General features: G+C 72.0%; 58 protein-coding genes and 1 riboswitch (2 of these 59 cut by a window edge). Of the genes, 38 read left to right on the forward strand and 20 right to left on the reverse strand.

Features of this window, described 5'->3' with window-relative positions:
• From ftsZ to ABTZ99_RS01740, 9 genes are all read left to right on the forward strand, one after another.
• Positions 1-633, forward strand: the 3' portion of a protein-coding gene (ftsZ, locus tag ABTZ99_RS01700) for a cell division protein FtsZ (RefSeq protein WP_499607344.1). The gene continues 708 nt to the left of window position 1, outside the view; only the last 633 of its 1,341 coding nucleotides appear in the window; the start codon falls outside the window, past its left edge; the stop codon is at positions 631-633.
• Between the two features lie 187 nt (positions 634-820).
• Positions 821-1,525: a peptidoglycan editing factor PgeF gene (gene pgeF / locus ABTZ99_RS01705; RefSeq protein ID WP_499607347.1), complete on the forward strand. Its 705-nt coding sequence runs from the start codon at positions 821-823 to the stop codon at positions 1,523-1,525.
• Entirely contained in the window at positions 1,522-2,220 is a 699-nt protein-coding gene (locus ABTZ99_RS01710; RefSeq protein WP_498781743.1) for a YggS family pyridoxal phosphate-dependent enzyme, read from the forward strand. Before pgeF ends, ABTZ99_RS01710 begins: the two co-directional genes overlap by 4 nt.
• A 70-nt stretch (positions 2,221-2,290) precedes the next feature.
• On the forward strand, positions 2,291-2,908 hold the full coding sequence (locus ABTZ99_RS01715; protein WP_498781741.1) for a cell division protein SepF: 618 nt from the start codon (positions 2,291-2,293) through the stop codon (positions 2,906-2,908).
• A 20-nt stretch (positions 2,909-2,928) separates the two neighbouring features.
• Positions 2,929-3,213: a YggT family protein gene (locus tag ABTZ99_RS01720; RefSeq protein ID WP_033437765.1), complete on the forward strand. Its 285-nt coding sequence runs from the start codon at positions 2,929-2,931 to the stop codon at positions 3,211-3,213.
• Positions 3,214-3,258: 45 nt separating this feature from the next.
• On the forward strand, positions 3,259-4,074 hold the full coding sequence (gene wag31 / locus ABTZ99_RS01725; protein WP_106613404.1) for a DivIVA-like cell division protein Wag31: 816 nt from the start codon (positions 3,259-3,261) through the stop codon (positions 4,072-4,074).
• A 28-nt stretch (positions 4,075-4,102) separates the two neighbouring features.
• On the forward strand, positions 4,103-4,627 hold the full coding sequence (locus tag ABTZ99_RS01730; RefSeq protein ID WP_498781739.1) for a hypothetical protein: 525 nt from the start codon (positions 4,103-4,105) through the stop codon (positions 4,625-4,627).
• Between the two features lie 318 nt (positions 4,628-4,945).
• Positions 4,946-8,053, forward strand: coding sequence for an isoleucine--tRNA ligase (gene ileS / locus ABTZ99_RS01735; RefSeq protein ID WP_498781737.1), 3,108 nt, complete (start codon positions 4,946-4,948; stop codon positions 8,051-8,053).
• Between the two features lie 365 nt (positions 8,054-8,418).
• On the forward strand, positions 8,419-9,642 hold the full coding sequence (locus tag ABTZ99_RS01740; RefSeq protein ID WP_499607353.1) for a chymotrypsin family serine protease: 1,224 nt from the start codon (positions 8,419-8,421) through the stop codon (positions 9,640-9,642).
• A gap of 75 nt (positions 9,643-9,717) precedes the next feature.
• Here ABTZ99_RS01740 and ABTZ99_RS01745 read toward each other — a convergent pair whose 3' ends face one another.
• Together ABTZ99_RS01745 and ABTZ99_RS01750 are read right to left on the reverse strand one after the other, a co-directional pair.
• Positions 9,718-10,284 carry an RNA polymerase sigma factor gene (locus ABTZ99_RS01745; protein WP_498781783.1) on the reverse strand — a complete coding sequence of 189 codons (567 nt, stop codon included), beginning with the start codon at positions 10,282-10,284 and terminating at the stop codon, positions 9,718-9,720.
• A gap of 98 nt (positions 10,285-10,382) precedes the next feature.
• Positions 10,383-10,943, reverse strand: a complete 561-nt coding sequence (locus ABTZ99_RS01750; protein WP_498781734.1) for an RNA polymerase sigma factor — start codon at positions 10,941-10,943, stop codon at positions 10,383-10,385.
• Positions 10,944-11,068: 125 nt separating this feature from the next.
• Between ABTZ99_RS01750 and ABTZ99_RS01755 the strand changes: the two genes are divergently transcribed.
• Both ABTZ99_RS01755 and ABTZ99_RS01760 read left to right on the forward strand, forming a co-directional pair.
• Entirely contained in the window at positions 11,069-11,617 is a 549-nt protein-coding gene (locus ABTZ99_RS01755; protein ID WP_498781732.1) for a TetR/AcrR family transcriptional regulator, read from the forward strand.
• On the forward strand, positions 11,610-11,891 hold the full coding sequence (locus tag ABTZ99_RS01760; RefSeq protein ID WP_498781731.1) for a DUF167 domain-containing protein: 282 nt from the start codon (positions 11,610-11,612) through the stop codon (positions 11,889-11,891). The genes ABTZ99_RS01755 and ABTZ99_RS01760 overlap by 8 nt, the downstream gene beginning before the upstream one ends.
• Here ABTZ99_RS01760 and ABTZ99_RS01765 read toward each other — a convergent pair.
• Positions 11,888-12,835 carry a M28 family metallopeptidase gene (locus tag ABTZ99_RS01765; RefSeq protein ID WP_499607358.1) on the reverse strand — a complete coding sequence of 316 codons (948 nt, stop codon included), beginning with the start codon at positions 12,833-12,835 and terminating at the stop codon, positions 11,888-11,890. The two genes, ABTZ99_RS01760 and ABTZ99_RS01765, sit on opposite strands and share 4 nt — an antisense overlap.
• A 197-nt stretch (positions 12,836-13,032) precedes the next feature.
• Between ABTZ99_RS01765 and ABTZ99_RS01770 the strand changes: the two genes are divergently transcribed.
• The 5 genes from ABTZ99_RS01770 (at position 13,033) to ABTZ99_RS01790 (ending at position 19,090) form a co-directional block, all read left to right on the forward strand.
• Positions 13,033-14,514 (forward strand): potassium/proton antiporter, encoded by a 1,482-nt coding sequence (locus ABTZ99_RS01770; protein ID WP_498781728.1) that lies wholly within the window; start codon positions 13,033-13,035, stop codon positions 14,512-14,514.
• Positions 14,515-14,654: 140 nt separating this feature from the next.
• Positions 14,655-14,769, forward strand: a riboswitch (SAM riboswitch).
• Between the two features lie 40 nt (positions 14,770-14,809).
• The gene (locus ABTZ99_RS01775; protein ID WP_498781727.1) at positions 14,810-16,132 is read left to right on the forward strand and encodes an aminotransferase class V-fold PLP-dependent enzyme; all 1,323 of its coding nucleotides are present in this window, start codon (positions 14,810-14,812) and stop codon (positions 16,130-16,132) included.
• 23 nt (positions 16,133-16,155) lie between these two features.
• Positions 16,156-16,740 (forward strand): signal peptidase II, encoded by a 585-nt coding sequence (lspA, locus tag ABTZ99_RS01780; protein ID WP_498781726.1) that lies wholly within the window; start codon positions 16,156-16,158, stop codon positions 16,738-16,740.
• A gap of 73 nt (positions 16,741-16,813) precedes the next feature.
• The gene (locus tag ABTZ99_RS01785) at positions 16,814-17,749 is read left to right on the forward strand and encodes an RluA family pseudouridine synthase (RefSeq protein ID WP_498781724.1); all 936 of its coding nucleotides are present in this window, start codon (positions 16,814-16,816) and stop codon (positions 17,747-17,749) included.
• Positions 17,750-17,857: 108 nt separating this feature from the next.
• Complete coding sequence (locus tag ABTZ99_RS01790) at positions 17,858-19,090, forward strand: multidrug effflux MFS transporter (RefSeq protein WP_499607364.1); 1,233 nt, start codon at positions 17,858-17,860, stop codon at positions 19,088-19,090.
• Positions 19,091-19,115: 25 nt separating this feature from the next.
• On the opposite strand, the gene ABTZ99_RS01795 is transcribed toward ABTZ99_RS01790, so the two are convergent.
• Positions 19,116-20,027, reverse strand: a complete 912-nt coding sequence (locus ABTZ99_RS01795; protein WP_499607367.1) for an AsnC family protein — start codon at positions 20,025-20,027, stop codon at positions 19,116-19,118.
• A 213-nt stretch (positions 20,028-20,240) separates the two neighbouring features.
• Between ABTZ99_RS01795 and dnaE the strand changes: the two genes are divergently transcribed.
• The 3 genes from dnaE (at position 20,241) to ABTZ99_RS01810 (ending at position 26,344) form a co-directional block, all read left to right on the forward strand.
• The gene (gene dnaE / locus ABTZ99_RS01800) at positions 20,241-23,771 is read left to right on the forward strand and encodes a DNA polymerase III subunit alpha (RefSeq protein WP_498781721.1); all 3,531 of its coding nucleotides are present in this window, start codon (positions 20,241-20,243) and stop codon (positions 23,769-23,771) included.
• 88 nt (positions 23,772-23,859) lie between these two features.
• The gene (locus tag ABTZ99_RS01805) at positions 23,860-25,089 is read left to right on the forward strand and encodes a cytochrome P450 family protein (protein WP_498781719.1); all 1,230 of its coding nucleotides are present in this window, start codon (positions 23,860-23,862) and stop codon (positions 25,087-25,089) included.
• The gene (locus ABTZ99_RS01810; RefSeq protein WP_499607371.1) at positions 25,076-26,344 is read left to right on the forward strand and encodes an adenosylmethionine--8-amino-7-oxononanoate transaminase; all 1,269 of its coding nucleotides are present in this window, start codon (positions 25,076-25,078) and stop codon (positions 26,342-26,344) included. The genes ABTZ99_RS01805 and ABTZ99_RS01810 overlap by 14 nt, the downstream gene beginning before the upstream one ends.
• Here ABTZ99_RS01810 and ABTZ99_RS01815 read toward each other — a convergent pair.
• Positions 26,324-26,956: a hypothetical protein gene (locus ABTZ99_RS01815; protein ID WP_499607374.1), complete on the reverse strand. Its 633-nt coding sequence runs from the start codon at positions 26,954-26,956 to the stop codon at positions 26,324-26,326. The genes ABTZ99_RS01810 and ABTZ99_RS01815 overlap by 21 nt on opposite strands.
• Position 26,957: 1 nt before the next feature.
• Complete coding sequence (locus ABTZ99_RS01820; RefSeq protein WP_498781715.1) at positions 26,958-27,197, reverse strand: glutaredoxin family protein; 240 nt, start codon at positions 27,195-27,197, stop codon at positions 26,958-26,960.
• Between the two features lie 60 nt (positions 27,198-27,257).
• Between ABTZ99_RS01820 and bioD the strand changes: the two genes are divergently transcribed.
• From bioD to ABTZ99_RS01840, 4 genes are all read left to right on the forward strand, one after another.
• Positions 27,258-27,974: a dethiobiotin synthase gene (bioD, locus tag ABTZ99_RS01825; RefSeq protein ID WP_498781714.1), complete on the forward strand. Its 717-nt coding sequence runs from the start codon at positions 27,258-27,260 to the stop codon at positions 27,972-27,974.
• 106 nt (positions 27,975-28,080) lie between these two features.
• The gene (bioB, locus tag ABTZ99_RS01830) at positions 28,081-29,097 is read left to right on the forward strand and encodes a biotin synthase BioB (RefSeq protein WP_499607378.1); all 1,017 of its coding nucleotides are present in this window, start codon (positions 28,081-28,083) and stop codon (positions 29,095-29,097) included.
• Between the two features lie 17 nt (positions 29,098-29,114).
• Positions 29,115-29,303 carry a biotin synthase auxiliary protein BsaP gene (gene bsaP / locus ABTZ99_RS01835; protein ID WP_499607381.1) on the forward strand — a complete coding sequence of 63 codons (189 nt, stop codon included), beginning with the start codon at positions 29,115-29,117 and terminating at the stop codon, positions 29,301-29,303.
• A 40-nt stretch (positions 29,304-29,343) separates the two neighbouring features.
• Positions 29,344-29,940, forward strand: coding sequence for a DUF2567 domain-containing protein (locus ABTZ99_RS01840; protein WP_498781708.1), 597 nt, complete (start codon positions 29,344-29,346; stop codon positions 29,938-29,940).
• Positions 29,941-29,952: 12 nt separating this feature from the next.
• Here the strand turns inward: ABTZ99_RS01840 and ABTZ99_RS01845 are convergent, their stop codons facing one another.
• The 5 genes from ABTZ99_RS01845 to ABTZ99_RS01865 form a co-directional block, all read right to left on the reverse strand.
• Positions 29,953-30,705: a putative hydro-lyase gene (locus ABTZ99_RS01845; protein WP_498781782.1), complete on the reverse strand. Its 753-nt coding sequence runs from the start codon at positions 30,703-30,705 to the stop codon at positions 29,953-29,955.
• Positions 30,706-30,707: 2 nt separating this feature from the next.
• On the reverse strand, positions 30,708-31,967 hold the full coding sequence (locus ABTZ99_RS01850) for an MFS transporter (RefSeq protein ID WP_498781706.1): 1,260 nt from the start codon (positions 31,965-31,967) through the stop codon (positions 30,708-30,710).
• Positions 31,968-32,171: 204 nt separating this feature from the next.
• Positions 32,172-32,897, reverse strand: a complete 726-nt coding sequence (gene aroD / locus ABTZ99_RS01855; RefSeq protein ID WP_499607635.1) for a type I 3-dehydroquinate dehydratase — start codon at positions 32,895-32,897, stop codon at positions 32,172-32,174.
• Between the two features lie 40 nt (positions 32,898-32,937).
• A complete protein-coding gene (locus tag ABTZ99_RS01860) occupies positions 32,938-33,618 on the reverse strand; it encodes an LON peptidase substrate-binding domain-containing protein (RefSeq protein WP_498781704.1) in 681 nt (226 codons plus the stop codon).
• Positions 33,615-34,304, reverse strand: coding sequence for an NUDIX hydrolase (locus ABTZ99_RS01865; protein WP_498781702.1), 690 nt, complete (start codon positions 34,302-34,304; stop codon positions 33,615-33,617). The genes ABTZ99_RS01860 and ABTZ99_RS01865 overlap by 4 nt, the downstream gene beginning before the upstream one ends.
• 64 nt (positions 34,305-34,368) lie before the next feature.
• Between ABTZ99_RS01865 and nadA the strand changes: the two genes are divergently transcribed.
• Genes nadA through nadC form a run of 3 tightly spaced genes read left to right on the forward strand, consistent with a single transcriptional unit; the run spans position 34,369 to position 37,867 of the window.
• Positions 34,369-35,388, forward strand: a complete 1,020-nt coding sequence (gene nadA, locus ABTZ99_RS01870) for a quinolinate synthase NadA (protein ID WP_498781700.1) — start codon at positions 34,369-34,371, stop codon at positions 35,386-35,388.
• On the forward strand, positions 35,385-37,007 hold the full coding sequence (locus ABTZ99_RS01875) for an L-aspartate oxidase (RefSeq protein WP_498781699.1): 1,623 nt from the start codon (positions 35,385-35,387) through the stop codon (positions 37,005-37,007). The genes nadA and ABTZ99_RS01875 overlap by 4 nt, the downstream gene beginning before the upstream one ends.
• The gene (nadC, locus tag ABTZ99_RS01880) at positions 37,004-37,867 is read left to right on the forward strand and encodes a carboxylating nicotinate-nucleotide diphosphorylase (RefSeq protein ID WP_498781698.1); all 864 of its coding nucleotides are present in this window, start codon (positions 37,004-37,006) and stop codon (positions 37,865-37,867) included. Before ABTZ99_RS01875 ends, nadC begins: the two co-directional genes overlap by 4 nt.
• Positions 37,868-37,925: 58 nt before the next feature.
• On the opposite strand, the gene ABTZ99_RS01885 is transcribed toward nadC, so the two are convergent.
• On the reverse strand, positions 37,926-38,861 hold the full coding sequence (locus tag ABTZ99_RS01885; protein WP_498781697.1) for a DUF2382 domain-containing protein: 936 nt from the start codon (positions 38,859-38,861) through the stop codon (positions 37,926-37,928).
• A gap of 113 nt (positions 38,862-38,974) precedes the next feature.
• A complete protein-coding gene (locus ABTZ99_RS01890) occupies positions 38,975-39,754 on the reverse strand; it encodes a carbon-nitrogen hydrolase family protein (protein WP_498781695.1) in 780 nt (259 codons plus the stop codon).
• 29 nt (positions 39,755-39,783) lie between these two features.
• Between ABTZ99_RS01890 and ABTZ99_RS01895 the strand changes: the two genes are divergently transcribed.
• A complete protein-coding gene (locus ABTZ99_RS01895) occupies positions 39,784-41,328 on the forward strand; it encodes an ABC transporter substrate-binding protein (RefSeq protein ID WP_498781693.1) in 1,545 nt (514 codons plus the stop codon).
• 63 nt (positions 41,329-41,391) lie between these two features.
• Positions 41,392-42,522 (forward strand): aminotransferase class V-fold PLP-dependent enzyme, encoded by a 1,131-nt coding sequence (locus tag ABTZ99_RS01900; RefSeq protein ID WP_498781691.1) that lies wholly within the window; start codon positions 41,392-41,394, stop codon positions 42,520-42,522.
• A gap of 24 nt (positions 42,523-42,546) precedes the next feature.
• Here ABTZ99_RS01900 and ABTZ99_RS01905 read toward each other — a convergent pair whose 3' ends face one another.
• The 3 genes from ABTZ99_RS01905 to ABTZ99_RS01915 all read right to left on the reverse strand — a co-directional run bounded on the left by ABTZ99_RS01905 (position 42,547) and on the right by ABTZ99_RS01915 (position 45,647).
• Positions 42,547-43,545, reverse strand: coding sequence for a hypothetical protein (locus ABTZ99_RS01905; RefSeq protein WP_499607388.1), 999 nt, complete (start codon positions 43,543-43,545; stop codon positions 42,547-42,549).
• Positions 43,542-44,156 carry an RNA polymerase sigma factor gene (locus tag ABTZ99_RS01910; protein WP_499607392.1) on the reverse strand — a complete coding sequence of 205 codons (615 nt, stop codon included), beginning with the start codon at positions 44,154-44,156 and terminating at the stop codon, positions 43,542-43,544. The genes ABTZ99_RS01905 and ABTZ99_RS01910 overlap by 4 nt, the downstream gene beginning before the upstream one ends.
• 177 nt (positions 44,157-44,333) lie before the next feature.
• Complete coding sequence (locus ABTZ99_RS01915) at positions 44,334-45,647, reverse strand: M14 family metallopeptidase (RefSeq protein WP_499607394.1); 1,314 nt, start codon at positions 45,645-45,647, stop codon at positions 44,334-44,336.
• A gap of 155 nt (positions 45,648-45,802) precedes the next feature.
• Here ABTZ99_RS01915 and hisD point away from each other — a divergent pair, with 155 nt between their 5' ends.
• The 5 genes from hisD (at position 45,803) to ABTZ99_RS01940 (ending at position 49,733) form a co-directional block, all read left to right on the forward strand.
• On the forward strand, positions 45,803-47,119 hold the full coding sequence (gene hisD / locus ABTZ99_RS01920) for a histidinol dehydrogenase (RefSeq protein WP_498784411.1): 1,317 nt from the start codon (positions 45,803-45,805) through the stop codon (positions 47,117-47,119).
• Positions 47,116-48,219, forward strand: coding sequence for a histidinol-phosphate transaminase (locus tag ABTZ99_RS01925; protein ID WP_498784409.1), 1,104 nt, complete (start codon positions 47,116-47,118; stop codon positions 48,217-48,219). Before hisD ends, ABTZ99_RS01925 begins: the two co-directional genes overlap by 4 nt.
• Complete coding sequence (gene hisB / locus ABTZ99_RS01930) at positions 48,216-48,815, forward strand: imidazoleglycerol-phosphate dehydratase HisB (RefSeq protein WP_230567160.1); 600 nt, start codon at positions 48,216-48,218, stop codon at positions 48,813-48,815. The genes ABTZ99_RS01925 and hisB overlap by 4 nt, the downstream gene beginning before the upstream one ends.
• Complete coding sequence (locus ABTZ99_RS01935) at positions 48,816-48,971, forward strand: CG2302 family histidine operon protein (protein ID WP_498784407.1); 156 nt, start codon at positions 48,816-48,818, stop codon at positions 48,969-48,971. It begins immediately after the preceding gene.
• A 171-nt stretch (positions 48,972-49,142) separates the two neighbouring features.
• Positions 49,143-49,733, forward strand: coding sequence for a TetR/AcrR family transcriptional regulator (locus tag ABTZ99_RS01940; protein WP_498784405.1), 591 nt, complete (start codon positions 49,143-49,145; stop codon positions 49,731-49,733).
• Here ABTZ99_RS01940 and ABTZ99_RS01945 read toward each other — a convergent pair.
• Both ABTZ99_RS01945 and soxR read right to left on the reverse strand, forming a co-directional pair.
• The gene (locus tag ABTZ99_RS01945; RefSeq protein ID WP_498784421.1) at positions 49,705-50,220 is read right to left on the reverse strand and encodes an RNA 2'-phosphotransferase; all 516 of its coding nucleotides are present in this window, start codon (positions 50,218-50,220) and stop codon (positions 49,705-49,707) included. The two genes, ABTZ99_RS01940 and ABTZ99_RS01945, sit on opposite strands and share 29 nt — an antisense overlap.
• Before the next feature lie 51 nt (positions 50,221-50,271).
• Positions 50,272-50,715 (reverse strand): redox-sensitive transcriptional activator SoxR, encoded by a 444-nt coding sequence (soxR, locus tag ABTZ99_RS01950; protein ID WP_498784419.1) that lies wholly within the window; start codon positions 50,713-50,715, stop codon positions 50,272-50,274.
• A 71-nt stretch (positions 50,716-50,786) separates the two neighbouring features.
• Between soxR and ABTZ99_RS01955 the strand changes: the two genes are divergently transcribed.
• Genes ABTZ99_RS01955 through priA form a run of 5 tightly spaced genes read left to right on the forward strand, consistent with a single transcriptional unit; the run spans position 50,787 to position 54,294 of the window.
• Positions 50,787-51,479, forward strand: coding sequence for a thiamine pyrophosphate-binding protein (locus tag ABTZ99_RS01955; protein WP_498784403.1), 693 nt, complete (start codon positions 50,787-50,789; stop codon positions 51,477-51,479).
• Between the two features lie 8 nt (positions 51,480-51,487).
• The gene (locus ABTZ99_RS01960) at positions 51,488-52,378 is read left to right on the forward strand and encodes a transketolase family protein (RefSeq protein WP_499607639.1); all 891 of its coding nucleotides are present in this window, start codon (positions 51,488-51,490) and stop codon (positions 52,376-52,378) included.
• A gap of 9 nt (positions 52,379-52,387) precedes the next feature.
• The gene (locus ABTZ99_RS01965) at positions 52,388-52,858 is read left to right on the forward strand and encodes a hypothetical protein (protein ID WP_499607401.1); all 471 of its coding nucleotides are present in this window, start codon (positions 52,388-52,390) and stop codon (positions 52,856-52,858) included.
• A 56-nt stretch (positions 52,859-52,914) separates the two neighbouring features.
• Positions 52,915-53,550, forward strand: coding sequence for an imidazole glycerol phosphate synthase subunit HisH (gene hisH / locus ABTZ99_RS01970; RefSeq protein ID WP_498784399.1), 636 nt, complete (start codon positions 52,915-52,917; stop codon positions 53,548-53,550).
• Between the two features lie 9 nt (positions 53,551-53,559).
• Positions 53,560-54,294 (forward strand): bifunctional 1-(5-phosphoribosyl)-5-((5-phosphoribosylamino)methylideneamino)imidazole-4-carboxamide isomerase/phosphoribosylanthranilate isomerase PriA, encoded by a 735-nt coding sequence (priA, locus tag ABTZ99_RS01975; RefSeq protein WP_498784398.1) that lies wholly within the window; start codon positions 53,560-53,562, stop codon positions 54,292-54,294.
• On the opposite strand, the gene ABTZ99_RS01980 is transcribed toward priA, so the two are convergent.
• Positions 54,257-54,982 (reverse strand): Clp protease N-terminal domain-containing protein, encoded by a 726-nt coding sequence (locus ABTZ99_RS01980; RefSeq protein ID WP_498784397.1) that lies wholly within the window; start codon positions 54,980-54,982, stop codon positions 54,257-54,259. The genes priA and ABTZ99_RS01980 overlap by 38 nt on opposite strands.
• A 49-nt stretch (positions 54,983-55,031) precedes the next feature.
• On the reverse strand, positions 55,032-55,233 hold the 3' portion of the coding sequence (locus ABTZ99_RS01985; RefSeq protein WP_498784396.1) for a PPOX class F420-dependent oxidoreductase. 164 nt of this gene lie beyond the right edge of the window; only the last 202 of its 366 coding nucleotides appear in the window; the start codon falls outside the window, past its right edge; its stop codon occupies positions 55,032-55,034.

Below are 55,233 nucleotides of genomic sequence, written 5' to 3' on the forward strand. Positions count from 1 at the left end.
GCCGCCCAGAAGGCGATCAACTCGCCGTTGCTGGAAGCCTCGATGGAGGGCGCGCACGGCGTGCTGCTCTCGATCGCCGGTGGCAGCGACCTCGGGCTGTTCGAGATCAACGAGTCGGCTTCGCTGGTGCAGGAAGCCGCGCACCCCGACGCGAACATCATCTTCGGCACGGTCATCGACGACTCGCTCGGTGACGAGGTCCGGGTGACGGTGATCGCGGCGGGTTTTGACAGTGGCGGGCCGACGCACAAGAAGCTGGAGCCGCAGGCTCTGTCCAGCCCGCCGCGTGGCACGCCCGTGGCCTCGGCCGCCGCGGGTCAGGTGAACCACAACCCGCAGCCGCAGCCGGTGCCGCAGGTCCAGCAACCGCCGCCCGTGCACCAGCACCAGCCGCAGCCGCAGCCCGTGCAGCAGGTGGAGCAGCCGGTGCCGCCGCGGCCGACCGTGCCGCAGCAGCCGCAGTCCGGCCAGGGCAACGGCCAGTCCCCGTACGCCGCGCCGCAGCCGACCATGCCGAGGTCGCTGTCGCCGGGCGTGCCGGGGAGCACCAGCGGGTCGTTGCCGAGCCGGGCCGTGCCGGTGACGGACGACCCCGACGACGAGGTCGACGTGCCGCCGTTCATGCGTCGCTGACCCCGCGAGTCGAACACCCAGGACCCCCGAGTTCAACGCTCAGGACGGCCGATCGGCCGTCGAGAGCGTCGGACCCGGGGGTTTTGCGCGTTCGACACGCCCGACCTGAACGGCGAATTCCGAGGTCCCGGAGGCTCGACTCGCGGGACCCGGGAGTTCGGCACGCGGGGTCTGGGAAGCTTGGGTGGTGCGCATCCGTCGTGTCCTGACCACCCGCGAAGGCGGCGTGTCGAAACCCCCCTACGACTCCTTCAACCTCGGCGACCACGTCGGTGACGACCCGGCGGCCGTCGAGGCCAACCGGCAGCGGCTCGCCGAGGGGATCGGGCTCGAACCGGACCGGCTGGTCTGGATGGAGCAGGTGCACGGCCGCACGGTCGGCGTCGTGGACGGGCCGGTGAGCGAGCCGCTGGAGGCCACCGACGCCGTCGTCACGACCCGGGAGCGGCTCGGCCTGGTCGTGCTGACCGCCGACTGCGTGCCGGTGCTGCTCGGCGACCCCGAGGCGGGCGTGATCGCCGCCGTCCACGCCGGACGCGTCGGCGCACGGGTCGGCGTCGTCCCGGCGACCCTGGACCGCATGGTCGAGCTGGGCGCGCGGGTGGACCGCGTCGAGGTCCTGCTCGGCCCGGCGGTCTGCGGCCAGTGCTACGAGGTGCCCGCCGCGATGCGCGACGACGTCGAGAAGCACCTGCCCGGCAGCGCGTCCAAGACCCGCGCCGGCAAGCCCGCCCTGGACCTGCGCGCGGGCCTCTGGCAGCAGCTCGCCGACGCGGGCGTGGGCCGGATCGGGGTCGACCCGCGCTGCACGGTCGAGGAGAAGTCCCTGTTCAGCCACCGCCGCGACCCGGGGACGGGACGGCTGGCGGGCGTCGTCTGGATGGAGCCGTGAACCGGCGCGAGGAGCTGGCCCTGTCACTCGCGGAGGTCAGGGAACGCATCGCCAAGGCGTGCGCGGCCGTCGGAAGATCACCCGATGAGGTCGACTTGCTGGCCGTCACGAAGACCTTCCCGGCGCAGGACGTGGCCATCCTGAGCGACCTCGGCCTCACCGCCTTCGCCGAGAACCGCGACCAGGAGGCGAGCCGCAAGACCGCCGAGTTCGCCGAACTGCGGCCGGACGCCGCGGCGAAGTGGCACATGGTCGGCTCGCTCCAGCGGAACAAGGCCAAGTCCGTCCTCCGCTGGGCCGACCGGATCGACACCGTCGACTCGGTCCGGCTCGCCGACGCCATCGCCAAGGCCGCGACCGAGCCGACCGAGGTGCTGGTCCAGGTCAGCATCGACGGTGACGAGACCCGCGGCGGTCACCCGATCGGTGACCTTCCGCGACTGGCCGATCACGTAGCACGTTCAGGTGAACTTATTTTTCGAGGTGTGATGACCGTCGCACCCCTCGGGATGTCTCCACAGCAGGCGTTTGCCGCTCTATACGAAGCGGTAACCCGCTTGCGGGTCGATCATCCCGATGCCACCGTGATCTCGGCGGGGATGAGCGGTGACCTGGAGGATGCGATAGCGCACGGTTCCACGTGCGTGCGTGTCGGAACAGCGTTGCTGGGCAGCCGGAGACTAGCCTCGCCGTAACTGTCTGGAACCTCTGGGACGGCCGCGACGTCCTTCGGGTAGGGATCTCGGCGGAGGAAGGGCTCGAGCCATGAGCGGGTTTCACAAGCTGAAGGCCTACTTCGGGATGGTTCCCGCCGAGTACGCCGACGACCCGGCCGCCTACGACGACGACCGGCGCTACGCGGACTACCGGTCCGACTACGCCGACCCGGAAGAGTACGAGACCTACCCGGAGCAGCGCACCGCCCGTCGCCGCTCGTTCAACGGCTACCGCGCCGAGCTGGACGACGGGGACGACTTCGAGCCGGAGCGCGGCGCCCGCCCGCGTCGGCCGTGGAGCCCGGACACGCACGGCGCACTGGCCGTGGAGCCGCAGCGCGAGCCCGTGGGCAGGCTGCGGCCCGCCCCGGAGCCCGCCGGCAACCCGCTCGCCCGCATCACCACGCTGCATCCGCGCAGCTACAACGAGGCGCGGACGATCGGGGAGCACTACCGCGACGGCACGCCGGTGATCATGAACCTCACCGACATGAACGACGCGGACGCCAAGCGGCTGGTCGACTTCGCGGCCGGTCTGGCGTTCGCGCTGCGCGGCTCGATCGACAAGGTCACCAACAAGGTGTTCCTTCTCTCACCCCCGAACATCGACGTCACAGCGGAGGACCGCAGGCGACTCGCGGAGGGCGGGTTCCTCAACCAGGGCTGAGTGGTGGCACAGTTGAGCATGTGGATGCCCTCTGGCTCGTGGTCTACTACGTGTTGTTCTCGTTCTGGCTGCTGCTCACGGCGCGTGTCGTCGTGGAGCTCGTCCGTAGTTTCGCCAGGGGATGGCGGCCTGCGGGCGGGGTCGCGGTGGCGCTTGAGACCGTCTACACCGTGACCGATCCTCCGGTCCGCTTGCTGCGTCGGATCATCCCGACGGTGCGGATCGGCGGCATCGGTCTGGACTTGTCCATTATTGTGCTGTTGCTGGTCGTTATCATTCTGATGCGAGTAGCCGATCCCAGGTGAGGGGACCAGGGATGTCCACAGCCCAGGAGTGCGTGAGGTGATCTGATGCCGTTGACCCCCGCGGACGTGCACAACGTCGCGTTCAGCAAGCCGCCGATTGGCAAGCGGGGCTACAACGAGGACGAGGTGGACGCGTTCCTCGACCTGGTTGAGGGCGAACTGGCCCGCCTGATCGAGGAGAACAACGACCTGCGCCAGCAGGTCGAGCAGCTCGACCAGCAGGTCGAGACCGCGCGTGCCGACCTCGAAGACGCCCGGGCGAAGGTTGCCGCGGGCGTCGGCCCGAGCCGCGTCGTGGACGAGCCCCGCAGGCTCGCTCCGGTGCCGCCCCCTTCGGCGCTGGAGCAGACATCGCCCGGCGGTGGTGGTGACCACCACGTCCAGGCCGCCAAGGTGCTCGGCCTGGCCCAGGAGATGGCCGACCGGCTCACCGGCGAGGCCAAGGCCGAGGCCGACGGGATGCTGTCGGAGGCCAGGACCAAGTCGGAGCAGTTGTTGTCCGAGGCGCGGTCCAAGGCCGACACGATGGTCAACGAGGCGCGCACGCGTGCCGAGACCATGCTGAACGACGCGCGGACCCGCGCCGAGACGTTGGAGCGGCAGGCCCGTGAGAAGGCCAGCGCGCTCGACCGCGACGCGCAGCGCAAGCACGCCGAGGTGATGGGCAACATCACCCAGGAGAAGAACACGCTCGAGAAGCAGATCGACAAGCTGCAGACCTTCGAGCGCGAGTACCGCACGAGGCTCAAGACGATGCTCGAGTCGTCGCTGCGCGACCTGCAGGACCGCGGCCCCGCCGCGCCGTCCGACGGCCGTCAGCAGGGTGGGTACTCGTTCGGGGCGCGCGCCGAAGCCGGCTGATCGGCGTTGCTGATCTAGTCTGCTCGACGTGCTCTACACAGTCCTGCTGTTGGTGCTGGCAGCCCTGGGGTTGCTCGTGCCCGCGCTCACCAGCGCCCAGACGCACTGGGCCTGGTTGTCCGTGGGTGCGAGCGGGGCCGCTGCCGTGGTCCTGGTGCTCGACTGGTGGCTTCGCCGCCGGTCGGGCCCCCAGGCTGCCGGCGCCGCAGTTGTTGATCACCAGGTTAGCGCCGGCGATCAACACGAGGTGCCGCGGGGCACCGAGGGCGAAACCCCGGAAAGTCCACCCGATCAGGCACATCTCGAACCTGGCGAGGAGGACACGGACGCGGCCGACGCCTTGATCGTGAGCGAGCTCACGGACGAGGTGCGGGTGCTGGACGAGCGTCCTCGCTACCACCTCGCCGACTGCTCCTGGCTCGCCTCACGGGCGTCGCTGGGCCTGCCGGTCGACGAGGCGCGCCAACTGGGCTTCACGCCGTGCGCGGTGTGCCGCCCGGACGCCGGCCTCGCCGCCCGCAAGCGGACCGCGGACCGGTCGGAAGCCGACTGAGTCCCGCTGCACGGGATCGCGTGCGCGGAGGACGCCCCTGCTCGGCAACGGGTCGGGAGGCCCTTCCGAGGGGAACGGCTCAAAGTGGTTTGCGCGGTTCGGCTACCCTGGGTGGCAGCACGGCGTTGATCCGGCCATCACCGGGGAGCCTCCGGAAGAACGGGCGCGAGCCCCAGTAGAACCGGACGGGAGCGGCCCGTCACAGCCGTCGAAGAGAGGCCAGTGCCTTCGCGCCCTGGCAAGCGGGGTGGTACCGCGGTGCGCCTGACCGGCGTGTCGTCCCCGTGAGCCGGTTGGACGCACGCGAGGAGCAGCACGATGGCCTACCCGAAGGCAGGCGAGGGTTCCGTTCCCTCCCAGCCGTCCTTCCCCGCCCTCGAGGAGGGTGTCCTCGACTTCTGGAAGTCCGACCGGACGTTCCAGGCCTCGATCGACGCCCGCCCGGCCGGGGAGAACGGGGCGAACGAGTTCGTCTTCTACGACGGCCCGCCGTTCGCCAACGGCCTGCCGCACTACGGCCACCTGCTCACCGGCTACGTCAAGGACGTCGTCCCGCGCTACCAGACCATGCGCGGCAAGCACGTCGAGCGCCGCTTCGGCTGGGACACCCACGGCCTGCCCGCCGAGGTGGAGGCGGAGAAGCAGCTCGGGTTCTCGTCCAAGAGCGAGATCGAGGCGTTCGGGATCGAGAAGTTCAACGAGGCCTGCCGCACCTCGGTGCTCCGCTACACCGGCCAGTGGCGCGACTACGTGACCCGGCAGGCCCGCTGGGTGGACTTCGACAACGACTACAAGACCCTCGACCTGGACTACATGGAAAGCGTCATGTGGGCCTTCAAGACCCTGTGGGACAAGGGCCTGGTCTACGAGGGCTTCCGGGTGCTCTGGTACTGCTGGCGCTGCGAGACGCCGCTGTCCAACACCGAGACCAAGATGGACGACACCTACCGGGACCGGCAGGACCCGGCGGTGACCGTCGGCCTGCGCCTGGAGACCGGCGAGCTGGCCCTGGTCTGGACGACCACGCCGTGGACGCTGCCGTCGAACCTGGCCGCCGCCGTGCACCCGGACGTCGACTACGTGACCGTCGAGGCGAACGGCGAGCGCTACCTGCTCGCCGAGGCCCGCGTGCCCGCGTACGCCCGCGAGCTGGGCGAGGAGCCGCCGGTCGTGGCCCGGTACAAGGGCGCCGACCTGGTGGGGCGCAAGTACGCGCCGCCGTTCGACTTCTTCGTCGGCCGGGAGAACGCGCACCAGGTGCTGGCCGCCGACTACGTCACCACCGAGGACGGCACGGGCATGGTGCACATCGCGCCCGCGTTCGGTGAGGAGGACAAGGCCGTCACCGACGCGGCGGGCATCGAGGTCGTCGTGCCGGTCGACGCGCACGGCCGGTTCACCGCCGAGGTGCCGCCGTACGAGGGGCTGCAGGTCTTCGAGGCCAACAAGCCGATCATCCGCGACCTGAAGGAAGCGGGCCTGCTGCTGCGGCACGAGACCTACGACCACCCGTACCCGCACTGCTGGCGGTGCGACAACGCGCTGATCCAGCGCGCCGTGTCGTCGTGGTTCGTCGCGGTCTCGCGGTTCAAGGACCGCATGGTCGAGCTGAACCAGCAGATCAACTGGGTGCCCGAGCACATCAAGGACGGCCAGTTCGGCAAGTGGCTGGAGAACGCCCGCGACTGGAACATCTCCCGCAACCGGTTCTGGGGCTCGCCGATCCCGGTGTGGGTGTCGGACGACCCGGCGTACCCGCGGGTGGACGTCTACGGCTCGCTGGACGAGCTGGAGCGCGACTTCGGCGTGCGCCCGACCGACCTGCACCGGCCCACGATCGACGACCTGACCCGGCCGAACCCGGACGACCCGTCCGGGAAGTCCGTGATGCGGCGGGTGCCGGAGGTGCTGGACTGCTGGTTCGAGTCCGGCTCGATGTCGTTCGCCCAGGTCCACTACCCGTTCGAGAACGCGCAGTGGTTCGAGGACCACTACCCGGGCGACTTCATCGTCGAGTACAACGGCCAGACGCGCGGCTGGTTCTACACCATGCACGTGCTGGCCACGGCGCTGTTCGACCGGCCCGCGTTCCGCAACTGCGTGGCGCACGGGATCGTGCTGGGCGACGACGGGCAGAAGATGTCCAAGTCGCGCCAGAACTACCCGGACGTCAACGAGGTGTTCCACCGCGACGGCTCGGACGCCATGCGCTGGTTCCTGATGGCGTCGCCGATCCTGCGCGGCGGCGACCTGGTGGTGACCGAGCGCGGCATCCGCGACGCGGTGCGGCAGGCCGTGCTGCCGCTGTGGAACTCCTGGTACTTCCTGGCCCTGTACGCCAACGCGGACGGGGTCGAGGGGCAGTGGCGGACGTCGTCGGAGCACGTGCTGGACCGGTACGTGCTGGCGAAGACGCACGACCTGGTGGCCGGGGTGACGGCGCAGCTGGACGTGTACGACATCTCGGGCGCGTGCGCCTCGATCCGGGAGTTCCTGGAGGTGCTGACCAACTGGTACGTGCGGCGTTCGCGCGACCGGTTCTGGTCCGGCGACCAGGACGCGATCGACACGCTGCACACCGTGCTGGAGGTCGTGTGCCGGGTGGCGGCGCCGCTGCTGCCGCTGACCGCGGAGTCGGTGTGGCGCGGGTTGACCGGCGGCCGGTCGGTGCACCTGGCCGACTACCCGTCGGCGGCGGACCTGCCCGCGGACGACGCCCTGGTGGCCGCGATGGACCAGGTGCGGCAGGTGGCGTCCACGGCGTTGTCGCTGCGGAAGTCGAACAAGCTGCGGGTGCGGTTGCCGTTGGCGAAGCTCGTGATCGCCTCGGGCGAGGTGGCGCAGCTGGAGGCGTTCACCGGGATCCTGCGGGACGAGGTGAACGTCAAGGAGGTCGAGCTCACCACGGACGTGGACGCGCACGGCCACTTCCAGCTGGCGGTCAACGCGCGTGCCGCCGGTCCCCGCCTCGGGCCGGACGTGCAGAAGGTCATCAAGGCCGTCAAGGCGGGTGACTGGCAGGAGGTGGACGGTCGCGTCGTGGCCGCCGGGATCGAGCTGTTCCCGGAGGAGTACGAGCAGCGGCTGGTCGCCACCGACCAGGGCGCGACGGCGGCGCTGCCGAACAGCGGCGGGCTGGTCGTGCTGGACACCGCGGTGACGGAGGACCTGGCGGCCGAGGGCGTGGCCCGCGACCTGGTGCGCGTGGTGCAGCAGGCGCGCAAGGACGCCGGGCTGGACGTGTCGGACCGGATCGCGCTGACGGTGCAGCTGCCGGCGGCGGTGGCGGACGCGGTGCGCCGGTTCGAGGCGTTCGTGAAGGAGGAGACGCTCGCCGAGTCGGTCGAGCACGGCGAGGTCGCCGAGGGCTCGGACGGCGTGGTCGGCGAGGGCCAGAAGGTCCGGGTCGCGGTCGTCCGCGCCTGACCCGTCCCGGGTCGAACGGGCCGGCTTTGCTCCATTTCCCGCCGGCGGGAATTCCCATCCCGCCGGCGGAAACGCTTTTCCGGGCCCTTCCCCGCTTTCCGGCCGATTCCTCGGTCATTCGGAGTCGGGTGGCTGCTCCTTCCCGGTGCGGGCGGTGCGCCTTTCGCACTACACTGGCGCCCGTGGTGGCCGCGGCACCGGGAAAGGGGGTTGTCGGTCCCCTCGCGCGTCCATGATCCTGCTGATCGGAAGATTCCTTCCGGACAGTACGGTCAGCGTGTGGGGGAACGGTGTTCACAACTGGTGGAACTTCGCGTGTCAGACGTGTCGCGGTAGTGGCCGCGGGGATTGTCGTCGCAGCGGCGGTGGCCGCGCTGCCGTCGGCGGCGGACACGTCGGAGTCCTTGCCGGACAAGGTCAGGTCGGCGTTGGGAGGTGTTCCCTCGGTGACACAGGACAAGAACGTCGCGCCACCCGGTGGCGGTGCGACGCCCGATTCGAAGACAACCCGCCAGCAGCCGCTGCTCAGGCTGGTGGAGCAGGTCGCGAACGCACCGGACCGCACGGGTTACGTGGACGCGAAGATCGACGTCGACCGGCTCGCGGTCACGTTCTTCTGGCACGGTGACGTGCCCACGGCGGTGCGGGAGCTGGTGGCCGCCGAGAAGGGCGCGGGCATCGCGGTCGAGTTCAAGGACGTGCCGTACACGCTGGAGGAACTGCACGCGGAGTCGCGGCGGATCCTCGAGACCTACGAGCCGGCCGTCACGGCGGCGCCCAACGACGACTACACGGGCCTCAAGGTGGGCGTCGACCCCGCGGTGGTCTCGGTCGCGTCGGCGCGCATCGAGAGCATGATGGCGATCGAGGTGTTCGAGAGGGGGAAGCGCGAGCGTGCCGTGCGCTATGCCGATTCAGCCCCTTTCTGGGGCGGCGCCCTCCTGATCGACCGGACGCAGACTAGTATCTGCTCGGCCGGGTGGGCCGTCGACCTGCCCGATGGCGGCACGGGCGCCGTTACCGCGGAACACTGCTTCAGCCCGGACGGATTCTGGATGGCGGGCGTCTCCGACCGGGTTTACGGGATTTCGGTCGACGACGATTACCAATCCGACTCCCGGCTGCTGGTGGGGCCCGGGTACAGCCCCGTCCTCTACACCGGGGCCTGGGATTCGTCGATGGGCACCGGAAAGCAGGTGCACGCGTGGAGCCAGGCGGTCGAAGGTGAATACGTGTGCCACGGCGGCGCGCTTTCCGGCGAGGTGTGCAATGACGTCCTCGTGTACGAGACCGGGGTCTGGTACGACTACCCCGAAGGTGTCGTGGGGCCCGGTTTCGAGACGCTCAAGCAGTCGCGCATCGGCTCGGCGGGCAACGGTGACAGCGGTGGCCCGACCTATCGGCCCCGGACCAGCGACGGGCTCGACAAGGCCGTCATCCTCGGCATGATCGAGAGCATCGACACGTTCTACGAGGACGACTGCCAGGGCCTGCCGGCCGGTGACGGGCGGACGTGCTCGCTGATGGTCTTCAGCGTCGACGTCAACGCCATCAACGAGGCCCTCGGGGTGGTGCCCAGCACCCAGTGACACCGCGCCGCGCGAGCGACGTGAGCGGGGTGGCAGGTCGAGGCCTGCCACCCCGCTCGGCGCGAGGATCGGGTGTCAGCGCACGTCGTCCCGTTCCAACCGGGCCTTCAGCTGGTTCAGGCAGCGGCCCCGGGTGGGGCCGATCGAGCCGCGCGGCATGGACAGGGCCTCGGCCACGGCCCGGTACTCGGCCCGGCCCGCCAGGACGGTCAGGCGCAGCAGCTCCTGGCAGCGCCGGGACATCGCGTTGAACGCGTGCCAGAGCCGCCGGTCGCGGTCGTCGCGCAGGGCTTCCGGCTCCGGCAGCCACCGGTCGTCGGGCATGTCGAGGGCTGAGTCGGTGGACAGGGCCGGGCGGCCGTTGAGGTCGCGCCAGGCGCGTTGCGCCTCCCGGCGGGTGGCGACGATCAGCCAGCCCGCGACGGCCTTCGGGTCGGCCAGCCGGTCCAGGTGCCGCAGCAGGCTCAGCCACACCGTCTGCACGACGTCCTCGGCGGTGGGCTGGTCCAGGCCGTTGCCCCTGGCCACGTGCCACACCAACGGCGTCAGCTCGGCGACCAGGGAGTCCAGCGCCGCCCGTGAACCGGACCGCGCGGCCTGCACCAGGGCGGCCTGCCGCTCGTACCGGGACGCCTGCGCCATGATCGCCGCCACGCCGAGGTCGTCCGTGCCGGGGTCCTCCGGGATGGCTTCGGCCAGTTCGGCGCGCAGGTGGTCGAGTCGGGGATCCAGCTCGTCGGTCATGACGTCTCCTTCCCGCGCTGGGAGCCGCGCACCCGTCGCTCCTCGTTGCCGACCCGCTCGCTGACCCGCGCCCGCGCCTGCGACACGTACCGCCGCACGGACGCGCGCCGACAGCCCAGCACGTCGGCGATCTCGTCGTCGTCGAAGTCCCAGAACCGCAGGACCAGCGCGGTGCGCAGGTGGTCCGGCAGGTTCGCGACCGCCGCCAGCGTGCTGACCAGCTCGTGCCACGCCTCGGCGTCCCGCTGCTTGGGCACCAGGATCCGGTACGTGCCGCGCTGCCGGGCGAGGACCTCGTCGGTGAGGTCGCCCGGCCGCTCCCGCCGACGGGCCTGGTCCACCAGCAGGTTGCGGATCGTCTTCACCAGCCAAGCACGTCGGGCGCCGGGAGCGATCACCGGCCAGTTCCGCCACGCGCCGACGAACGCCTCCTGGACCGCCGACTCGTGGTCCAGGTGGGGTGACATCACGGCCGCGAAGCGGAACAGCCGGGTGCGCTCCCGGTGGTAGAAGTCGCTGAAGGTGGCCGCGTGGTCGTCGGGATCCTCCGGCGTCACGAACCCTCCCCCCTCCGGTCCCGTACCGGGTAGACGGACGAGACCGGAGGTTGTGGAGGAAATCCGGTCGGGGGCCACCGCTGCGACGGCCGCGGCCGGGCTTCCATTCGATAGCGTATGGGGACATGGCACGGCGGACGCGCGACGACTGGACCGAGGTGGCCCTGCGGGCGCTGGTCGAGGGCGGGGTCGCGGCGGTCGCGGTGGAACCGCTCGCGGCGCGCATCGGGGCGACCAAGGGCAGCGCCTACTGGCACTTCCCCAACCGGGAAGCCCTGCTCAAGGCCACCCTGGAACGCTGGGAGCGCGAGCACACCGAGGCCGTGATCGAGCTCGTCGAGTCGGTGTCGGAGCCGTCGGAGAGGCTGCGGCTGCTGTTCGCCACCGTGCTGGAGGACGTCGAGCACAGCGCGGTCGAGCTGGCCATGCTCGCGGCCAAGGACGACCCGGCGGTGGCGCCGGTGCTCGGCCGCGTCACGGAGCGCCGCATCGGCTACTTGGAGGAGCTGTTCGTCGGTTTGGGCTTTGCCGCCGACGTCGCGCGCCGGCGGGCCGTGCTCGCCTACTCGGTCTACCTGGGGCAGGCCCAGCTGCTGGCGGCCGGCCCGCACCTGGTGCGGGCGCGGCGGGCGTTGGTGGAGGAGACGTTGACCCTGGTGCTGTGCCGTGGCTGACGCCTTCCGGTTCTCGATCAGGGTCAAGCCGGGCGCGAAGCGCGAGGCCGTCGGCGGCCGGTGGGGTGACGGCGCGCTGGTCGTCGCGGTCGCCGCGCCCGCCGTGGAGGGCAAGGCGAACGAGGCCGTCCGCAAGGCGCTGGCCAAGGCGTTCGGCGTGCGCAGGCAGGACGTCGAGGTGGTCGCGGGCGAGCGCGGCCGGGACAAGGTCGTGCGGGTCGACCCCGCCCCGGCCGGCGCCGCCGAGCTGCTGGCGCGGCTGCTGGACGGCTAGGCCGCCAGCGTCCACAGGGTGTGCGCGATGGCGTCGGTGTGGCGGTCGAGCGCGGTCGCGTTCACGTTCGACGAGGTGTCGCACGAGCGGTGGTAGCAGCGGTCGAACGCGACACCGGCCGAACCGCCCCACTTCTGCGCCTGGGCGGAGGTCTTGATGCCCTCGGCGCCGGTGAACGTGCCGCCGACCGGGATGCCCGCCCGCGCGAACGCGGCGTGGTCGGACCGCCCGCCCACGCTGGTCAGCTCGGTCGGCACGCCGATCGAGCCGAAGTAGCCCTGGAGCGTCTGCTGGAGCCGCAGGGAGCCCGACGGCTGGCCGGACGCGCTGTAGACGAAGTAGCCCGGGTTCGGCGAGCCGATCATGTCGAAGTTGAGGTAGGCGTCGATCCGGGAGCGGTCCGTTGTGGACAGCGAGTTCACGTAGTACGTCGAGCCGACCAGGCCCAGCTCCTCCGCGCCCCACCAGGCGAAGCGCAGGTGCTTGGTCGGCTGGAAGCCGGTGGACCGCACGGCCAGCGCGACCTCCAGCAGCCCGGCCGAGCCGGTGCCGTTGTCGTTGATGCCCGGGCCCGCCGACACGCTGTCGAGGTGGCCGCCGAGCATGACCACGTTGTTCAGGTCGCCGCCCGGCCAGTCGGCGATCAGGTTGTAGCCGGTGGCGCCGTTGCTGGTGAACGACTGCATCCTGGTGGTGAACCCGGCGGCGTCCAACTTGGACTTCACCCAGTTCACCGAGGCCAGGTAGCCCGGACGGCCGTGCGCCCGGTTGCCGCCGTTCGAGGTGGCGATGCTCTGGAGCTGGGCCAGGTCGGCCTGCACGGCGGAGACCGGGATGTTCGGCCCGGCCAGGGCGGAGGGCGGCGCGGCGGTGGCCGGGCCGGTGCCCGAGCCGAGGAGCGCGCCGGTGGTGACCAGCGCGATGGAGATCGTTCGCAGCTTCACGGTGACTCCAGCAGGGAGGTGCGGGGACGTGGAGGTGACCGGGGGCGGCGGACCCTGTCGTCAACATGCACGGTTTCGCATGGTTCCCGCTAGCGACGTTCGGCTGGTGACGCTGCGTGCGGTGCCGGATTCGTCCATTTCGGTATCACCGGGGAGAATGACCCCGTCGGGTGACGCAGCGGCGGCGTGGAGGTCGAGTGGGCGATGTGACGGGCTACTTGGGCATAGCCGCCGCGGTCCTGCTGCTCTCGGTCATCGCGGTCAGGGTGTCGATCCGGCTCGGTCTGCCGTCCCTCCTGCTCTACCTCGGCATCGGGGTGCTGCTCGGCGAAGCCGTGGTGGGCATCCAGTTCGAGGACGCCGACCTGACCCGCTCGCTCGGCACGGTGGCGCTCGTGCTGATCCTCACCGAGGGTGGTCTCACCACCCGGTGGAGCGCGGTGAAGCCCGCGCTCGGCCTCGGCATCGCGCTGTCGACGGTCGCCGTCGGCGTGAGCATCGCGGTCACCGGGTTCGCGCTGCACTTCCTGCTGGACATGGACTGGCGCACGGCGCTGCTGTGGGGCGCCGTGCTGTCGTCCACCGACGCGGCGGCCGTGTTCAGCGTGTTGCGCGGGGTGGGCGTCGGCAAGCGGCTCATCGGCTCGCTGGAACTGGAGTCCGGCATCAACGACGCGCCGGTCTACATCGCCGTCGTGCTGCTCGCCGCGCCGGACCCGATCACGTGGACCGCGCCGCTGCTGATGGGCTACGAGCTGATCGCGGGCGGGGTGATCGGGATCGTGCTCGGCTGGCTCGGCGGCGTCGGCCTGCGCCGGGCCGCGCTGCCCGCCACCGGCCTGTACCCGCTGGCCACGGTCGCGGTGTGCCTGCTCGCCTACACCGTCGGCGACCTCGCGCACGCGTCCGGCTTCCTGGCCGTCTACATCGCCGCCCTCGTGCTCGGCAACGCCCGCCTGCCGCACCGGGCGGACACCCTGTCGTTCGCCGAAGGGCTGGGCTGGATCGCGCAGATCGGCCTGTTCGTGCTGCTCGGCCTGTACGCGTCGCCGGGACGGCTGCTCGACGCGCTGGTGCCCGCGCTGGTGGCGGGCGCGGTGCTGGTGCTGCTGGCCCGGCCGCTGTCGGTGGCGTTCGCGGCGCTGCCGTTCCGGGTGCCGTGGCGGGAGCAGGTGTTCATCTCGTGGTCCGGGCTGCGCGGGGCCGTGCCGATCGTGTTCGCCCTGATCCCGCTGATCCAGGGCGTGCGCGGGGCGCAGCAGCTGGTGGACGCGGTGTTCGTGCTGGTCGTGGTGCTGACCGTGGTGCAGGGCACGAGCCTGCCGTGGCTGGCCAAGTGGCTGGGGCTGGTCAAGTCCGGCGAGGCGCACGAGGTGCAGGTCGACTCGTCGGCGCTGGACGACCTGGGCGCGGAGCTGCTCCAGGTCCGCATCCAGCCCGGCTCCAAGCTGCACGGCGTGTACCTGTCCGAGCTGCGGCTGCCGCCGGGCTCGTCGGTGAGCCTCGTGGTGCGGGACGCGAACGGCTTCACGCCGCAGCCGACGACCCGCTTGCAGGAGCACGACCAGCTGCTGGTGGTGTGCACCGAGGCCATGCGCACGGCGACCGAGCGCCGCATCCGCGCCGTGGACCGGGCGGGTCGGTTCGCGCGCTGGAAGGGCGACGTCGGTCTGCCGTGACGTGCCCGGGACGGCTCGTGACGTCCCGCGCCGGCCCCGTCGTGACGCCCCAGGATCGCGACGCCGGCCCCGCCGTGGCGCTCCCAGGATGTGAACGCCCCTCGACGGGGACGCGCGGGCTGGGTTAGCTTCGGGGCGAAGGTCATGAGTGCCAGCGCTAAGCCCAGGCTTGCTGGCCGGCAACCCTCCTACCGCGGTGGGGTGCCCCTGGTGAGGACCTGGCCTGGCGCGCAGGGCGCCCGGCAAGCGCGGGCTCCCTCTCCGGTGGGGTGTCCCCGGACCCCCGGAGGGCGTCATGACGATCGCAGTTCCCCTCACCACCACCGTCGCGGCTCTGCCCCGTGTGGTCGGCGCGTCGCTGCGCGTGCCGCTGGTCACCGGTGAGCGCGTCGAGTACGCCAACCTCGACCACGCGGCCAGCGCGCCGTGCCTGGAGCAGGTCCGCGACGCCGTGGACGAGGTGCTGCCCTGGTACGCCAGCGTGCACCGGGGCGCGGGCTTCGCCTCGCAGGTCAGCACCAAGGTCTACGAGCAGGCCCGCTCGTCGGTCCGGCGGTTCCTCAACGCCCGCGACAGCGACGCCGTGGTGTTCGCCCGCAACACCACCGACGCGCTGAACCTGCTGGCCAGGAGCCTGCCGAAGCACACCGCCGTGATCCTCTTCGACACCGAGCACCACGCCGCGCTGCTGCCGTGGCGCGGCCCGAACGTGCGTCGCCTGCGCACGCCGGCCTCGCCCGCCCAGGCGGTGCTGGAGCTGGACCGGGCGCTGCGCGCGGCGCCGGTCGGCCCGCGGCTGGTCGTGGTGACCGGCGCGTCCAACGTGACCGGCGAGATCTGGCCGGTGGCCGAGCTGGCCCGGGTGGCCCGCCGGCACGGCGCCCGGATCGCCCTGGACGCCGCCCAGCTCGCGCCGCACCGGCCGGTGGACGTGCGTGCGCTGGACGTCGACTACACCGTGCTCTCGGGGCACAAGATCTACGCCCCGTTCGGCGCGGGCGTGCTGGTCGGCCGGTCCGACTGGTTGCAGGCCGCCGAGCCGTACCTGGTGGGCGGTGGTGCGACGGCCCGCGTCACCGACCACGGCGACCGGCTGGGCGTGGCCTGGTCGGCGGTGCCCGAGCGGCACGAGGCGGGCACGCCGAACGTGGTGGGCGTGCACGCGCTGGCCGTGGCGTGCGACGTGCTGGGCAGGCACTGGGAGCAGACCACCGAGCACGAGCGCGTGCTGCTGGCGCGGCTGCGCGAGGGCCTGAAGACCGTGCCCGGCGTGCACGAGCTGACGCTGTTCGGCTCGGACCAGGACCGGGTGGGTGTGGTGAGCTTCACCGTCGGTGGCCAGGACGCCGGTTACCTGGCCGCCGCGCTGTCCGCCGAGCACGGCATCGGCGTGCGTGACGGCGCGTTCTGCGCGCACGTGGCCGTGCACCGGCTCGCCCACGGCGAACGCGCGCTGCGCGCGTCGATCGGGCTGGGCACCACCGAGGAGCACGTGGACCGGTTCGTGGCCGCGTTGCGCGCGCTCGTGGTCGAGGGCTCGCGGTGGGAGTACGAGGTCCGGGAGGGTCGTTGGGCGCCGCTGGACGACCAGCGCGCGCTCCCGCCGTTCCTGCGCTGACTCCGATGCTGGACAATGGCCCGGTGAGCACCGATCCCAACACCGAGCCGGACACGCCGGACCAGCCGGACGCACCGCTGCCGAAGCGACGGGTCCTGCTGCTGGCCGTCATCGCGCCGCTGGTGTTGGCGCTCGACCTGGTCAGCAAGATCATCGCGGTGGACAAGCTGGAGGGGCGCGAGCCGATCGAGCTGTTCGGCGGCCTGCTCTACCTGCCGCTGATCCGCAACACCGGCGCCGCGTTCGGCCTGGCCGAGGGCTGGACGGTGATCCTCGCCCTGATCGCCTCCGGCGTGGTCGTGTTCATCCTGTGGATCGCGCGCCGGCTGCGGTCGGTCGGCTGGGCCATCGGCCTCGGCCTGGTCCTGGGCGGCGCGATGGGCAACCTGGTCGACCGGATCTTCCGCGGCCCCGGCCCGCTGCGCGGCGGCGTGGTCGACTTCATCTCGGTGCTCGACCCGTGGGGCAACTTCTTCCCCGTGTTCAACCTGGCGGACTCCGCCATCTGCGTGGGCGGCGGCGTGATCGTGCTGATGGCGTTGCTCCAGCGCGACTACGACGGCACCCGCGTGGAGAAGAAGTCCAGCGAGAAGAAGGCGGGCGCATGAGCGAGCTTGCGAGCGAGTCATTCAACGCAGCCGGCCCCGCTCTTGCCACGCCGAGCGTCAGCGAGGTGTGCGCATGAGCGGCGACTACCGGTCCCTTCCGGTGCCGGACGGCTTGGACGGGATGAGGGTCGACGCCGGTCTGGCCAAGCTCCTCGGCCTGTCGCGGACCGTGGTGGCGGCGTTGACCGAATCGGGTGACGTCGTGCTCGACGGGCAGCCCGCCGGCAAGTCGGACCGCCTGGTCGCGGGCTCCGTGCTGGAGATCACCCTCCCCGAGCCGGAACGCCCGGTGCAGGTGCAGGCCGTGCCCGTGGAGGGCCTGGTGGTCCTGCACGAGGACGACGACGTGATCGTGGTCGACAAGCCGGTCGGCGTGGCCGTGCACCCCAGCCCCGGCTGGACCGGTCCGACCGTGGTCGGCGGCCTGGCCGCGGCGGGCGTCCGGATCGCCACGTCGGGCGCCGCCGAGCGCCAGGGCGTCGTGCACCGGCTGGACGTCGGCACGACCGGCGTCATGGTGGTGGCCAAGAGCGAGCACGCGTACTCGGCGTTGAAGCACGCGTTCAAGGAGCGCACGGTCGACAAGCTCTACCACGCGCTCGTGCAGGGCCACCCGGACCCGATCAAGGGCACCATCGACGCGCCGATCGACCGGCACCCCAAGCACGACTACAAGTTCGCCGTGATGGCGAACGGCAAGCCGAGCATCACGCACTACGAGGTGGTGGAGGCGTTCCGCGCCGCGTCGCTGCTCGACGTGCACCTGGAAACCGGTCGCACGCACCAGATCCGGGTGCACTTCTCCGCGTTGCGGCACCCGTGCGTCGGCGACATCACCTACGGCGCGGACCCGGTGCTGGCCAAGCGCCTCGGCGTCACCAGGCAGTGGCTGCACGCCCGCACGCTCGGCTTCCACCACCCGGCCGACAACCAGTGGGTGTCGTTCACCAGCGAGTACCCCGACGACCTCGCCGCCGCCCTGGAATTCCTGCGCGCAGAGGGATATTGAGCCGTCCGGGGCGAAACACTTGCGCCCAGCGCGTGACCTCGGACATATCGCTTTCCCCGGATCGTTTGGCTTGCGAAGCTTTTGCCAGACGAGCACTGGGGGTTGGCGATGGACAACAGGTCCCGACTGGTGGTGCTGCTGGGCACCCTGTGCCTGCTCGGCCCGCTCTCGATCGACACCTACCTGCCCGCGTTCCCGGGCATCGCGGCGGAGTTCGGCTCGACCGAGTCGCAGATCCAGCTGTCGCTGACCACGTTCATCATCGGTCTGTCGGTCGGGCAGCTGCTCGTGGGCCCGCTGTCGGACTCGTGGGGCAGGCGGCGTCCGCTGCTGGTCGGGATCGGCAGCTACGTCGTGACCTCGCTGTTCTGCGCGGTGGCGCCCAGCGCGCTCGCGCTCTCCGGCCTGCGGCTGCTGCAAGGGCTCGGCGTGGCGGCCGGGTTCGTGGTCGCGATGGCGGTGGCGCGCGACCGGTTCGAGGGTCTCGCGATGGCGCGGTTCATGTCGTTGATGATGCTGGTCAACAGCCTGGGGCCGGTGGCGGCCCCGGTGCTGGGCGGTCAGCTGCTGAGGTTCACCAGTTGGCGCGGCACGTTCATCGCGCTCGCGTTGATCGGGTTGGCCCTGCTGATCGCCCTGGCCGTGGGCCTGCCGGAGACGTTGCCGCGGAACAAGCGGCGGCCGGCGAACCTGCTGCTCACGATCAAGGTGTTCGGCGGGCTGCTGGCCGACCGCAAGTTCGTCGGCTACGCGCTGGCGTCGGCGCTGGCGCTGGGCTCCCTGTTCGGCTACGTCGCCGGGGCGTCGTTCGTGCTCCAGGGCGTGTACGGGTTGAGCCCGCAGCAGTTCAGCCTGGTGTTCGGCGCGAACTCGGTGGCGATCGTCCTGGCGGGGCTGCTCAACACCAGGCTGACGGGCCGGATCATGCCGCGTCCGCTGCTCAAGATCGGGCTGGCGGGTGCGGCGACCGGTGGGATCGGGTTGCTGGTGGGCGGGCTCGTCGGCGGCGGGCTGGCGACGTTCCTGCCACCGCTGTTCGTGCTGACGATGAGCGTCGGCCTGCTCATGCCGAACGCCGGGTCGCTGGCGATGGCGCGGCACCCGGAGGCGGCGGGCAGCGCGTCGGCCGTGCTGGGCGTGACGACGTTCATGGTCGGTGGCCTGATGGCGCCGCTGGTCGGCGCGGGCGGTTCGGCGAGCGTGCTGCCGATGGTGACCGTGATGGCGGGCGCGACAATCCTGGCCGTGATCCTGTTCGCCGTCCTGACCAGGGGCGACGTGGGCATCACCCGGGACACCGAACCGACCGCCCGCCGCGAGCCCGACACCCAGCACGCGTGAGCCCGACGTCGGACACGCGGGCCGGTCAGTCGTCGATGGTCCAGACCAGGGTGTTCAGGTCGGTCTCGGGGCGGGAGCTCCAGCGCACCGAGAAGATCACGGTGTCCTCGGGCAGCACGTAGACGGTGTGGCCGCCGGCCGTCTCGCCCGGCTGCACGCCGATCTTGTGCGGCGGCCGGGACGACAGCGACACCGGCGCCTTGCCGACCGTCTCACCCTTGTTGGTCATCAGCACGAGGTACATGTCGGGCAGCGCGTTGAACGGCACCTGGCCGATGTTCGCCAGCTCCGTGTGCACGACCACGGCCCGCTCGCCGTCGGCCAGCTTGTACCCGGCCGCGGTGAACAGGAAGTCCGCCGGGTCGACCACCTCGACCAGCTGGATGGTGAACCGGGCGCCCTCCAGGCCCTCGGTCTCCAACGTGCTGCCGATCTTGCCGGTGCGCGAGCGCGGCGCGGGCGCCTGGTCGCCGCGAGCCCAGCCGGACGTGCCCGGCACGCCCCACGTGCTGACCGGCTCCGGCACGCGCACCGGACCGGACGCCGCGGGCTGCGGACCGGTCTGCGGCTGCGCCGGGAACGGGGTGCTCGGCGGCCCCTGCGGACCGGGGTAGCCGGGGTAGGAGCCGGACGGCGTGCCCTGCACCGTGCCCGGCGCCGGCGGGTACGGCCCGCTCGGCGTGCCGCGGGCGGCCTGGCCGCCGGGCCCCGAGTAGTTGCCCCACGCCACGCTGTTGGCCAGCGCCTTGCGGATGCCGTTCGGGTCGCACTCCACGCCGACGAGCAGCGGCAACCCGCTGCCGGACAACGTGATCAGCCGGGTGGCGGCCTCCCGGGGGTCCATGCCCAGCCGTGCGGCCACCTCGTGCACGGCGGCACGACCCATCTCGGCGATCATGGCCAGGAGACGGGCGTCGACGGGGTCCGGCGCTACCACACCTCGAACGCTACCCGCCTGGGGAGATCTTCGCGGCATCGGCCCGCCGACGGCGTGTGGCGTTCACCTCGTCACACGCGGAGGGATGCGGCCGTCGCTCCCGGTGACCTCGGCGTGCCGCCATTCGTGATCCGCCGAGGGCGTTATAGGGTCGGGCGAGTCTCTGCCCGAGCGCTTCGTCCCGGGCCCGCTGCGATCTTCAGGGGGGTTTGGGTGTCCGACTCGTTTGTGCACCTCCACGTGCACACCGAGTACTCGATGCTCGACGGCGCGGCCAAGCTGAAGGACATGTTCGCCGAGTGCGAGCGGATGGGCATGCCCGCCGCCGCGATCACCGACCACGGCAACATGTACGGCGCGTACGACTTCTACAAGCAGGCGACCGCGGCCGGCATCAAGCCGGTGGTCGGCATCGAGGCGTACCTGGCGCCGGAGTCCCGCTTCAACAAGAAGCGCGTCCTGTGGGGCGACCCCGGGCAGAAGGCCGACGACGTCTCCGCCAGCGGCGCGTACACGCACCAGACGATCTGGGCTCGCAACAACGAGGGCCTGCACAACCTGATGAAGATGTCCAGCCGCGCCTCCACCGAGGGCCAGCTGGGCAAGTGGCCCCGGATGGACGTCGAGCTGATCGCCGAGCACTCGGCGGGGCTGATGGCGACGACCGGCTGCCCGTCCGGCGAGGTGCAGACCAGGCTCCGCCTCGGCCACGAGAAGGAGGCCTTGGAGGCCGCCGCGAAGTGGCGCGACATCTACGGCGCGGACAACTTCTTCGTCGAGCTCATGGACCACGGCATCGAGATCGAGAGCCGCGTCCGGGGCGGGCTGCTGGACATCGCCAAGAAGCTCAGCATCCCGTTCGTGGTGACCAACGACTCGCACTACACCTACTCCGAGGACCGCGACGCGCACGCGGCGCTGCTGTGCGTGCAGACCGGCAAGACGCTCGCGGACCCGAACCGGTTCAAGTTCGACGGCACGGGCTACCACCTGAAGTCGCCCGACGAGATGCGCGCGATCGACTCCTCCGACGCCTGGCAGGAGGGGTGCCGCAACACCCTGCTGGTGGCCGAGAAGGTCGACACCACCGGCATGTTCGCCTTCCAGAACCTGATGCCGCGCTACCCGACCCCCGAGGGCAAGACCGAGGCGGACTACTTCCGCGACGAGGTCTGGGAGGGCATGCGCCGCCGGTTCCCGGACGGCGTCGACGAGGTCCACCGCAAGCAGGTCGAGTTCGAGATCGACGTGATCCTGCAGATGGGCTTCCCGTCGTACTTCCTGGTGGTCGCCGACTTCATCAACTGGGCCAAGGCCAACGGCATCCGCGTCGGTCCGGGCCGCGGTTCCGCCGCGGGCGCGCTGATCGCGTACGCGATGGGCATCACCGACCTCGACCCGCTGGCACACGGCCTGATCTTCGAGCGGTTCCTCAACCCCGACCGCGTCAGCCCGCCCGACATCGACATCGACTTCGACGAGCGCAGGCGCGGCGACGTGATCCGGTACGTCACCGAGAAGTGGGGCGTCGACAAGGTCGCCCAGGTGATCACGTTCGGCACGATCAAGGCGAAGGCGGCGATCAAGGACTCCGCCCGCGTGCTGTACGGGCAGCCGGGCTACGCGGTGGCCGACCGCATCTCCAAGGCCATGCCGCCCGCCGTGATGGGCAAGGACATCCCGCTGGCCGGCGTCTTCGACCCGTCGCACAAGCGGTACTCCGAGGCCGCCGAGGTGCGCGCGCTGTACGAGACCGACCCGCAGGTCAAGGAGATCATCGACACCGGCCGCGGGCTGGAGGGCCTGATCCGCAACGCGGGCGTGCACGCCTGCGCGGTGATCATGTCCGCGGAGCCGCTGACCGACCACATCCCGGTCTGGATGCGCCCGCAGGACGGGTCGATCATCACCCAGTTCGACTACCCGACGTGCGAGACGCTCGGCCTGCTGAAGATGGACTTCCTCGGCCTGAGCAACCTGACCACGATCGACGACGCGCTGAAGAACATCGCGCTCAACGGCAAGGGCGACGTCGACATCTCGACGGTGCCCCTGGACGACCGCAAGACCTACGAGCTGCTGGGCCGCGGCGACACCCTGGGCGTGTTCCAGCTCGACGGCGGCGCCCTGCGCGACCTGCTGCGGCTGATGCGGCCGGACAACTTCGAGGACGTCTCGGCCGTCATCGCGCTGTACCGGCCCGGCCCGATGGGCGCGAACTCGCACACGAACTACGCGCTGCGCAAGAACAAGCAGCAGGAGATCGTGCCGATCCACGAGGAGCTGCGCGAGCCGCTGGCCGAGATCCTGGACACGACGTACGGCCTGATCGTGTACCAGGAGCAGGTCATGGCGATCGCGCGGAAGGTGGCGGGCTACTCGCTCGCACAAGCGGACCTGCTCCGCCGCGCGATGGGCAAGAAGAAGAAGGAGATCCTCGACAAGGAGTACGAGGGCTTCGAGGCGGGCATGATCGCCAACGGCTACTCGCCCGAGGCGATCAAGACGCTGTGGGACATCCTGGTCCCGTTCGCGGACTACGCGTTCAACAAGGCGCACTCCGCCGCGTACGGCCTGATCGCGTACTGGACGGCGTACCTCAAGGCCAACTACCCCGGCGAGTACATGGCCGCGCTGCTCACCACGAACTCGGACAACAAGGACAAGTCGGCCATCTACCTGGCCGAGTGCCGGCGGATGGGCATCACCGTGCTGCCGCCGGACGTCAACGAGTCCGAGCGCGAGTTCGTCGCGGTCGGCAACGACATCCGGTTCGGCCTGGGCGCGATCCGCAACGTCGGCGCGAACGTGGTCGACGCCATCATCAAGACCCGCAAGGAGAAGGGGAAGTTCGCCGACTTCTCCGACTTCCTGCGCAAGGTCGACGTGCAGGCGTGCAACAAGAAGGTCGTCGAATCGCTGATCAAGGCGGGCGCGTTCGACTCGCTCGGCCACCCGCGCAAGGGCCTGCACATGGTGCACGTCGAGGCGGTCGACGCGATCATGCTGACCAAGAAGGAAGAGGCGCGCGGCCAGTTCGACCTGTTCGGCGACGGTGGCGGCGACGACGGCACGAGCGTGTTCGACGTCAAGATCCCCGACGAGCACTGGGAGTCCAAGCACCAGCTCACGCTGGAGCGGGAGATGCTGGGCCTGTACGTGTCCGGCCACCCGCTCAACGGCGTGGAGCAGGTGCTCAGCTCCTACTCCGACACCACGATCCCGCGCATCCTGGAAGGCGACGTGCCGGACGGCACGCAGGTCACGCTGGGCGGCATCCTCGCGACGGTCACCCGCCGGGTGAACAAGAACGGCGAGCCGTGGGCGTCGGCGATGCTCGAAGACCTCGCCGGCGGCATCGAGGTGCTGTTCTTCCCCAAGAGCTACGTGGTGCACGGCATGTCGGTGGCCGAGGACGCGATCGTGCTGGTCAAGGCGCGGGTGGCCAAGCGGGAGGACCGGATCTCGCTGATCGCCAACGACCTGGTCGTGCCGGACCTGTCGGAGCTGGGCGCGCAGGCGTTGAGGCTGAAGGTGGCGGCGTCGCGCTGCGACCCGAAGCTCGTGACGTCGCTCAAGGAAGTCCTCTCCGCGCACCCCGGCACCACCGAGGTGCACCTGAACCTGGTCATCAACAGCAGCCGCAACACGTTGCTGAAGCTGGACGACGCCCTCCGGGTTACGCCCACACCGTCCCTTATGGGTGATTTGAAGGCTCTGCTCGGCCCTGGGTGCTTGGGCTGATCGGGTGACAAAGTCCGCAATCGGGGACAAGAGGGAGCCTCGGATCGTTTGAGTGAACAGGGTTAACTCAAACGAGGAGGGGATCCCTGTGGGGGAGAAGATCGCCGGTCTCGACGTGCTCGGCGAGGACTACTTCGCCGATCCGCACGCGTACCACGCCCGGCTGCGCGAGCAGGCGGCGGCGTCGCAGATCGTGCTGCCGCGAGGCACGAAGGCGTGGCTGGTCACCCGGTACGAGGAGGCGCGGTCGGCGCTGGCCGACCCGCGGTTCAGCAAGCACTTCGAGCGCTTCCCGGAGGTCATGGAGCGCAACCGGGTCGACGGCGGTGACGCGCCCGCGTTCGACGAGTCCTTGGTGCAGCACATGCTCAACATGGACCCGCCGCACCACACCCGGCTGCGCAAGCTGGTCATGAAGGCGTTCACCGCCCGGCGGGTCGAGCAGCTGAGGCCGCGCATCCAGGAGATCACCGACCAACTGCTGGACGAGGCGGGGGAGAAGGGCGACGTCGACCTGGTCGACGCGCTGGCGTTCCCGCTGCCCATCACGGTGATCTGCGAGATGCTCGACGTGCCGATGGACGAGCGCGACGAGTTCCGCGTCTGGTCCAACGTGCTGGTCGGCGGCAACGGGGAGCCGGAGGAGCTCCAGCAGGCGGGCGCCCAGATGGCGGGTTACCTGGCGAAGCTGGTCGAGCACAAGCGGACCGCGCCCGGTGACGACTTCTTCTCGGCGCTGGTCCAGGCCGACGAGGACGGCGACCGGCTGGAACCGATGGAGCTGATCGCCATGGCGTTCCTGCTCCTGGTCGCCGGGCACGAGACGACGGTCAACCTGATCGCCAACGGCGTGTACCACCTGCTGCGCAACCCGGAGCAGCTGGACAAGCTGCGCGCCGACCGCTCGTTGCTGCCCGGCGCGGTGGAGGAGTTCCTGCGCTTCGAGAGCCCGGTCAACCAGGCCACGTTCCGCTACACCAACGAGGACGTGGAACTGGGTGACGTGGTCATCCCGAAGGACAGCGTGGTGGTGGTGTCGCTGTCCGGCGGCAACCGCGACGCCTCCCGGTTCCCGGACCCGGACCGGCTCGACATCACCCGGCAGGCCGCCGGGCACCTGGCGTTCGGCCACGGCGTCCACTACTGCCTGGGCGCCCCGCTGGCCCGGATGGAGGGCGAGATCGCGATCGGGACGCTGCTGGACCGGTTCGACGTCGCCTTCGCCGCGGACCCGGACGCGCTGAAGTGGCGGCCGGGAGTGCTCATCCGCGGGCTCCAGTCGCTGCCGGTTAGCCTGACCCCTCGTGGAGCGCGATGAGCTGCTGAAGCTGGACCAGGCGCACGTCTGGCACCCGTACGGCCCGATGCCGGGCACCCTGGAGCCGCTGGTGGTCTCCTCGGCCGAGGGTGTCCGGCTCCGGCTGGACGACGGGCGCGAGCTGGTCGACGGCATGTCGTCGTGGTGGGCCGCCATCCACGGCTACCGGCACCCCGTGCTGGACGGGGCGCTGCGCGACCAGCTCGGCCGGATGAGTCACGTGATGTTCGGCGGCCTGACCCACGAGCCCGCGGTGGCGCTGGCGGCACGGCTGGTGGAGATCACGCCCGAGCCGTTGCAGCACGTGTTCCTGTGCGACTCGGGGTCGGTGTCGGTCGAGGTCGCGATCAAGATGGCGCTGCAGCACTGGCGGTCGCGGCGCCGGCCGGAGAAGCGGCGGCTGCTGACCTGGCGCGGCGGGTACCACGGCGACACGTTCCAGCCGATGGCGGTGTGCGACCCGGAGGGCGGGATGCACTCGCTGTGGCGAGGCGTGCTGCCGGAGCAGGTGTTCGCGTCCGCGCCGCCGCGCGACCTCGACACCGCGTACGTGCAGGAGCTGGCGGACCTGATCGAGGCGCACGCCGACGAGCTGGCCGCGGTCATCGTGGAGCCGGTGGTGCAGGGCGCGGGCGGGATGCGCTTCCACGACCCGCGCTACCTGCACGTGCTGCGCGAGCTGACCCTGGCGCACGACGTCCTGCTGATCTTCGACGAGATCGCCACCGGCTTCGGCCGCACCGGCGAGCTGTTCGCCGCCGACCACGCCGGGATCAGCCCGGACATCATGTGCCTGGGCAAGGCGCTCACCGGCGGTTACCTGTCGATGGCCGCGACGCTGTGCACGTCACGCGTGGCGGACGGCATCTCCCAGGGCGAGGTGCCGGTGCTCGCGCACGGGCCGACGTTCATGGGCAACCCGCTGGCCTCGGCAGTCGCGCTGGCGTCGACCGACCTGCTGCTGGCGCAGGACTGGCGGTCGTCGGTGCGGCGGATCGAGGCCGGCCTGCGGTCGGGCCTCGCGGACGCACCCGGTGACGTCCGGGTGCTCGGGGCGATCGGCGTCGTGCAGCTGGACCACCCGGTGGACCTGGCCGCCGCCACCGCCGCGGCCGTCGACCACGGCGTGTGGCTGCGGCCGTTCCGCGACCTGATCTACACCATGCCGCCGTTCATCAGCACGGACGACGACGTGGCGACGATCGCCGCCGCCGTCGTCGCCGCGGCCGAGGCGTCACACGCGCAGCAGCGTTGAGCCCCACACGAGCAGCAACGTCGCGTAGCCGACGCAGATCCAGCCGACCGCCTGGTTGGTCGGCTCCGCCTTGTGCCCGGCCAGCTTGTTGACCAGCAGCCACCAGCCCAGCGCGACGACGCCGAGGGCGACCGGCGTCAGGATCACGCCGTACGCGCCCGCGTAGACGCCCGCCCAGAAGTCCACCGGCAGGCTGATGCCGTTGGCGTAGCCGGTCGGGAACAGCTGCACGGCGATCGCCGACCACACCCACGCCACGACCCGGAGCCGTTTGAGCGTCCCCGGTTTGGCGGTGTCGTGGTTGATCGCCACCACGCCCCACGCGACGAACGCGCCGCCGCCGAACAGCCAGCCCGTCGCGGTCGACACGACCGGCACCCGGCCGACCGCCGCGCCCACCGCCGGGAACACCACGCCCCACAGGAAGAAGTGCCCGCCGACCACCAGTGCGGTGACACCCAGGACGATGAGGGTCTGGACGCCGCCGCCCTGCTGCTGGAACCAGCTCTTCGGCTTCGGCGGCGCCGGCGGGCCCGCGGTGCGGACCGACGAGCTGTCCCGAGCGCGTTGCGCACCCCGCTGGCGCTCCTTGCGCCTGCCGTTCTTCGCCACGTCAGCCGTCGACCGCTGCGGCCAGCTCGGTGTTCGTCGGCTCCACCAGGACGCGACCGTCCGGCAGCGCGATGACCGGGATGTTCTTGCGCCCGCCGGCGAGCTCGATCGCGCGGTCGCGGGCCGCGTCGTCCTGCTCGACGTCGATGTCGGTGAACGGCACTTCGTGCTCCCGCAGCCACGCCTTGGCCCGCCGGCAGTCGCCGCACCAGTTCGCCCCGTAGAGAACGATCTCACTCATAGCGGTGACTGTAGAACGCGGAGGACCACAACGCTCCGTATAGGCCTAGGGTGAGTCGCCGTGAGCGTCCTCGTGATCACCGGCACCGGCACCGAGGTCGGCAAGACCGTGGTCGTCGCCGCCCTGGCGGCCCTGGCCGCGGCCGACGGTCGACGGGTCGCCGTGCTCAAGCCCGCGCAGACCGGTGTCGCCGACGGCGAGCCCGGCGACCTCGCCGAGGTGGCCCGCCTCGCCGGCTCCGTCACCACCCGTGAACTGCGCCGCTACCCGGAACCGCTGGCACCGGCCACGGCCGCGCGCCGCTCCGGGCGGCCCGCGTTGCACCCCAGCGAGGTCGCCTCGGCGGCCGTGGCGCTGGACGAGACGCACGACCTCGTGCTGGTGGAGGGCGCGGGCGGGCTGCTGGTCCGCTTCGACGACGCGGGCTCGACCATCGCCGACGCGGCGTGGGCGCTCAACGCGCCGGTGCTCATCGTCGCGCACCCGGGCCTGGGCACGTTGAACATGACCGCGCTGACCGCCGAGGCCCTGCTGCGCCGAGGCCTGGAGTCGGTCGGCGTGGTGGTGGGCCGCTGGCCCGCCGTGCCCGACCTGGCCGCCCGCACGAACCTGGTCGACCTGCCCGAGGCGGCGGGCGCGCCGCTGCTGGGCGTGCTGCCCGACGGCATGGCGGCGCTGGGCCGGTCCGAGTTCGCGGACCGGGCGAGGGAAGGCCTGTCGCCGTGGTTCGGCGGTACGTTCGACCCGGAGAAGTTCGCCGCGCCGCACACCTGCTGACGGCCCGCCCGTGGTGGAACGAACCAGTGACGCACGTCGCTCGGGCGGGCGGGGTTCCGTGCGGCAGACTGCACGGCGGACCACCGCCGGATGACGAGGAGACGTTGTGACCGCAGCCCCTGAACAGGTCGATGTCCTCGGCGTTGCCCGCGAGCAGGTGCTGGAGCGGGGGGTCGGGCTGACCGAGGAACAGGTGCTCGAAGTCCTCCGACTGCCCGACGAGCGCATCCCGGAGCTGCTGGAGCTGGCGCACGAGGTGCGGATGCGCTGGTGCGGCCCGGAGGTCGAGGTCGAGGGCATCGTGTCGCTCAAGACCGGCGGCTGCCCCGAGGACTGCCACTTCTGCTCGCAGTCCGGTCAGTTCCCCTCGCCGGTGCGCTCGGCGTGGCTGGACATCCCCGGCCTGGTGCGCGCGGCCCGGCAGACCGCGGAGACCGGCGCGTCCGAGTTCTGCATCGTCGCCGCCGTGCGCGGGCCGGACAAGCGGCTGCTCTCGCAGGTGCGCGACGGCATCAAGGCCATCCGCGAGGACGGCAACGACATCCAGATCGCGTGCTCGCTCGGCATGCTCACGCAGGAGCAGGTGGACGAGCTGGTGGACATGGGCGTCCACCGCTACAACCACAACCTGGAGACCGCCCGCTCCCACTTCCCGAACGTGGTCACCACGCACTCGTGGGAGGAGCGCTGGGACACGCTGAAGATGATCCGCACGGCCGGCATGGAGGTCTGCTGCGGCGGCATCATCGGCATGGGGGAGACGCTGGAGCAGCGCGCCGAGTTCGCCGTGCAGCTGGCGGAGCTGGAGCCCGACGAGGTGCCGCTCAACTTCCTGATCCCCAACCCGGGCACCCCGTACGAGAACTACCCGGTGGTCGAGGGCCCCGAGGCGCTGCGGACCGTGGGCGCGTTCCGGCTCGCCCTGCCGCGCACGATCCTGCGCTTCGCCGGCGGCCGTGAGCTGACCTTCGGCGACCTCGGCGCCAAGCAGGGCATGCTCGGCGGCGTCAACGCGATCATCGTCGGCAACTACCTGACCAACCTCGGCCGGCCTGCCCAGCAGGACCTCGACATGCTGACCGAGCTGTCCATGCCGATCAAGGAACTGAGCAAGACCCTGTGACGAGCGGGCTGGGTGCTGTGGCGTACTGCGGATTCTGCGGCAAGGCGAGCGCGGAGGCCGACCACTCCGCGTGCGCGTCGCGGCTGGGTGTGATCGATCCGCCGCGGTTCTGCGCGGAGTGCGCGCGCCGGATGGTCGTGCAGGTGACACCCGCCGGGTGGACGGCCACGTGCAGCCGCCACGGCGAGATCACCTCCGCGCGGTAACCTGCCCTGCATCTGGTCACGGGTGCAGGGAGGTCGTCGGGTGGCGGAGCAACCGGTGGACGAGCGGGCGACGCCCGTTCGGGTGCCACCCGCGCCGGCGTTCGAGTACTACTACGTGGTCCGACGGCCGCGGGTCGTGGTGAAGCGCGACCTGCTGCCCTCGTTCTCCGTGCTGTCCGTGATCTCGCTGTTCGGGCTGCCCGCGGGGTGGCTGTGGGCGAGGCTCGCGCCGCCGCAGAACGTGGTGGCGCAGCAGGACGGCTCGCTGATCCCGGTGACCGGCGAGAGCTACCACCGGCTCGACGGGCTGATGCTGTTCGTGCTGATCGGGCTGGCCGCCGGGCTGGTCACGGGCATCGCGGTGTGGCTGCTGCGGGAGCGCCGCGGCCCGGTGGTGATGCTCGCCGCCACGCTCGGCGCGCTCGTGGCGGCCTACCTCGCCCAGCTGACCGGGATCGGCGCGGCGGGCAGCCGGTACGCCGTCGACGCCGCGCCCGCGGTGGGTGACGTGATCGCCCTGGCCCCGGTGCTGGAGACGTGGTGGGGCTTGCTGGCGTGGCCCTTGGGCACGGCGCTGGCGTACGGCTGCCTGGCCGCGTGGAACGGTCTGGACGACCTCGGCCGCCGGCTCGGCTAGCGCCGGCCGGGCCTAGAGCTGGTAGGCCAGGTCGGGCACGTCGGTGACGAACATGTGCCCCGGCGCGTGGGTGATCGCGAACGGCGGTTTGGACGCCATCACGGCCGCCTGCGGCGTCACGCCGCAGGCCCAGAACACCGGCACGTCGCCCTCGTGCGGCTCGGTGCGGTCGCCGAAGTCCGGCTGGTCCAGGTCGTCGATGCCGAGCGCGCCCGGGTCGCCCACGTGCACCGGCGCGCCGTGGACGGCGGGCATCCGGGCGGTGACCCGCTTCGCGGTGTCGACCAGGTCGGCCGGGATGTAGCGCATCGAGACCACCATCGGCCCGTGCAGCCGGCCCGCGGGGCGGCACTCGCGGTCGGTCACGTACATCGGCACGTTGCGCCGCTGCTCGACGTGCCGCAGCGGGACGTCGGCCTGCTTGAGCGCGGACTCGAACGTGAAGCTGCACCCGATGAGGAACGCGACGAGGTCGTCGCGCCAGTAGCGGGAGGCGTCGGTCGGCTCGTCGACCAGGTCGCCGTGCTCCCAGATCCGGTAGCGGGGCACGTCGCGCATCAGGTCGGCGTTGCCCGCGAGGAACGTCGTGGTGCTGCCCCGGTCGGTGACGTCGAGGACCGGGCACGGCCTGGGGTTGCGCTGGGTGAACAGCAGCACGTCGTAGGCCCAGTCCTCGGGGACCGCGATGAGGTTGGCCTGCGCGTAGCCGTCCGCGAGCCCGGCCGTCGGCCCCTGGTGCCCCCGGCGCACCTGTTCCGGTGTCATCGTCATCGCAGTTCGACTCCTTTCGTCTCGGGGAGGCCGAGCAGGGCGAGGACGGCGATGCCGTAGGCGATCGCGCCGAAGATCATCGCGCCGCCGACGCCCATGCCCTGCGCCAGGAAGCCCACCAGGGCGGGGAAGAACGCGCCGACCGCGCGGCCGAAGTTGTAGGTGAAGCCCTGGCCGGTGCCGCGCAGCTCGGTCGGGTACAGCTCGGCGAGGAACGAGCCGAACCCGCTGAAGATCGCCGACGTGGTGAACCCGAGCGGGAACGTGACCAGCAGGATCAGGCCGTTGGCGCCCGGCGGGATGTTGGTGAACAGCACGATGAGGATGGCGCTGAGCACGGCGAACAGGGCGAACGTGCGCTTGCGGCCCAGCAGGTCGGTCAGGTAGCCGCCGGTGACGTAGCCCGCGAACGCGCCGCTGATGAGCAGCGCCAGGTACCCGCCGGTGCCGACCACGCTGAGGCCGCGTTCGGTCTTGAGGAACGTCGGCACCCAGCCGGCCAGGGTGTAGTAGCCGCCCTGGACGCCGGTGGCGAGGATCGCGGCGAACACCGTGGTGCGGCCGAGGCTGCCCCGGAACACGGCCTTGAAGCTGCCCTTGGCCGGGCTGGTCCGCAACGCCTGCTCGGCCCGCGGCGCGTCCTTGACGTTGCGGCGGACGTAGAAGACCAGGATCGCGGGGATCGCGCCGGTCCAGAACAGCACCCGCCAGGCCAGGTCCTGGGGCAGGAAGCTGAACACGGCGGTGTAGACGATGACGCTCAGGCCCCAGCCGACGGCCCACGAGCTCTGGATGAACGCCACCGTCCGGCCCCGGTACTGCGGCTTGCAGTACTCGGCGACGAGGATGGCGCCCGCGGCCCACTCGCCGCCGAAGCCGAGGCCTTGCAGGGCGCGGAACACCATCAGCATCTCGTAGCTGGTGGCGAAGCCGCACAGCACCGTGAAGACGGCGTAGGTGACGACCGTGATCATCAGGGTGCGGACGCGGCCGATCCGGTCCGCGAGGATGCCCGCGATCGCGCCGCCGAGGGCGGAGACGACCAGGGTGACGGTGTTGAGCAGGCCCGCTTGGCCCGTGGTGAGGCCGAAGTAGGCGGTGATGGCGAACAGGCTCAGGGGCAGGACCTGGAAGTCGTAGGCGTCCAGGCCGAAGCCGCCGAACGCGCCGACGAACGCCCGCTTGCCGTTGCGGCCCAGGGTGTGGAACCAGGCGAACGGGCCGTCCTTGGTCGTGTCTACGTCTGTGGTGCTCATGTGGGTCACCTCGCAGCCGTGAGGGTGTGCCGTGGCCCACACCGTAGGGGATTGTTGAACAATCCCACTAGAGGGCAATAGGACGAATCAACACCCCACGGTGAGTGCACACTCCCGCACGCCCGCGCGAGTCGTCCCCCCGCGTCGTGCGTGTCCCACGTTCAGGACGGCCGTGCCCTACGTCCGGACCTCCGAGTCGAACGCTCAGGCGTCGACGGCGCCCCTCCGGTCGTACCCCGGGTAGAACTGCCGGACGAGCCGGGACGTCTCGGCGTAATCGAGTTGGCCCGACGTCGGCTGGTGCCCGATGAACGTGTAGGTCAACCGCGAACCGAGCGCGGGGAAGAAGATGCGGGACGCGGTGCCGATCTCGCCCATGGCGATCACGATCATTTCCGTGTCGTCCCCGGAATTCACCAACAAAGAAGCCAACTTCTTCACGTCGGCACCGGTGTTCGCCATCGTGGAAATCTTCACGATATCCGCACCGGCGTCCTTCGCGGCACGCACGGTGTTTTCGAGTTCACCGATGTCGGGCGTGCGGTCGAAATCGTGGAACGACACGATCGCCACCGCGTCGTGCGCGTGCGCGGCGGCGATCACGTCAGCCACGACCTCCCGCGACGACAGCTCCACGTCCACCGCGTCCACCAGCGGCGCGACCTCGCGGAACAGCTCGAGCCGGGCCTCCTCGGAACCGCTCCACCCGCCGCCCTCCGCCGCCGAGCGCACGGTCGCCAGCACGGGCAGCCCGTCGAACGCGCGCACCTGGTCGAGCACGTGCCCGACCTCGGTCCGCGAGAACCGGTCGATGCGCAATTCGGCCACGTCGACCCCGAGGGAACGCGCTTCCGCCGCCGCCCGCGCGCTGTCGTCGTCGGCGAAGCTGACCGCGATCAACGGGAGGTCGAGCCCGAGCAGCGCACGCATGGTATTCACCCGCGGTATCCTACACCGCCCGCTTGACGGGTCAGTTGCGATGAGGTAGTTGGCCCAATTCCGACAACGGCGCGGGCACGGCGCTCAACGCGTCCAGAATGCCCGCCTCGCGGTGCAGCACTTTCCGCACCATCCGCAGCCGCCGGGCGGGCGAGGTCTCCTCCAGCAGCCGCTGCCGGTCCTCGAACGTCAGCAGGCAGTCGCCGGCCAACGCGTACGCCAGGTCGGCCAACGCCGTGTCCGGACCGGGCGGCCGACGCCCCACCGCCTGGTACGCCGCCTGCCGGTACCGGCCGTGCGCCGCCCGCGCGCTCTCCGCCAACAGCGGCAGCACGGCCTCGACCTCCGGCGGCGCCGCGGTGTCCGGCAGCCACTGCACCGACGCGACCAGGTACGGCGCGCTGTCCTCGTCCACGTCGAGCAGCCGGAACCGCCGACCGCCCTTCGTGGTCAGGTCGTACCGCCCGTCCGGCAGCCGTCGCGCCTCCTCCAGCACCGCCGTGCAGCCGATGTCGGACAGCGCCTCGACGTTCTCCGCGCCGACCTCCCACCCCTGCTTGATCGACACCACGCCGAACGTCCGCTCCGGCACCGCGCCCGTCACCAGGTCGACGGTCAGCTGGCGGTACCTCGGCTCGAACACGTGCAGCGGCAGCGACGCCCCGGGCAGCAGCACGGTGCCCAGCGGGAACAGCGGGAGGGTCGTCGTCACGAACCCAAGCTACGGGCGGACGGTGGCCGCAGCACGGCGAACGGGTCCGTGATCCGCATTTCCCCCGACACGAACCGGAACAGCGCCGCCGGCCTGCCGCCGGACGGCCCCGGCTGCACGGTCCCGCCGGTCGGCTCCAGCAGCCCCCGCCGCGCCAGCACGCGTTGCAGGTTGGTCGCCGACACCTTGTAGCCCAGGGCCGCCGAGTACAGCGACCGCAGCGCGGAGATGGTGAACTCCGGCGGGGCCAGCGCGAACCCCAGGTTCGTGTACGACAGCTTCGACGCGAGCCGGTTGCGGGCGCGGCGGCAGATCGCCTCGTGGTCGAACGCGGTCGCGGGCAGCGCGTCCACCGGGTGCCACGTCGTGTCCGACGGCACCACGGGGTCGATGTGCGACGGGACCAGGCCGAGGAACGCGGTCGCCACCACCCGGGGCCCCGGCACCCGCGACGGGTTGCTGAACACGGCCAGCTGCTCGACGTGTGACAACTGTCGCACATCGACTTTTTCCGCCAGCTGACGGCGGATCGAAGCCTCGACGTCCTCGTCGTCGCCGAGCCCGCCACCGGGCAGTGACCAGCGGTGAGCGTGCGGTTCCCGAGCGCGCTCCCACAGCATGACCTGGAGTGATCCGGCTCTCACCTGGAGCACCGCGGCCAGCACCTCATGTCCCGCCAGTCCCACTCGGCTGATACTATCGGCCACGTTTTCGACCGTTAGGCGAAAACCTGGCTCAAGGGAGGAACCCATGGTCGCTACCGCCTACGTGGAGCGAACCTCGGACGGCGCCTACGACGGCATCGCGCCGGACGCCGCCTGGCGTGACGAGGTGCTGGAGCTGGCCCGCGAGCGGGACGCGGTCATCCTCGCGCACAACTACCAGCTGCCCGAGATCCAGGACATCGCCCACCACACCGGTGACTCGCTGGCGCTCAGCCGCATCGCGGCCGCGAGCGACGCGTCCACCATCGTGTTCTGCGGTGTGCACTTCATGGCCGAGACCGCCAAGATCCTCGCGCCGCACAAGACCGTGCTGATCCCGGACGAGCGGGCGGGCTGCTCGCTGGCCGACTCGATCACCGGCGAGCAGCTGCGCGCGTGGAAGGCCGAGCACCCCGGCGCGATCGTCGTCTCCTACGTCAACACCACGGCCGAGGTGAAGGCGGAGACCGACATCTGCTGCACCTCGTCGAACGCGGTGGACGTGGTGAGGTCGATCCCGGCCGACCGGGAGGTGCTGTTCCTGCCGGACCAGTTCCTCGGCGCGCACGTCAAGCGCGAGACCGGCCGGGAGAACCTGCACATCTGGGCAGGCGAGTGCCACGTGCACGCGGGCATCAACGGCCCGGAGCTGGCCGAGCGCGCGGCGGCGAACCCGGACGCCGACCTGTTCATCCACCCCGAGTGCGGGTGCGCCACGTCGGCGCTCTACCTCGCGGGCGAGGGCACCGTGCCGGCCGAGAAGGTGAAGATCCTCTCGACCGGCGACATGATCACCGCCGCCCGTGAGACCAGCGCGAAGTCGGTGCTGGTGGCCACCGAGATCGGCATGCTGCACCAGCTGCGCCGGGCCGCGCCGGAGATCGACTTCCGCGCGGTGAACGACCGGGCGTCGTGCCGGTACATGAAGATGATCACCCCGGCCGCCCTGCTGCGGGGCCTGCGGGAGAACAAGGACGAGGTGCACGTGGACCTGGAGACCGCGAAGCGGGCCCAGGGCGCGGTGCAGCGCATGATCGAGATCGGGCAGCCCGGCGGCGGCGAATGAACACCCCGTTGTGGGAGGCCCGCGCCGACCTCCTGGTGGTCGGCACGGGCGTGGCCGGTCTGACGGCGGCGCTGCGCGCGCGTGAGCTGGGACTCCGAGTCCTCGTGGTGACGAAGGCCGCCGGCGAGGACGGCAACACCCGGTGGGCGCAGGGCGGCGTGGCCGTCGTGCTGCCCGGCGAGCACGACGAGGGCGACACGGTGGACGCGCACGTCCGCGACACGCTGGTCGCTGGCGCCGGGCTGTGCGACGAGGCCGCGGTCGAGGCGATCATCGCCGGCGGACCGGCCGCGGTGGCGCGGTTGCGGGAGCGGGGCGCGGTGTTCGACGCCGCGCCGACCGGTGGCCTGGCCCGCACGCGGGAGGGCGGGCACAGCGCGTTCCGGGTGGTGCACGCGGGCGGTGACGCGACCGGCGCGGAGGTGGAGCGCGCGTTGTTGGCGGCGGCGTCCGACGGACGGGTGCCGGTGCTGGAGAACCACGTCGCGGTGGACGCGGTGCGCACGCCGCTCGGCCAGGTGTGCGGCCTGCTGGTGCTGGACGGCAACGGCGTGCCCGGCGTGCTCGGGGCGCCCGCCGTGCTGCTGGCCAGCGGCGGCCTCGGCCAGCTCTACCAGGCCACGTCCAACCCGGAGGTGGCCACCGGCGACGGCCTCGCGCTGGCGCTGCGCGCGGGCGCGGTGGCGGCGGACGTCGAGTTCGTCCAGTTCCACCCGACCGTGCTCTACACCGGGCGCGGCGCGCGTGGCCGCTGCCCGCTGGTCACCGAGGCGGTGCGCGGCGAGGGCGCGGTGCTGGTCGACGCGACCGGCGCACGGGTCATGCGGGGCGTGCACCCGTTGGCGGACCTCGCGCCGCGCGACGTGGTGGCCGCGGCGATCACCCGGCACCTGGCGGGCGCCCCCGGCGGCGTCGACGACCACGTGTTCCTCGACGCCACGGGCATCTCCGACTTCGCGCGCCGGTTCCCGACCGTGCACGCGGCCTGCCTCGCGGCGGGGGTCGACCCGGCGGCCGAGCCGATCCCGGTGACGCCCGCGGCGCACTTCGCGTGCGGCGGCGTGGTGTCCGACGTGTCCGGGCGGACGGGCGTGACCGGCCTGTACGCGGCGGGCGAGGTGGCCCGCACCGGGCTGCACGGCGCGAACCGGCTGGCGTCCAACAGCCTGCTCGAAGGCCTGGTCGTCGGCACGCGGGCGGCCGAGGCGGTCGCGGCGGACCTGGCGCTCGGCGTGCTGGCCCGCCCGTCGGCGTCGGTCGTGGCGGAGCTGCCGACGGCGCCGGTCGCCGAGCGGGACTCGTTGCAGCGGGTCATGTCCCGGTACGCGGCGATCGGCCGTGACGCCGAGGGCCTCGCCGTGGTCGGGTCGGTGCTGGACCTGTCCACTGCGGACCGCGTGCTCGACAGCCGGCAACGGGTCGAGGACGCGGCGCTGACCGTGGCGGCGCGGGCGTTGATCGCGGCGGCGGCGGAACGCGAGGAGTCGCGCGGCTGCCACGTGCGCACCGACTTCACCGAGCGGGACGACGTGCGGTGGCAGCGCGGTCAGGTGGTCCGGCTCAACCCGTCCGGTCAGCCGGTGCTGGCCGATCCGGTGGTGGCGAGGGGAGTGGCATGAGTGCCGAAGACCGGCTTGTCGGGGCGAGCACCGGGCTCGACCTGGACGACGCGCGGCGCGTGATCGCGACGGCGTTGGCGGAAGACCTGCGGTACGGCCCGGACGCGACGACCGAGGCGACCGTGCCCGCGGACGCGGTGGCCGTGGCGGAGCTGACGCCGCGCGCGGCCGGTGTGCTCGCGGGCATCCCGGTGGCGCTGGAGGTGTTCCGCCAGGTCACGGACGTGGAAGTGCTCGAAGAGCGGCGGGACGGCGACAAGGCCGTGCCCGGCGAGCCCGCGCTGGTGCTGCGCGGGCCGGTGCGCGGCCTGCTCACCGCCGAGCGCACCGCGCTGAACCTGCTGTGCCACCTGTCCGGCGTCGCCACGCTCACCGCCGCGTGGGTGGACGAGGTCGCGGGCACCAAGGCGCGCGTGCGCGACTCCCGCAAGACCCTGCCGGGCCTGCGGCTGCTGGAGAAGTACGCGGTGCGGTGCGGCGGCGGCGTCAACCACCGGCTCGGCCTCGGCGACGCGGTGCTGATCAAGGACAACCACGTGCGCGCCGCGGGCTCGGTGCGGGCGGCGTTGGCCGCGGTGCGCGCCCACGCGCCGCACCTGGCGTGCGAGGTCGAGGTCGACTCGCTCGACCAGCTGGACGAGGCCGTCGCCGAGGGCGCGGAGCTCGTGCTGCTGGACAACTTCACCGCCGCCGAGTGCGCGGAGGCGGTGCGCCGGGCGGGCGGTGTCGCGTTGGAGGCGTCCGGCGGGCTCACGCTGGACGTGGCCAGGGCCTACGCCGAGACCGGCGTGGACTACCTGGCCGTCGGCGGCCTGACGCACTCCGCCCCGGCCCTGGACCTGGGGCTGGACCTGCGGTGAGCCGCTGAGCGGACGGGAACGCGCCCGCGCCCGGGGCACAGGCGCGGGCGCGTCCTGTTCAGGAGTCGCGCCGCTTGGTCTTGTCGTCGCGCTCCACGTCCACCCGTTCCTTGCGCACCTCGCCGCGGACGTGCTGCTCCTCGGTCACGGCCTGCTTCTCCAGCCGGACCTTCTCCACCGCCTTGGCCTTCTTCTCCACCACCGGCTCCTGCCGGCGGAGGGTGACCTCGGCCTCCTCGTCGACGAACGCGCGGTCGGTCGACGTGCCCTCGGCGGGCTCGCTCACCACGCGGACCTCTTCGTGCGTCACCGGCACCGTCACGTCCTTCTGCTCCGTCACGGTGTGCTTGACCAGGCGCACGCGGCCTGCCTCGACGTCGCGGGTGCCGACGTCGAGCTCTTCCTCGTAGCGGGTGACCGAGTCGCCCGTGCGGGCCTCGTGGCGGCCGCGCTTGCCGGCGGTGGTGTCCTCCGCGGCCGGCCGGCCCATGGCGGACCTGCCCGCGGCCGTGGTCTTCTCCTCGCGCGCCACGCCGCGTCCCTCCGGACGCGTCTCGCCGGGCATCCCGCCACCGCGCATCTCGCCGCGGCTCAGCCCGGACGTGTGGCCGGCGGCGGGCATGGGCCTGGTCTCCGAGCGCCCGCCCGGCAGCCGGTCGTGGTCGCCGGTGCGGTGCGACGGGATCATGCCGTAGTACTCGTACAGCTCGTCCTGCTGCTTGTCGGACATGTGCTGGTCCGACACGTCGATCCGGGGCGCGTCCTTGACCTGTTGCTTGTCCACGGGCACGGTGACGACACCGTTGCCCAGGGTCGCGTCCTGGATCGGCACGAACGACTCCTTGAGGCCGAACAAGCCGGTGTGCACCGAGGCCCACATCGGCCGTCCGTCCCGATCATCGAGCCACACCTGTTTGACCGAGCCGATGCGCTCACCGTGCTCATCGATCACTTCGCAGTCGTACAGGCGGTCCACTTCGGCCTGGTTGATCATGGCCAGCGTCCCCTTCGCGTGTCGTGATACGTCCCGCGGAAGGCTTCCCGGTGCCAAGGGCCACCTATTCGGCTGCCACCCGTTCGTGTGAGGCAACGTCCCCCGAAAGAAATTCAGAGACGACGATTCGCCAGGACGGGCAAGGTATTCCTCGCCCGCGTGACACTCTCCGTGTCCACTTCGGACATGATCATCCCGGGTTCGCCCGCCAGCTGCTCGGCCACCTCGCCCAACGGCGAGGCGACCGTGCTGTAGCCCACACCGGTGGGTGCGCCGCCGTGGTCGGCCTTCGGGTCGGCCTGGCCGCACGCCAGCACCCACGACGTGCAGTCCAGCGCCCGCGCGCGCACCAGCAGCTCCCACTGCTCGCGCTTGCCCGGCCCCGAGCCCCACGACGCGCACACCAGCACGGCCGTCGCGCCGCGGTCCGCCAACGCCCGGAACAGCTCCGGGAACCGCACGTCGTAGCAGGTGGCCAGGCCGAACGTGACGCCGTCGACCTCGACGACCACCGGCGCGTCGCCGGGCGCGACCGTGCGCGACTCGGTGAACCCGAACGCGTCGAACAGGTGGATCTTGTCGTAGCCGACGTGGTGGCCGCCGCCCGTGACCAGCAGGGTGTTCGCCACCCGGCCGTCCGGCGCCGGCGTGAACATGCCCGCCACGACGACCACGCCGTGCTCGTCGGCGATGGCGCGCACGGCGCCCGCCCACGGGCCGTCCAACGGCTCGGCCACCGGCCCGAGGGGCACGCCGAACCGGCACATCGTGGCCTCGGGGAACACCACCACGCGGGCGCCGCCGGCCGCGGCGCGCGCGGTTTCCGCCCGCACCAGGTCGAGGTTGGCCGCCGGGTCGCTGGACGAGGTGATCTGGCAGAGGGCGACACGCATGCGGCCCACTCTAGGTAGTGTCGGGTCTCGTGCGCTCCCTCCTCCCCCCGCTGCTCGTCGTAGCTCTTCTCGCCGCCGCGGGGTGCACGGGCGCGGCGACACCGAGCGCCGAGGGCACGTCGGACAACAGCGCGCTCGTGCTGGCCGACCCGATGGAGCCGACCACGCTGAACCCGCTGCTCGGCTACGGCCGCGAGGGCGTGTCGAAGCTGTACGACGGGCTGGTGGAGCACCGCGCGGACGGCTCGGTGCGGCCCCAGCTCGCGGCGGACGCGCCCGAGCCCGCCGCGGACGGGCTGAGCTGGACGGTGACGCTGCGCGAGGACGTGAAGTTCACCGACGGCACGTCGTTCGGGCCCGAGGACGTGGTGGCGACCTACCGGGCGCTGCTCGACCCCGCGTCCGGCTCGACCGAGCGGGCCGCGTTCGCGGAGCTGACCGGCGTGGAGCAGCTGGACGCGCACGCGGTCCGGTTCACGCTGGCCAGGCCGTGGGCGGCGTTCCCGCACGCGCTCGTGCTCGGCATCCTGCCCAGCGAGGCGCTCGGCGGGCCGCTGCGCGACGTGCGCGCGGTCGGCACGGGCCCGTACAAGCTGGTGGACTGGCGCAAGGGCGACCGGATGGTGCTGGAGGCCAACGCCTCCTACTTCGGCGGCGAGCCGAAGATCCGCAAGCTGACCGTGGTGTTCGTGCCGGACGACAACACGCGCGCCCAGCGGATGCAGGCGGGCGAGTTCGACGGCACCGCGCTGCCGCCCCGGCTGGCCGCGTCGTTCAGCGCCGCCAACGGCATGAGGGTGATCACCCACCGCAGCGCCGACCTGCGTGCCGTCACGCTGCCGGGTGGCGCCGTGACGGGTGACAGCGCGATCAGGATGGCGTTGAACCACGCGGTCAACCGCAAGGGCGTGGTGGACAACCTGCTCGGCGGCCAGGGCGCGGTGGTGAGCACGCCGGTGCCGGACGCGCTGCCGGAGTTCGTGGAGACCGGCGCCCGGTTCGCCTACGACAAGGCGCTGGCCGAGCTGCTGCTGGACCAGGCGGGCTGGGCGCGCGGCGCGGACGGCGTGCGCGTGCGCGACGGCGTGGTCGCCCGGTTCACCCTGATGTACCCGATCGGCGACGTGGTGCGCGCCGACCTGGCCACCGCGTTCGCCGCGGACGCCAAGGCGGTCGGCATCGACGTGCAGCTGGCCGGGCTGAGCTGGGAGGCCCTCGCGCCGAGGCTGGGCGCGGACGCGCTGCTGCACGGCGGCGGCACCCCGTTCGACCCGGACCTGATGACCTACCAGCAGCTGCGCTCGCCCAACCCGTGGGGCTACTCGAACCCGCAGGTGGACGCCGCGCTGGACGCCGGGCGCACGTCGCTCGACCCGGCGCAGCGGGCGGCGGCGTACAAGCAGTTCCAGCGCGCGTACGTGGCCGCGCCGGGCATGGTGGTGCTGGCGTCGGTGCGGCACACGTACGTGGTGCGGGAGAACTGGAACGGCTACCAGGAGGTCGTGGACCCGCACGCGCACGGCGCGCTGTCGTGGGGCCCGTGGTGGAACCTGGAGAAGTGGACGCCCCGCTAGCCCCCGTCCTGTTGCATGCTGTTGGCGACAGTGCACGGGAAACCCGCGGACCCTGGGGGCACCATGACGATCTTCCTCGACTCGGCCGGTTCGTCGCTGCCACCGCGTGAGGTGCTCGACGAGGTGATCGGGCACCTGCGGCGCGAGGCGGAGATCGGCGGGTACGTCGCGGCGCAGGAGCGCGCGGCCGACCTGGAGGCCGGGTACGGGGTGTTCGCCGAGCTGCTGGGCGCGTCGCCGGACGAGATCGCGTTCACCGACAGCGCGACCCGGTCGTGGCTGACCGCGTTCGACGCCGTGCCGCTGGCCGCGGGCGACCGGGTGCTGTTCAGCGAGGCCGAGTACGCGGGCACCGCGATCCCGATCCTGCGCCGGGCGCGCGAGGTCGGCGCCTCCGCCGAGGCGGTGCCGTCGGACGCGTTCGGGCAGATCGACGTGGACGCGTTGAAGGAGGTGCTGGACGAGCGGGTGAAGCTGGTCTCGCTGGTGCACGTGCCGACCAACAGCGGGCTGGTGAACCCGGCGCGCGAGGTCGCCGACGCGGCGCACGAGGTGGGCGCGCTGGTGCTGCTGGACGCGTGCCAGTCGATCGGGCAGCTGCCCGTGCGCGCCGACGAACTGGGCGTGGACCTCATCTCGGGCACCGGCCGCAAGTGGCTGCGCGGGCCCCGCGGCACCGGTGTGCTGGTGGTGCGCCGCGAGGCCGCCGCGCGCATGAACCCCCGGCTGGTCGACCTGCACAGCGCGGAGTGGGTCGCGCCGGACGACATCCGGCTGCGGGACGACGCGCGGGTCTACGAGATCTGGGAGACGAGCGTCGCCGACCGGCTCGGGCTCATCGCGGCGGCACGGCACGCGCTGGCCAAGGGCCTGGACGTGATCGAGCGCGAGGTGGGCGAGCGCGCGCGACGGCTGCGTGACGGGCTGAGCGCGCTGCCGGGCGTGACGGTGCGCGACCCGGGCGTGCGCAAGGCGGGCATCGTCACGTTCACCGTGGACGGCGTGCCGGCCACCGACGTGCGCGACCGGCTGGCCCGCGAGGGCATCACGGTCACCGTCAGCTGGGCGTCGTCCACGCTGCTGGACATGACCAGGCGCGGGCTCGCCGAGGTGGTGAGGGCCTCGCCCCACTACTTCGTCGAGCCCGCGCAGGTCGACCGGGCCGTGGAGGCCGTCAGCCGGGTGCGCCCGTGACGGCGGTCGCCACGCCGGGTCGGCTCAGCCGACGCCCTCGGCCAGCTCGACCACCTGCCGCTCGGTGAACCCGGCGGGCACCTGGAGCTGGAACGCCCGGCCGTCGGGCAGCGGGGCCTGCAGCATCCACCGGTCGTCGGCCAGGTGGACGAGGTCGCCCGGCCGGCCGTCGACGGACACCGGGACGACCGGCACGGGGCCGCCTTCGACGACCTCGCCGTAGTTCGGCACGAGACCGGCCGTGGTGCTCACGTGGATGACGCGGTCCGGGGCGCGCGGGTCCCGCACGGACGTGACCGCCCCGTCGCCGTCCGGGCCGGGGCCCTTGAAGGCGTACAGCTCCCAACCGGCGGGCGCGACGCTGATGGACAGGCTCAACCGCTTGTCGGTGTCGACGAGGGTGTCGGCGAGGGCGCGCACGGCCCGCTCGTCGGCGAAGTCACCCGTGCCGGTGAGCTTGATCCACTGGTCGGGGGACCGCTCCCAGGTGAGGGACACCGAGTGGAACTCCGGCACGTCCTGCTCGACCCGCTCGACCACGGCCGGCTTGCCGGCGTAGGTCGTGTCCCGGCCGCCGTCGCCGCCCTCCGGCCTGGTCCGGTGGGTCTTGACGTAGATGGAGCTCCCCGGCGCTCCGGGTCGCTGGTCGGCGCCGCGGTACACGGCCGCGAGCCAGCCGGGTTCCGCGGTGAAGCCCGGTCCGGTCACCCCGACCGGGATCGGGTTCAGCTCCGGCGGCAGCGTCGGCATGTCGAACCCGACCAGCACCGGCGGCTCGACGCCGGCAGGCGGTGGTGGTGGCGTGCCGCCGCCGGGGGCGACGATCCCGACAACGACGACGACGGCCGCCGAGGCGGCGGCGACGACCACCGCACGGCGACGGAGGCCGACCGGCCGGTCGGCCGCGGGGCGGGCGCCGGCCCGGATCTCGGCCAGCAGGTCGGCGCGGGCCCTGGCCAGCACGTCCTCGGCCAGCGGGGTCGGCTCCGGGCCGTGGTCCCGGAGCGCGGTGAACTCGTTCATGCGGTCTCCTCGGCGGACAGCCGGCGATCGTCGAGCCGGGCGCGGACCTTGCCCCTGGCGCGGTGCAGGCGGGAACGGACGGTGCCGAGCGGAACGCCCAGCGCCGCGGCGATCTCGGCGTAGGACAGCTGCGGGTAGGTCCACAGCAGCAGCACGTCCAGGTCCTCGCGCGGCAGCGCGGCCAGCGCGTCGGCCAGCACGCCCCGCAACGCCAGGGCGTCGACCCGCGCGGCCACCTCGCCGAGCTCCGCGGTCGTCTCCGCGTGCCCGGCCGCCCGGCCGAACGCCCGGTACCGCCGTTCCTCGTCCCGGGCGTGCCGGCGCACCAGGTTGGTGGCGATGCCGAACAGCCAGGCCCGCACCGGGGCGCGCCCGGGGGTGTAGCCGGTGCGGCCGCGGAACGCGAGCAGGAACGTCTCGCTCATCAGGTCGTCCGCCATCGCGCCCACCCGGCGGGACAGGTAGCCGTGCACGACCGGCGCGTACCGGTCGAAGATCACCGCGAACCGCTCGGGGGTCGTCAGCGACTCGACGATCAGGTGTTCGTCGGTGACACCGGGAGGCGACTCCGTCGGCGGCACGGGCCCGGCGGGGGGATTGCGCGTGGTCATGCTTCCTGTTGCCCGAAGTCGCGATCCGGTTCTCCTCCCGGCAGCCCGCGGCCCGGGATCGCGGAGCCCGGCCGCAGTGCCGGGGTGATCCAACCAGGCGCGGGCTCGCCGAAGTGGTCGGGGCCTCGCCCCGCCGCTTCGTCGAGCCCGCGCCGGTCGATCAGGCCGTGGAGGCCGTCAGCAGGTGCGCCCGGTGATGCGCGGGACGCAGTCGGAGTAGTCCAGGAACAGCTGCACCGCGGTGTCGTTGCGCGAGGTCTGCGCCGCGATCAGCGTGTCGCGCGGGTAGAAGCCGCTGGTGCCGCTCGCGGACCTGGGGTACATCTCGAACGTGTAGCTCCAGATGCCGTGGGCGGCCCACATCCAGTCGTCGACGCTGCCGTCGGTGATGTAGAGGTCGCTGGCCTGCTGCGGCGTGTAGCCGTTCAGCGCGGCCATCCGCCTGCCCATGGTCTGGAACACGTTGGCCTGGGTGGCGTCCAGGCCCGCGGCGGTGTCGTTGTAGGTGTAGCCGTACGGCCACAGGATCAGCTCCGAGAACGTGTGCCAGTCGATGTGCGACTTGATCTGCTGCACACCGCCGACCACGCGCGTGCCGACGAAGTCGCGGACCCGGGCGGTCTCCGGCGCGGAGAACGCCGACGGACCGCGGTAGGTGTCGCTCGACCCGCTGCCGCTGGAGCCGCCGCAGCAGCCCCACTGGTGGCCCCAGTTGCGGTTCGGGTCGGTGCCGGTCGCGGTGGAGTTCGGCTGCCGGTTCTTGCGCCACGCCCGGAACGAGCCGGTCGCGATGTCGTACTCGGCGCCGTCCGGGTTGACGCTGGGGATGACCCAGATCTCGCGGCTGTCGACCGCGCCCTTGACGGCCGCGTTGGACGCGTAGTTGTCCGTGTACCGCTTGATGATGTGCAGGCACATCTCCACGGTCAGGTGCTCCCGCGCGTGCTGGTTGCAGGTGAACAGCACCTCGGGCTCGGACTCGTCGACCGACGGGTTGTCGCTGATCTTGATCATCCACAGGTCGCGGTTCTGGTACGACTTGCCGATGCTGCGCAGCGTGACGAGGTTCGGGTGGTCGCGGACGGTCTGGTTCAGCTCGGCGACCATCTCCGCGTAGTTGTGGTAGCCGGTGTAGCCGGACGGGAAGTCCTGCGCGCCGAGCTGGGGGTCCGCGAAGTCCGCCTTGCCCAGGCCCGCGAGCTGGGCGTCGGCGTCACCGGTGTCGCGCATCGGCAGCCCGGTGGCCCGCAGCAACCACTGCTGGCGGGGTTCGGCGATCACGGTGAGCGTGTCGCCGTTCTGGCCGAGCACGTCGACGCCGGTCCGGGCGACCTTCGTGCGCGCCTCGGGGGTGGTGGCGGTGACCTCGAACACGGTCCGCTCGGTCGGTTGCGCGGTCGCCGTCTGAGCGGACCCGGGGTGCGCGGGGAGCACCAGGGCCACGCTCGCGAGCAATGCGGCGGCCACAAGGCCGCGCCGCTTGGTGAACATCAAGCCTCCATCATCAGCAGGGTTTGCGACGGAGATGCGTGCGATACGCAGCGTGGCCCCCTGCTCACGGATCGAGGTAGCCGCCGTTTGTCGGGTTCACCACTCGTGGCCAGGCTGACAGTTGACGGAATTGGCGACGCCTTACCCTTGTGGGCATGCTCAACCGCATCGACCTGCGAGGTCGTGTCCCGTCACCCGCCGAACTGCGCGCCGCGCTGCCGCGCGCCGAGGTCGACGTGGACGCGGTGCTGCATCACGTCCGGCCGCTCGTGGACGACGTGCGCGAACGGGGCGTGGAGGCCGTGCTGGAGCACGGCGAGAAGTTCGACAAGGTGCGCCCGGCGTCGATCCGCGTGCCCGCCGCCGAGCTGGAGCGCGCGCTGTCCGAGCTGGACCCGGCCGTGCGCGCGGCGCTGGAGGAGTCCATCGCGCGCACCCGCAAGGTGCACGCCGACCAGCGCCGGGTCGACACGACCACCCAGGTCGTGCCCGGCGGCACGGTCACCGAGCGCTGGGTGCCGGTGTCCCGGGTCGGCCTGTACGCGCCCGGCGGCCTGGCCGTCTACCCGTCCACCGTGGTCATGAACGTGGTGCCGGCGCAGATCGCGGGCGTCGAGTCGCTGGTGGTGTGCTCGCCGCCGCAGGCGGAGTTCGGCGGCCTGCCGCACCCGACGATCATGGCCGCCGCCGCGCTGCTCGGCGTCACGGAGGTGTGGGCCGTGGGCGGCGCGCTCGCCGTCGCGCTGCTGGCGTACGGCGGCACGGACACCGACGGCCGGCTCCTGGAGCCGGCGGACCTGGTGACCGGGCCCGGCAACATCTACCTGACCGCCGCCAAGCGGCTGCTGCGCGGCCTGATCGGCATCGACGCCGAGGCCGGGCCGACCGAGATCCTGATCCTGGCCGACGACACGGCCGACCCGGTGCACGTGGCCGCCGACCTGATCAGCCAGGCCGAGCACGACACGCTGGCCGCGAGCGTGCTGGTGACGACCTCGACGGAGCTGGCGGACGCGGTGGACGCCGAGCTGGCGCGGCAGGTCGACGCGACCAAGCACCGCGAGCGCGTGCGGACGGCGCTGGCCGGCAGGCAGTCCGGCACCGTGCTGGTGTCGAGCCTGGACGAGGGGCTGCGGGTGGCGGACACCTACGCCGCCGAGCACCTGGAGATCCAGACGGCCGACGCGCGGGAGGTCGCCGCCCGCGTGCGCGCGGCCGGCGCGATCTTCGTGGGCGCGCACTCGCCGGTGTCGCTGGGCGACTACTGCGCGGGCTCCAACCACGTGCTGCCCACCGCCGGGTGCGCGCGGCACTCGTCGGGGCTGTCGGTGCAGACGTTCCTGCGCGGCATCCACGTCGTCGACTACAGCGAGGACGCGTTGCGCGAGGTGTCGTCGCACGTCGTGGCGCTGGCGAACGCCGAGGACCTGCCCGCGCACGGCCAAGCCGTGACGGCGAGGTTCCGCGGATGAGGCCCATCGGATCCCGGGTCGAGCTGGTCGACCTGCCCCTGCGGGAGGACCTGCGCGGGCGTACGCCGTACGGCGCGCCTCAGCTGGACGTGCCCGTCCGGCTGAACACGAACGAGAACCCGTACCCGCCCACGCCCGCCCTGGTGCAGGACGTGGTGCGCGAGGTGGCGGCCATCGCGGGCGAGCTGCACCGCTACCCGGACCGGGACGCGGTGGCGTTGCGCGAGGACCTGGCCGCCTACCTCGCCTCGTCCACGGGCGTGCCGCTGACCTCGGCGAACCTGTGGGCGGCGAACGGGTCGAACGAGGTGCTCCAGCAGATCCTGCAGGCGTTCGGCGGGCCGGGCCGCTCGGCGCTGGGCTTCGAGCCGTCGTACTCGATGCACCCGATCATCGCCGCGGGCACCCGCACGGAGTGGGCGCCGACGCCCCGCCGCGCAGACTTCTCGCTGGACGTGGAGCGCGCGGCCGAGATCGTCGCCGAGCGCGCTCCGGACGTGGTGTTCGTGACCAGCCCGAACAACCCGACGGGGCAGAGCCTGCCGGTGGACGACCTGCGCGTGCTGATCGAGGCGTCGCCCGGCATGGTCGTGGTGGACGAGGCGTACGCGGAGTTCTCGTCGCGGCAGAGCGCGGTCGTGCTGCTGGACGACTACCCGGCGAAGCTGATCGTCAGCCGGACCATGAGCAAGGCGTTCGCGTTCGCCGGCGGCCGGCTGGGCTACCTCGCCGCCGCGCCCGCCGTGGTGGACGCGTTGCAGCTCGTGCGGCTGCCGTACCACCTGTCGGCGCTGACGCAGGCGGCGGCGCGGGCGTCGTTGCGGCACGCGTCGGAGACGCTCGGCTCGGTGGCGAAGCTGGCGGCCGAGCGCGACCGGGTGGTGGACTCGCTGGCCGGTCTCGGGTTCTCGGTGGTGCCGAGCGACGCGAACTTCGTGCTGTTCGGGTGGTTCGACGACGCGCACGCCACGTGGCGGTCGTACTTGGAACGCGGTGTGCTGATCAGGGACGTCGGCATCGCCGGACATCTGCGGGTGACGGTCGGCACTCCGGAGGAGAACGACGCGTTCCTCGCGGCGAGCAAGGAGGTTGACCGGTGAGCCGGGTCGGCAAGGTGGAGCGGACCACCAGGGAATCGTCGGTGTACGTCGAGGTGGACCTCGACGGCACCGGGCAGGTCGAGATCGGCACCGGGGTGCCGTTCTACGACCACATGCTCACCGCGCTGGGCGTGCACGGGTCGTTGGACCTGGTCGTCCGGGCGACCGGTGACGTGGAGATCGACGCGCACCACACCGTGGAGGACGTGGCGATCGTGCTCGGGCAGGCGTTGCGGGAGGCGTTGGGCGACAAGGCGGGCATCCGCCGGTTCGGCGACGCGTGGATCCCGATGGACGAGACGCTGGCGCACGCGGCGGTGGACGTGTCCGGGCGGCCGTACTGCGTGCACGTGGGCGAGCCGGAGCAGTTCAACACCTTCACGATCGGCGGCAACTACCCGTTCGTGCTGAACCGGCACGTGTTCGACTCGCTGGCGTTCCACGCGGGGATCGCGCTGCACGTGCGGGTGGAGTACGGGCGCGACCCGCACCACATCGCCGAGGCGCAGTTCAAGGCGATCGCGCGGGCGCTGCGCGCGGCCGTCGAGCCGGATCCGCGGGTGGGCGGCGTGCCGTCGACCAAGGGCGTCCTGTAGATGCCGAAGGAATACGTGGTCATCGGCCTGATCGCGCTGGCCGGTTTCCTGGGCGGCGGTGTCTACAGCACCTGGAAGACGGCCCGCGGCCTGGCGATCGTCCTGCTGGTCCTGACCGTCGTCGCCGTGGGCGCCGCCGTCGCCTGGCTCCTGTAGCCCCGAACGCGGAACCCGGCCGACCTGAGCGTTCGACACCCGCGCGTGTCGAATGCTCAGGTCCCGCGTGTCGAACCTTCAGGTCCGGGGTGTCCTGCGTTCGGAACAGCCGGGTCGAACGTTCGGGGCGGCGGACGCCGGCGGTTTGGCTGTCTGCGTATGGTTGGTCACATGTCGTCACCGGCCGAGGCCGCCACCACCGCCGGTCGCCCTCGGGAGCGGGCCGACGCGGCCCGCAACAGGGCCAGGGTGCTCGCCGCCGCGGAAGGCGTGTTCGCCGCCGCGGGCGGGGCGGTCGGCGTGACGATGGAGGACATCGCGCGGGCCGCGGGCGTGGGCCGGGCGACGCTCTACCGGCGCTACCCGGACACGACGTCGATCGCGCAGGCGCTGCTGGACGAGCACGAGTCCGACATCCAGGACCGCATCCTCACCGGTCCGCCGCCGCTGGGACCGGGCGCGTCCCCCGACGAACGGCTGGCCGCGTTCTACCGGGCCATGGTCGGGCTGCTCGAACGGCACCTGCACCTGGTGCTCGGCGCGGAGACGGGCGGTGCGCGGTTCCGGGCGGGCGCCTACGGCTTCTGGCGGCGGCACGTCGCCTCGCTGGTGGACGGCGCGCCGGCGGCCGTGGTGGACGCCTTGATGGCGCCGTTGGCCCCCGAGGTCTACCAGTACCAAAGACAGGTGCGCGGCCTCGGCCCGGACGAGGTGGTCGCGGGCCTCGACTGGCTCACGAGACGTGTTCTCGCAGGTAGTTAGGCGGCACGGCGGCCGCCAGCCACACGCCGTTGGCGCTGACCCGGAACTCGTGGCCGTCGGCGGCCATGGCCGCGGCGTCGACCACCAGCACCACCGGCTTGCCCCGGCGCGACCCGACCCGGACGGCCGTCTCCACGCTCGCGGACAGGTGCACGTCGTGCCGCGCCATCGGCCGCAGCCCCTCGCGGAAGATGTCGGGCAGGAACCTGCCGACGGTCCCGTGGTACAGCTCGGCGGGCGGCTCGGTCACCGGCAGGTCCAACGACACCTCCACGGTGTGGCCCTGGCTGGCCCGGATGCGCCCGTCCTCGATCGCGAACCGCTGCTTGTCGTTGTCCGCCACCACCTCCAGCACCTGCGCCCGGCTCACGCCCAGGGCGCGCACGAGGTCGTCGAGGTCGACCCACCCGGCGGCGTCGAGCGTCAACCCGACCCTTCCCGGGTCGTGGCGCAGCACCTTCGCCATCCGCTTCGACAAGCGGACCATCTGCTTCTTCTCTTGCACGACCTCCAGTGCAGCACGCGGCACAACCGGATTTCAGGTGCCACCTTCGAGGGCGGGCTTGAGCTTGGGCGCGCCGGGCCCGTCGGCGGCCTGCTCGTCGTCGAGGTTGTGCAGGGAGCAGCTGCGCAGCGACAGGCACCCGCACCCGATGCACGACGTCAGCCGGTCGCGCAGCCGCCGCAACGCGTCGATCCGGGCGTCCAGCTCCACCTGCCAGCTCGCCGACAGCCTGCTCCAGTCGGTCTTGGTCGGCGTGCGGTTCTCCGGCAGGGTCGCCAACGCGTCGTGCACGTCCTCCAGCGACAGTCCGACCCGCTGCGCGGTGCGGATGAACGCCAGCCGCCTCAGCACGTGGCGCGGGTACCGGCGCTGGTTGCCCGCCGTGCGCTCGGAGGTGATCAACCCTCTTTCCTCGTAGAACCTCAGCGCGGTGTGCGGCACCCCGCTGCGTTCGGCCACTTGGCCGATGGTCAACATCTCCGGCAACTTGCTCACGTGCCCATCCTAGGTCTTGACCTCGACCTAAGTCGAAGTTGTTTCGTGGGTTCATGGCAGTCAAGGACAAGCCGGGCTTCGCGGAGATCCCCGCGTTGTTCCGGCGGATGACAGGGGACGAGAAGCACGAGTGGGCGGCGGCGTCCACGCTGGACGTGCTGTGGGTGCTCTACGACCGGGTGCTGGACGTCGCGCCGGACCGGGTGGACGACCCGGACCGCGACCGGTTCCTGCTCTCCAAGGGGCACGGTCCGATGGCGTACTACGCCGTGCTGGCCGCGAAGGGCTACCTCGATCCGTCCACTCTGGACGATTGGACCGCGTGGGACTCGCCGTTGGGTCAGCACCCGGACCGCGTGCTGGTCAACGGTGTCGAGATCAGCAGCGGCTCGCTCGGGCACGGCCTGCCGATCGCCGTCGGCACCGCGCTCGGGCTGCGCGCCCAGGGCCGGGCCGCGCGGACGTTCGTGCTGGTCGGGGACGCGGAGCTGGACGAGGGCAGCAACCACGAGGCGATCGCGCTGGCCGGCCGGCTCGGCCTGGACCGGCTCGTCACCGTCGTGGTGGACAACGCCTCCGGCACGCACGGCTGGCCCGGCGGGGTGGCGAAGCGGTTCGAGGTCGAGGGGTGGCAGACGTCCACTGTGGATGGACGGGACCACGAGGCGCTGCACGGGGCGTTCACGCAGGAGCACCCCGGCCGTCCGCTGGTCGTGGTGGCGGAGATCGGCAAGGGGGAGCGGTGACGACGTCGATGCGCCAGGTGTTCGTGGACACCGTCGAGGACGTGATGCGGCACGACCCGCGGGTCGCGGTCGTGCTGGCGGAGATCTCGCGGGACGCGTTCGCGCCGCACGAGCGGGTGATCAACGTCGGCATCCGCGAGCAGGCCATGGTCGGCGTGGGCGCGGGGCTGGCGCTGAGCGGGCTGCGGCCGGTCGTGCACACCTACGCGCCGTTCCTGGTCGAGCGGCCGTTCGAGCAGATCAAGCTGGACTTCGGCCACCAGGACCTGGGTGGCGTGCTGGTCAGCATCGGCGGCTCCTACGACGACCCGGTGTGGGGCCGCACGCACCAGGCGCCCGGTGACGTGGCGCTGTTCGGCACCCTGCCCGGCTGGACGGTGCGCGTGCCCGGCCACCCGGACGAGGTGGGTCCGATCGTGCGGGACGCGCTGGCGCGCGACGACCGGGTCTACATCCGGCTCTCCCTGCGCGAGAACAGCGCGCCGCACCCGGTGGTCGAGGGGTTCACCGAGGTCCGGCGCGGCGGGCAGGGCGTGGTGGTGGCGGTCGGGCCGATGCTCGACACCGTGCTGGCGGCCACCCGGGACGCGGACGTGACGGTGCTCTACGCGACCACCGTGCGGCCGTTCGACGCGGCCGGGCTGCAGGCGGCGGTGCGCCGGGCCGACCGCGCGGACGTGCTGCTGGTCGAGCCGTACCTGGAGGGCACGTCGGCGCACCTGGCGGCCGAGGCGCTGGCGGACGTGCCGCACCGGCTGCGGTCGCTCGGCGTGCGGCGCGACTCCGAGCTGCGCGCCTACGGCACGGCCGAGGACCACGATTCGGCGCACGACCTCGACGTGCTCGGCGTCGCCGCGGCCGTGCGTCGGATGTTCGGGCACCCGGCCGCTGCGGCATGATCTCTGCCTGTGAGCGCGCCGAGAACCCTGATCTGGACACCCGCGCCGACCGCGGAGCTGCAGCTGAACCTGCACCGCGCCGCCGCGGGGCCCGCGGCACTGGTCCCGGTGGCGTCCGGGACGGTGCTGCTGCCGCGCAGGCAGATCGGGTTCCCGGCGGCGTTCCGGCTGGCCGAGCAGGTCAGGGAGACCGGCGCGGCGGCGCTGCTGCTGCGCTGGTCTCCCACCGCCGAGGTGTGGACCGACGGCGAGCAGGCAGGCTCCACGGGCTCGGCCCGCCGCCTGGTCGGCCTGCTGCGCTGGTGGCGGCTCGACGCCCGACCGCGGCCCGCCGACCTGCCCGCCGACGTCGCCGAGGTGCGCGCGCTGGTGGACGAGGGCCGCGCCGACACGTGGGTGACCGCGCTGCCGGACCGCGCCGGCCTGCCGATCAACACGGTCCTGCCGGTGGTCCCGGTGACGCAGGGCGGGTTGGCCTGACGGGTCGTGGCGGACCGCACGCTCCCGGTGCGCGGCGTGGCGACTACGCTGGATGGGTGCCCAAGGTCGTTGTGCTGGACTACGGATTCGGCAACATCCGCTCCGCCGAGCGCGCCCTCCAGCGCGTCGGCGCCGACGTGGAGGTGTCGTCCGACCACCGGGCCGCGCTCGACGCGGACGGCCTGGTGGTGCCCGGCGTCGGCGCGTTCGCCGCGTGCATGGCCGGGCTGGACGCGATCAAGGGCGGCCGGCTCATCGGGCAGCGGCTCGCGGGCGGGCGTCCCGTGCTCGGCATCTGCGTCGGCATGCAGATCCTGTTCGAACGGGGCATCGAGCACGGCGTGCTCACCGAGGGCTGCGGCGAGTGGCCGGGCACGGTGGAGCGGCTGGAGGCCCCGGTCGTGCCCCACATGGGCTGGAACACCGTCCGCACCCCCGAGGACACCGAGCTGTTCGCCGGCCTCGACCAGGACACCCGGTACTACTTCGTGCACTCCTACGGCGTGCGCAAGTGGGAGCTGCCCGAGTCCGGGCCGCTCCGCGCGCCGCTGGTGACGTGGGCCGAGCACGGCGGCGACGAGTTCGTCGCGGCGGTGGAGAACGGTCCGCTGTGGGCGACCCAGTTCCACCCGGAGAAGTCCGGCGACGCGGGCGCGCACCTGCTGGAGAACTGGCTCAAGAGCTTCAACTAGGCTGAACGCGTGACTTTCACGCTGCTCCCGGCTGTTGACGTGGCCGATGGCCTGGCCGTTCGGCTCGTGCAGGGCGAGGCCGGCACCGAGACCAACTACGGCGACCCGCTGGACGCCGCGCTCGCCTGGCAGCGCGACGGCGCCGAGTGGGTGCACCTGGTCGACCTCGACGCCGCGTTCGGCCGCGGCAGCAACCGCGAGCTGCTGGCCCGCGTGGTCGGCGAGCTGGACGTCCAGGTCGAGCTGTCCGGCGGCATCCGCGACGACGCGTCGCTGGCCGCCGCGCTCGCGACCGGCTGCGCGCGGGTGAACCTGGGCACGGCCGCGCTGGAGGACCCGGTGTGGTGCGCGAAGGTCGTCGCCGAGCACGGCGAGAAGATCGCGGTCGGCCTCGACGTGCGGATCACCGAGCAGGGCCACCGGGTGGCCGCGCGCGGCTGGACGAAGGACGGCGGCGACCTGTGGGAGGTGCTGGAGCGGCTGGACCGCGACGGCTGCGCCCGCTACGTGGTCACCGACGTCGGCAAGGACGGCACGCTCCAGGGCCCGAACGTGGACCTGCTGCGCGAGGTGTGCGCGCGCACCGACGCGCCGGTCATCGCCTCGGGCGGTGTGTCCAGTGTGGACGACCTGGTCGCGCTGGCGGCGCTGTCGCGCGACGGCGTCGAGGGCGCGATCGTGGGCAAGGCGCTCTACGCGGGCGCGTTCACGCTCCCGGAGGCGCTGGCCGCCGTGCGCGGTTGATCGCCTCGTCGATCTCGCGGACGATGTAGGCCTCCGCGGCTTCCTCGGTGACGCCCGTGCGTTCGAGGGCCTTGGCCGCGGCGCCTTCCTTCTCGGCGAGCAGGCCGAGCAGCAGGTGCTCGGTGCCGACGAACGCGTGGCCCTGGCGCAGCGACGCCCGCACGGCCAGCTCCAGCGCCTTCTTGCAGTGCGTGGTGAACGGCTGCGGCTCGGGCCGCTGCCGCACCGCGCCGTCCAGCTCGTGGAGCACCGCCATCCGCGTGGTGCCCTCCGAGGCCTCCAGCTTGGCGATGGTCTTGGCGGCCAGGCCGCCGGACTCGTCGAGCAGGCCGAGCAGGATGTGCTCGGTGCCGATGCGCTCGCTGAACCGGGCGTGGTGGCGGGCCAGCACCACGACCCGCCGGGCCCGGTCGGTGTAGCGGTCGAAGCTCGGCTTCAGGTCCGGCGACTCCTTGGGCACGAACCGCTTCTGCGCGGCCTGCTTGGTGACGCCGAGGCTCTCGCCGATCTCGGCCCAGCTCGCGCCCGCGCGCCGCGCCTCGTCCACGAAGTGCCCGATGAGGTGATCGCCCAGCTCGTCGAGCTGGCCGCTCAGCTCCACGGCGGCGGCCAGTCTGCCCAGCACGTCGGTGTGCTCCGACGCGACGGTGACGATCAGGTCCGTGAGCTGGACCGGGGGAGCTACCACCCGTCAACTGTAGGTTGACGCAGCGCGACGGGTCAACTCCGGGTTGACGCTACGCGGGCGTGATCTCGATGCCGATCGTGCCGTCGCGGCCGCGGCGGATCCGGCTGCCGAGCAGGGTGAGCCTGCCCATCACGCCGTACTTCTTCGCGATGAGGGACCGCACGCGGTCGCTGCCGGGGCCGTCGAGCAGCCGCGCGGTGGCCGGGACCTGCTCGCCGGTCGGCTGACCCCGGAAGTCGCACGGTCCGACG

The sequence above is a fragment of the Actinosynnema sp. NPDC002837 genome, from assembly GCF_040295345.1.
GTDB lineage: Bacteria > Actinomycetota > Actinomycetes > Mycobacteriales > Pseudonocardiaceae > Actinosynnema.

Bases quoted from the DNA above. Each gene is read 5' to 3' on its own strand.
- ABTZ99_RS01935 (WP_498784407.1), top strand. From the start codon at position 48,816: ATGCCGAAGGAATACGTGGTCATCGGCCTGATCGCGCTGGCCGGTTTC.
- ABTZ99_RS01850 (WP_498781706.1), bottom strand. From the start codon at position 31,967: ATGAGCACCACAGACGTAGACACGACCAAGGACGGCCCGTTCGCCTGG.
- ABTZ99_RS01755 (WP_498781732.1), top strand. From the start codon at position 11,069: ATGGCACGGCGGACGCGCGACGACTGGACCGAGGTGGCCCTGCGGGCG.
- ABTZ99_RS01955 (WP_498784403.1), top strand. From the start codon at position 50,787: ATGGCAGTCAAGGACAAGCCGGGCTTCGCGGAGATCCCCGCGTTGTTC.
- ABTZ99_RS01925 (WP_498784409.1), top strand. From the start codon at position 47,116: ATGAGGCCCATCGGATCCCGGGTCGAGCTGGTCGACCTGCCCCTGCGG.
- ABTZ99_RS01745 (WP_498781783.1), bottom strand. From the start codon at position 10,284: ATGGCGCAGGCGTCCCGGTACGAGCGGCAGGCCGCCCTGGTGCAGGCC.
- ABTZ99_RS01910 (WP_499607392.1), bottom strand. From the start codon at position 44,156: ATGACCACGCGCAATCCCCCCGCCGGGCCCGTGCCGCCGACGGAGTCG.
- ABTZ99_RS01890 (WP_498781695.1), bottom strand. From the start codon at position 39,754: ATGCGTGTCGCCCTCTGCCAGATCACCTCGTCCAGCGACCCGGCGGCC.
- ileS (WP_498781737.1), top strand. From the start codon at position 4,946: ATGGCCTACCCGAAGGCAGGCGAGGGTTCCGTTCCCTCCCAGCCGTCC.
- soxR (WP_498784419.1), bottom strand. From the start codon at position 50,715: ATGTTGACCATCGGCCAAGTGGCCGAACGCAGCGGGGTGCCGCACACC.
- ABTZ99_RS01885 (WP_498781697.1), bottom strand. From the start codon at position 38,861: ATGATCAACCAGGCCGAAGTGGACCGCCTGTACGACTGCGAAGTGATC.
- ABTZ99_RS01945 (WP_498784421.1), bottom strand. From the start codon at position 50,220: ATGGTCCGCTTGTCGAAGCGGATGGCGAAGGTGCTGCGCCACGACCCG.
- ABTZ99_RS01790 (WP_499607364.1), top strand. From the start codon at position 17,858: ATGGACAACAGGTCCCGACTGGTGGTGCTGCTGGGCACCCTGTGCCTG.
- ABTZ99_RS01905 (WP_499607388.1), bottom strand. From the start codon at position 43,545: ATGAACGAGTTCACCGCGCTCCGGGACCACGGCCCGGAGCCGACCCCG.
- ABTZ99_RS01900 (WP_498781691.1), top strand. From the start codon at position 41,392: ATGACGATCTTCCTCGACTCGGCCGGTTCGTCGCTGCCACCGCGTGAG.
- ABTZ99_RS01715 (WP_498781741.1), top strand. From the start codon at position 2,291: ATGAGCGGGTTTCACAAGCTGAAGGCCTACTTCGGGATGGTTCCCGCC.
- ABTZ99_RS01820 (WP_498781715.1), bottom strand. From the start codon at position 27,197: ATGAGTGAGATCGTTCTCTACGGGGCGAACTGGTGCGGCGACTGCCGG.
- nadA (WP_498781700.1), top strand. From the start codon at position 34,369: ATGGTCGCTACCGCCTACGTGGAGCGAACCTCGGACGGCGCCTACGAC.
- hisD (WP_498784411.1), top strand. From the start codon at position 45,803: ATGCTCAACCGCATCGACCTGCGAGGTCGTGTCCCGTCACCCGCCGAA.
- ABTZ99_RS01940 (WP_498784405.1), top strand. From the start codon at position 49,143: ATGTCGTCACCGGCCGAGGCCGCCACCACCGCCGGTCGCCCTCGGGAG.
- ABTZ99_RS01915 (WP_499607394.1), bottom strand. From the start codon at position 45,647: ATGTTCACCAAGCGGCGCGGCCTTGTGGCCGCCGCATTGCTCGCGAGC.
- ABTZ99_RS01775 (WP_498781727.1), top strand. From the start codon at position 14,810: ATGACGATCGCAGTTCCCCTCACCACCACCGTCGCGGCTCTGCCCCGT.
- ABTZ99_RS01785 (WP_498781724.1), top strand. From the start codon at position 16,814: ATGAGCGGCGACTACCGGTCCCTTCCGGTGCCGGACGGCTTGGACGGG.
- nadC (WP_498781698.1), top strand. From the start codon at position 37,004: ATGAGTGCCGAAGACCGGCTTGTCGGGGCGAGCACCGGGCTCGACCTG.
- wag31 (WP_106613404.1), top strand. From the start codon at position 3,259: ATGCCGTTGACCCCCGCGGACGTGCACAACGTCGCGTTCAGCAAGCCG.
- aroD (WP_499607635.1), bottom strand. From the start codon at position 32,897: ATGCGTGCGCTGCTCGGGCTCGACCTCCCGTTGATCGCGGTCAGCTTC.
- ABTZ99_RS01875 (WP_498781699.1), top strand. From the start codon at position 35,385: ATGAACACCCCGTTGTGGGAGGCCCGCGCCGACCTCCTGGTGGTCGGC.
- ABTZ99_RS01960 (WP_499607639.1), top strand. From the start codon at position 51,488: ATGCGCCAGGTGTTCGTGGACACCGTCGAGGACGTGATGCGGCACGAC.
- ABTZ99_RS01845 (WP_498781782.1), bottom strand. From the start codon at position 30,705: ATGACACCGGAACAGGTGCGCCGGGGGCACCAGGGGCCGACGGCCGGG.